60 protein-coding genes and 4 pseudogenes (1 of these 64 running past the window's edge) are annotated in these 53,693 nt (G+C 70.4%); 33 read left to right on the forward strand and 31 right to left on the reverse strand.

Annotated features, from left to right (window positions below; all coding sequences use genetic code 11):
• Positions 1 to 227, forward strand: the end of a protein-coding gene (locus MCHLDSM_RS16605) for an amidase (protein WP_048471061.1). It extends 1,240 nt beyond the left edge of the window; 227 of the gene's 1,467 nt are visible here — the last part of the coding sequence; the start codon falls outside the window, past its left edge; the stop codon is at positions 225 to 227.
• Between the two features lie 35 nt (positions 228 to 262).
• Positions 263 to 1,180 (forward strand): alpha/beta fold hydrolase, encoded by a 918-nt coding sequence (locus tag MCHLDSM_RS16610; protein ID WP_048471179.1) that lies wholly within the window; start codon positions 263 to 265, stop codon positions 1,178 to 1,180.
• A gap of 11 nt (positions 1,181 to 1,191) precedes the next feature.
• Here MCHLDSM_RS16610 and MCHLDSM_RS16615 read toward each other — a convergent pair whose 3' ends face one another.
• The 4 genes from MCHLDSM_RS16615 to MCHLDSM_RS16630 form a co-directional block, all read right to left on the reverse strand.
• A complete protein-coding gene (locus MCHLDSM_RS16615; protein ID WP_048471180.1) occupies positions 1,192 to 1,416 on the reverse strand; it encodes a hypothetical protein in 225 nt (74 codons plus the stop codon).
• 10 nt (positions 1,417 to 1,426) lie between these two features.
• Entirely contained in the window at positions 1,427 to 2,695 is a 1,269-nt protein-coding gene (locus MCHLDSM_RS16620) for a competence/damage-inducible protein A (RefSeq protein WP_048471181.1), read from the reverse strand.
• A gap of 30 nt (positions 2,696 to 2,725) precedes the next feature.
• A complete protein-coding gene (locus tag MCHLDSM_RS16625) occupies positions 2,726 to 5,473 on the reverse strand; it encodes a glycoside hydrolase family 2 protein (RefSeq protein ID WP_234714021.1) in 2,748 nt (915 codons plus the stop codon).
• A gap of 71 nt (positions 5,474 to 5,544) precedes the next feature.
• The gene (locus MCHLDSM_RS16630; RefSeq protein ID WP_048417369.1) at positions 5,545 to 6,291 is read right to left on the reverse strand and encodes a glucose 1-dehydrogenase; all 747 of its coding nucleotides are present in this window, start codon (positions 6,289 to 6,291) and stop codon (positions 5,545 to 5,547) included.
• A 79-nt stretch (positions 6,292 to 6,370) separates the two neighbouring features.
• Between MCHLDSM_RS16630 and MCHLDSM_RS16635 the strand changes: the two genes are divergently transcribed.
• Positions 6,371 to 7,456, forward strand: a complete 1,086-nt coding sequence (locus tag MCHLDSM_RS16635; RefSeq protein ID WP_048471062.1) for an NAD(P)H-dependent amine dehydrogenase family protein — start codon at positions 6,371 to 6,373, stop codon at positions 7,454 to 7,456.
• On the opposite strand, the gene MCHLDSM_RS16640 is transcribed toward MCHLDSM_RS16635, so the two are convergent.
• Together MCHLDSM_RS16640 and MCHLDSM_RS16645 are read right to left on the reverse strand one after the other, a co-directional pair.
• Entirely contained in the window at positions 7,443 to 7,889 is a 447-nt protein-coding gene (locus MCHLDSM_RS16640) for an ATP-binding protein (protein WP_048471063.1), read from the reverse strand. The genes MCHLDSM_RS16635 and MCHLDSM_RS16640 overlap by 14 nt on opposite strands.
• Positions 7,890 to 7,934: 45 nt before the next feature.
• Positions 7,935 to 8,321, reverse strand: coding sequence for an STAS domain-containing protein (locus MCHLDSM_RS16645; RefSeq protein WP_082162074.1), 387 nt, complete (start codon positions 8,319 to 8,321; stop codon positions 7,935 to 7,937).
• Between the two features lie 212 nt (positions 8,322 to 8,533).
• Here MCHLDSM_RS16645 and MCHLDSM_RS16650 point away from each other — a divergent pair, with 212 nt between their 5' ends.
• The gene (locus MCHLDSM_RS16650) at positions 8,534 to 9,298 is read left to right on the forward strand and encodes an HAD family hydrolase (protein ID WP_048471064.1); all 765 of its coding nucleotides are present in this window, start codon (positions 8,534 to 8,536) and stop codon (positions 9,296 to 9,298) included.
• Positions 9,299 to 9,351: 53 nt separating this feature from the next.
• Complete coding sequence (locus MCHLDSM_RS16655; protein WP_048471065.1) at positions 9,352 to 10,485, forward strand: nitronate monooxygenase; 1,134 nt, start codon at positions 9,352 to 9,354, stop codon at positions 10,483 to 10,485.
• A gap of 48 nt (positions 10,486 to 10,533) precedes the next feature.
• Here the strand turns inward: MCHLDSM_RS16655 and MCHLDSM_RS16660 are convergent, their stop codons facing one another.
• Genes MCHLDSM_RS16660 through MCHLDSM_RS16670 form a run of 3 tightly spaced genes read right to left on the reverse strand, consistent with a single transcriptional unit; the run spans position 10,534 to position 11,785 of the window.
• A complete protein-coding gene (locus MCHLDSM_RS16660; protein WP_048471066.1) occupies positions 10,534 to 10,902 on the reverse strand; it encodes a DUF1801 domain-containing protein in 369 nt (122 codons plus the stop codon).
• Between the two features lie 11 nt (positions 10,903 to 10,913).
• Entirely contained in the window at positions 10,914 to 11,330 is a 417-nt protein-coding gene (locus tag MCHLDSM_RS16665) for a VOC family protein (RefSeq protein ID WP_048471183.1), read from the reverse strand.
• Positions 11,331 to 11,335: 5 nt separating this feature from the next.
• A complete protein-coding gene (locus MCHLDSM_RS16670) occupies positions 11,336 to 11,785 on the reverse strand; it encodes a helix-turn-helix transcriptional regulator (RefSeq protein WP_048471067.1) in 450 nt (149 codons plus the stop codon).
• A gap of 272 nt (positions 11,786 to 12,057) precedes the next feature.
• Between MCHLDSM_RS16670 and MCHLDSM_RS40435 the strand changes: the two are divergent.
• Positions 12,058 to 12,399: pseudogene (locus MCHLDSM_RS40435) on the forward strand (LmrA/YxaF family transcription factor); the annotation flags it as partial.
• Positions 12,400 to 12,462: 63 nt separating this feature from the next.
• Positions 12,463 to 14,718 (forward strand): molybdopterin-dependent oxidoreductase, encoded by a 2,256-nt coding sequence (locus MCHLDSM_RS16675; RefSeq protein ID WP_048471184.1) that lies wholly within the window; start codon positions 12,463 to 12,465, stop codon positions 14,716 to 14,718.
• Here the strand turns inward: MCHLDSM_RS16675 and MCHLDSM_RS16680 are convergent.
• Complete coding sequence (locus tag MCHLDSM_RS16680; RefSeq protein ID WP_053083009.1) at positions 14,715 to 15,185, reverse strand: hypothetical protein; 471 nt, start codon at positions 15,183 to 15,185, stop codon at positions 14,715 to 14,717. The genes MCHLDSM_RS16675 and MCHLDSM_RS16680 overlap by 4 nt on opposite strands.
• Positions 15,186 to 15,352: 167 nt before the next feature.
• On the opposite strand from MCHLDSM_RS16680, the gene MCHLDSM_RS16685 reads away from it, so the two are divergent.
• A complete protein-coding gene (locus MCHLDSM_RS16685) occupies positions 15,353 to 16,609 on the forward strand; it encodes a cytochrome P450 (protein WP_048471068.1) in 1,257 nt (418 codons plus the stop codon).
• On the opposite strand, the gene MCHLDSM_RS16690 is transcribed toward MCHLDSM_RS16685, so the two are convergent.
• Complete coding sequence (locus MCHLDSM_RS16690) at positions 16,576 to 17,901, reverse strand: NAD(P)/FAD-dependent oxidoreductase (RefSeq protein WP_048471069.1); 1,326 nt, start codon at positions 17,899 to 17,901, stop codon at positions 16,576 to 16,578. The genes MCHLDSM_RS16685 and MCHLDSM_RS16690 overlap by 34 nt on opposite strands.
• A gap of 54 nt (positions 17,902 to 17,955) precedes the next feature.
• Here MCHLDSM_RS16690 and MCHLDSM_RS16695 point away from each other — a divergent pair, with 54 nt between their 5' ends.
• A complete protein-coding gene (locus MCHLDSM_RS16695; RefSeq protein WP_048471070.1) occupies positions 17,956 to 18,612 on the forward strand; it encodes a TetR/AcrR family transcriptional regulator in 657 nt (218 codons plus the stop codon).
• On the opposite strand, the gene MCHLDSM_RS16700 is transcribed toward MCHLDSM_RS16695, so the two are convergent.
• The gene (locus tag MCHLDSM_RS16700) at positions 18,590 to 18,955 is read right to left on the reverse strand and encodes a hypothetical protein (RefSeq protein WP_407661920.1); all 366 of its coding nucleotides are present in this window, start codon (positions 18,953 to 18,955) and stop codon (positions 18,590 to 18,592) included. The genes MCHLDSM_RS16695 and MCHLDSM_RS16700 overlap by 23 nt on opposite strands.
• Here MCHLDSM_RS16700 and MCHLDSM_RS16705 point away from each other — a divergent pair.
• Positions 18,954 to 19,727 carry a helix-turn-helix transcriptional regulator gene (locus tag MCHLDSM_RS16705; protein WP_048471072.1) on the forward strand — a complete coding sequence of 258 codons (774 nt, stop codon included), beginning with the start codon at positions 18,954 to 18,956 and terminating at the stop codon, positions 19,725 to 19,727. The genes MCHLDSM_RS16700 and MCHLDSM_RS16705 overlap by 2 nt on opposite strands.
• Before the next feature lie 72 nt (positions 19,728 to 19,799).
• Positions 19,800 to 20,225, forward strand: coding sequence for a lipoprotein LpqH (locus MCHLDSM_RS16710; protein ID WP_048471073.1), 426 nt, complete (start codon positions 19,800 to 19,802; stop codon positions 20,223 to 20,225).
• Here MCHLDSM_RS16710 and MCHLDSM_RS38480 read toward each other — a convergent pair.
• From MCHLDSM_RS38480 to MCHLDSM_RS16730, 5 genes are all read right to left on the reverse strand, one after another.
• Positions 20,222 to 20,374 (reverse strand): hypothetical protein, encoded by a 153-nt coding sequence (locus MCHLDSM_RS38480; RefSeq protein ID WP_165762036.1) that lies wholly within the window; start codon positions 20,372 to 20,374, stop codon positions 20,222 to 20,224. The genes MCHLDSM_RS16710 and MCHLDSM_RS38480 overlap by 4 nt on opposite strands.
• Before the next feature lie 77 nt (positions 20,375 to 20,451).
• Positions 20,452 to 21,258, reverse strand: coding sequence for a L,D-transpeptidase (locus MCHLDSM_RS16715; RefSeq protein WP_048471074.1), 807 nt, complete (start codon positions 21,256 to 21,258; stop codon positions 20,452 to 20,454).
• 52 nt (positions 21,259 to 21,310) lie between these two features.
• Positions 21,311 to 21,904 carry a Pr6Pr family membrane protein gene (locus MCHLDSM_RS16720; protein WP_048471075.1) on the reverse strand — a complete coding sequence of 198 codons (594 nt, stop codon included), beginning with the start codon at positions 21,902 to 21,904 and terminating at the stop codon, positions 21,311 to 21,313.
• Between the two features lie 4 nt (positions 21,905 to 21,908).
• Positions 21,909 to 23,105: a DUF7159 family protein gene (locus MCHLDSM_RS16725; protein WP_048471076.1), complete on the reverse strand. Its 1,197-nt coding sequence runs from the start codon at positions 23,103 to 23,105 to the stop codon at positions 21,909 to 21,911.
• Positions 23,106 to 23,207: 102 nt separating this feature from the next.
• Complete coding sequence (locus tag MCHLDSM_RS16730) at positions 23,208 to 24,149, reverse strand: threonine ammonia-lyase (protein ID WP_048471077.1); 942 nt, start codon at positions 24,147 to 24,149, stop codon at positions 23,208 to 23,210.
• A 33-nt stretch (positions 24,150 to 24,182) separates the two neighbouring features.
• Here MCHLDSM_RS16730 and MCHLDSM_RS16735 point away from each other — a divergent pair, with 33 nt between their 5' ends.
• Together MCHLDSM_RS16735 and speB are read left to right on the forward strand one after the other, a co-directional pair.
• Positions 24,183 to 24,608 carry an acyl-CoA thioesterase gene (locus MCHLDSM_RS16735; RefSeq protein WP_048471078.1) on the forward strand — a complete coding sequence of 142 codons (426 nt, stop codon included), beginning with the start codon at positions 24,183 to 24,185 and terminating at the stop codon, positions 24,606 to 24,608.
• A gap of 18 nt (positions 24,609 to 24,626) precedes the next feature.
• Entirely contained in the window at positions 24,627 to 25,685 is a 1,059-nt protein-coding gene (speB, locus tag MCHLDSM_RS16740; protein ID WP_048471079.1) for an agmatinase, read from the forward strand.
• 1 nt (position 25,686) lies between these two features.
• Here the strand turns inward: speB and MCHLDSM_RS16745 are convergent, their stop codons facing one another.
• Positions 25,687 to 26,571: a cyclopropane mycolic acid synthase family methyltransferase gene (locus tag MCHLDSM_RS16745; RefSeq protein ID WP_048471080.1), complete on the reverse strand. Its 885-nt coding sequence runs from the start codon at positions 26,569 to 26,571 to the stop codon at positions 25,687 to 25,689.
• Positions 26,572 to 26,770: 199 nt separating this feature from the next.
• Here MCHLDSM_RS16745 and MCHLDSM_RS16750 point away from each other — a divergent pair, with 199 nt between their 5' ends.
• Genes MCHLDSM_RS16750 through MCHLDSM_RS16765 form a run of 4 tightly spaced genes read left to right on the forward strand, consistent with a single transcriptional unit; the run spans position 26,771 to position 29,178 of the window.
• Entirely contained in the window at positions 26,771 to 26,980 is a 210-nt protein-coding gene (locus MCHLDSM_RS16750; RefSeq protein WP_048471081.1) for an Rv3202a family protein, read from the forward strand.
• Between the two features lie 15 nt (positions 26,981 to 26,995).
• Positions 26,996 to 27,448, forward strand: a complete 453-nt coding sequence (locus MCHLDSM_RS16755; protein ID WP_048471186.1) for an SRPBCC family protein — start codon at positions 26,996 to 26,998, stop codon at positions 27,446 to 27,448.
• Positions 27,449 to 27,466: 18 nt separating this feature from the next.
• The gene (locus MCHLDSM_RS16760) at positions 27,467 to 27,862 is read left to right on the forward strand and encodes a hypothetical protein (protein WP_048471082.1); all 396 of its coding nucleotides are present in this window, start codon (positions 27,467 to 27,469) and stop codon (positions 27,860 to 27,862) included.
• A gap of 17 nt (positions 27,863 to 27,879) precedes the next feature.
• Positions 27,880 to 29,178 carry a cytochrome P450 gene (locus tag MCHLDSM_RS16765; protein ID WP_048471083.1) on the forward strand — a complete coding sequence of 433 codons (1,299 nt, stop codon included), beginning with the start codon at positions 27,880 to 27,882 and terminating at the stop codon, positions 29,176 to 29,178.
• Here MCHLDSM_RS16765 and MCHLDSM_RS16770 read toward each other — a convergent pair.
• From MCHLDSM_RS16770 to MCHLDSM_RS16785, 4 genes and pseudogenes are all read right to left on the reverse strand, one after another.
• Positions 29,175 to 29,666 (reverse strand): hypothetical protein, encoded by a 492-nt coding sequence (locus MCHLDSM_RS16770; RefSeq protein ID WP_048471084.1) that lies wholly within the window; start codon positions 29,664 to 29,666, stop codon positions 29,175 to 29,177. The two genes, MCHLDSM_RS16765 and MCHLDSM_RS16770, sit on opposite strands and share 4 nt — an antisense overlap.
• A 90-nt stretch (positions 29,667 to 29,756) precedes the next feature.
• On the reverse strand, positions 29,757 to 30,152 hold the full coding sequence (locus tag MCHLDSM_RS16775; RefSeq protein WP_048421237.1) for a hypothetical protein: 396 nt from the start codon (positions 30,150 to 30,152) through the stop codon (positions 29,757 to 29,759).
• Positions 30,153 to 30,189: 37 nt separating this feature from the next.
• A pseudogene (locus MCHLDSM_RS16780) lies at positions 30,190 to 31,297 on the reverse strand (glycosyltransferase).
• A 101-nt stretch (positions 31,298 to 31,398) separates the two neighbouring features.
• A complete protein-coding gene (locus MCHLDSM_RS16785) occupies positions 31,399 to 32,322 on the reverse strand; it encodes a dienelactone hydrolase family protein (protein ID WP_048471085.1) in 924 nt (307 codons plus the stop codon).
• A 105-nt stretch (positions 32,323 to 32,427) separates the two neighbouring features.
• Between MCHLDSM_RS16785 and MCHLDSM_RS16790 the strand changes: the two genes are divergently transcribed.
• The 3 genes from MCHLDSM_RS16790 to MCHLDSM_RS16800 are packed head-to-tail and all read left to right on the forward strand — an operon-like array spanning position 32,428 to position 36,426.
• A complete protein-coding gene (locus tag MCHLDSM_RS16790) occupies positions 32,428 to 34,218 on the forward strand; it encodes an N-acyl-D-amino-acid deacylase family protein (RefSeq protein ID WP_082168914.1) in 1,791 nt (596 codons plus the stop codon).
• Positions 34,208 to 34,651 carry a nuclear transport factor 2 family protein gene (locus tag MCHLDSM_RS16795; protein WP_048471087.1) on the forward strand — a complete coding sequence of 148 codons (444 nt, stop codon included), beginning with the start codon at positions 34,208 to 34,210 and terminating at the stop codon, positions 34,649 to 34,651. The genes MCHLDSM_RS16790 and MCHLDSM_RS16795 overlap by 11 nt, the downstream gene beginning before the upstream one ends.
• A gap of 11 nt (positions 34,652 to 34,662) precedes the next feature.
• Positions 34,663 to 36,426, forward strand: coding sequence for an N-acyl-D-amino-acid deacylase family protein (locus MCHLDSM_RS16800; protein ID WP_048471088.1), 1,764 nt, complete (start codon positions 34,663 to 34,665; stop codon positions 36,424 to 36,426).
• On the opposite strand, the gene MCHLDSM_RS16805 is transcribed toward MCHLDSM_RS16800, so the two are convergent.
• From MCHLDSM_RS16805 to bfr, 5 genes are read right to left on the reverse strand one after another with little or no spacing between them, the layout of a single operon-like run.
• The gene (locus MCHLDSM_RS16805; RefSeq protein ID WP_048471187.1) at positions 36,423 to 36,908 is read right to left on the reverse strand and encodes an SRPBCC family protein; all 486 of its coding nucleotides are present in this window, start codon (positions 36,906 to 36,908) and stop codon (positions 36,423 to 36,425) included. The genes MCHLDSM_RS16800 and MCHLDSM_RS16805 overlap by 4 nt on opposite strands.
• Positions 36,909 to 36,910: 2 nt before the next feature.
• On the reverse strand, positions 36,911 to 37,255 hold the full coding sequence (locus tag MCHLDSM_RS16810) for an ArsR/SmtB family transcription factor (protein WP_082168926.1): 345 nt from the start codon (positions 37,253 to 37,255) through the stop codon (positions 36,911 to 36,913).
• 44 nt (positions 37,256 to 37,299) lie between these two features.
• Positions 37,300 to 38,661, reverse strand: a complete 1,362-nt coding sequence (locus MCHLDSM_RS16815; RefSeq protein WP_048471090.1) for a type I glutamate--ammonia ligase — start codon at positions 38,659 to 38,661, stop codon at positions 37,300 to 37,302.
• Positions 38,662 to 38,682: 21 nt separating this feature from the next.
• A complete protein-coding gene (locus tag MCHLDSM_RS16820) occupies positions 38,683 to 39,165 on the reverse strand; it encodes a carboxymuconolactone decarboxylase family protein (RefSeq protein ID WP_048471091.1) in 483 nt (160 codons plus the stop codon).
• Positions 39,166 to 39,208: 43 nt separating this feature from the next.
• Positions 39,209 to 39,688 (reverse strand): bacterioferritin, encoded by a 480-nt coding sequence (bfr, locus tag MCHLDSM_RS16825; RefSeq protein WP_048421208.1) that lies wholly within the window; start codon positions 39,686 to 39,688, stop codon positions 39,209 to 39,211.
• Positions 39,689 to 39,873: 185 nt separating this feature from the next.
• Between bfr and MCHLDSM_RS16830 the strand changes: the two genes are divergently transcribed.
• Together MCHLDSM_RS16830 and MCHLDSM_RS16835 are read left to right on the forward strand one after the other, a co-directional pair.
• On the forward strand, positions 39,874 to 40,506 hold the full coding sequence (locus MCHLDSM_RS16830; protein ID WP_048471092.1) for a hypothetical protein: 633 nt from the start codon (positions 39,874 to 39,876) through the stop codon (positions 40,504 to 40,506).
• A 6-nt stretch (positions 40,507 to 40,512) separates the two neighbouring features.
• On the forward strand, positions 40,513 to 40,701 hold the full coding sequence (locus MCHLDSM_RS16835; protein ID WP_048421209.1) for a (2Fe-2S)-binding protein: 189 nt from the start codon (positions 40,513 to 40,515) through the stop codon (positions 40,699 to 40,701).
• Here MCHLDSM_RS16835 and MCHLDSM_RS16840 read toward each other — a convergent pair.
• Both MCHLDSM_RS16840 and MCHLDSM_RS16845 read right to left on the reverse strand, forming a co-directional pair.
• Positions 40,691 to 41,452 (reverse strand): enoyl-CoA hydratase/isomerase family protein, encoded by a 762-nt coding sequence (locus MCHLDSM_RS16840; protein WP_048471093.1) that lies wholly within the window; start codon positions 41,450 to 41,452, stop codon positions 40,691 to 40,693. The genes MCHLDSM_RS16835 and MCHLDSM_RS16840 overlap by 11 nt on opposite strands.
• Positions 41,449 to 42,159, reverse strand: coding sequence for an EthD domain-containing protein (locus MCHLDSM_RS16845; protein ID WP_234714023.1), 711 nt, complete (start codon positions 42,157 to 42,159; stop codon positions 41,449 to 41,451). The genes MCHLDSM_RS16840 and MCHLDSM_RS16845 overlap by 4 nt, the downstream gene beginning before the upstream one ends.
• Before the next feature lie 39 nt (positions 42,160 to 42,198).
• On the opposite strand from MCHLDSM_RS16845, the gene MCHLDSM_RS16850 reads away from it, so the two are divergent.
• On the forward strand, positions 42,199 to 44,196 hold the full coding sequence (locus MCHLDSM_RS16850; RefSeq protein ID WP_048471094.1) for an FUSC family protein: 1,998 nt from the start codon (positions 42,199 to 42,201) through the stop codon (positions 44,194 to 44,196).
• Between the two features lie 3 nt (positions 44,197 to 44,199).
• Here the strand turns inward: MCHLDSM_RS16850 and MCHLDSM_RS16855 are convergent, their stop codons facing one another.
• Positions 44,200 to 44,760, reverse strand: coding sequence for a TetR/AcrR family transcriptional regulator (locus MCHLDSM_RS16855; RefSeq protein WP_048471095.1), 561 nt, complete (start codon positions 44,758 to 44,760; stop codon positions 44,200 to 44,202).
• 94 nt (positions 44,761 to 44,854) lie between these two features.
• Here MCHLDSM_RS16855 and MCHLDSM_RS16860 point away from each other — a divergent pair, with 94 nt between their 5' ends.
• From MCHLDSM_RS16860 to MCHLDSM_RS16895, 10 genes and pseudogenes are all read left to right on the forward strand, one after another.
• Entirely contained in the window at positions 44,855 to 46,333 is a 1,479-nt protein-coding gene (locus MCHLDSM_RS16860; protein ID WP_048471096.1) for an FAD-dependent monooxygenase, read from the forward strand.
• Between the two features lie 102 nt (positions 46,334 to 46,435).
• Positions 46,436 to 47,062: an NADPH-dependent F420 reductase gene (locus MCHLDSM_RS16865; RefSeq protein ID WP_048471097.1), complete on the forward strand. Its 627-nt coding sequence runs from the start codon at positions 46,436 to 46,438 to the stop codon at positions 47,060 to 47,062.
• Positions 47,063 to 47,109: 47 nt separating this feature from the next.
• On the forward strand, positions 47,110 to 47,682 hold a 573-nt coding region (locus MCHLDSM_RS39375; protein WP_048471189.1), incomplete at its 3' end, for a DUF222 domain-containing protein.
• A gap of 31 nt (positions 47,683 to 47,713) precedes the next feature.
• The coding region (locus MCHLDSM_RS39380) for a DUF222 domain-containing protein (RefSeq protein WP_268781628.1) at positions 47,714 to 47,932 on the forward strand (219 nt) is incomplete at its 3' end.
• 1 nt (position 47,933) lies between these two features.
• A pseudogene (locus MCHLDSM_RS40440) lies at positions 47,934 to 48,222 on the forward strand (DUF222 domain-containing protein); the annotation flags it as partial.
• Between the two features lies 1 nt (position 48,223).
• Positions 48,224 to 48,814, forward strand: a pseudogene (locus MCHLDSM_RS38770) (HNH endonuclease signature motif containing protein); the annotation flags it as partial.
• A gap of 80 nt (positions 48,815 to 48,894) precedes the next feature.
• Positions 48,895 to 49,566: a GntR family transcriptional regulator gene (locus MCHLDSM_RS16880; RefSeq protein WP_048471098.1), complete on the forward strand. Its 672-nt coding sequence runs from the start codon at positions 48,895 to 48,897 to the stop codon at positions 49,564 to 49,566.
• A 57-nt stretch (positions 49,567 to 49,623) separates the two neighbouring features.
• Positions 49,624 to 51,027 carry an allophanate hydrolase gene (locus MCHLDSM_RS16885; protein WP_048471099.1) on the forward strand — a complete coding sequence of 468 codons (1,404 nt, stop codon included), beginning with the start codon at positions 49,624 to 49,626 and terminating at the stop codon, positions 51,025 to 51,027.
• A complete protein-coding gene (locus MCHLDSM_RS16890; protein ID WP_048471100.1) occupies positions 51,024 to 51,713 on the forward strand; it encodes a cysteine hydrolase family protein in 690 nt (229 codons plus the stop codon). The genes MCHLDSM_RS16885 and MCHLDSM_RS16890 overlap by 4 nt, the downstream gene beginning before the upstream one ends.
• Before the next feature lie 9 nt (positions 51,714 to 51,722).
• Positions 51,723 to 53,306 carry a SulP family inorganic anion transporter gene (locus MCHLDSM_RS16895; protein WP_048471101.1) on the forward strand — a complete coding sequence of 528 codons (1,584 nt, stop codon included), beginning with the start codon at positions 51,723 to 51,725 and terminating at the stop codon, positions 53,304 to 53,306.
• 2 nt (positions 53,307 to 53,308) lie between these two features.
• Here MCHLDSM_RS16895 and MCHLDSM_RS16900 read toward each other — a convergent pair whose 3' ends face one another.
• Positions 53,309 to 53,680: a cupin domain-containing protein gene (locus MCHLDSM_RS16900; protein ID WP_048471102.1), complete on the reverse strand. Its 372-nt coding sequence runs from the start codon at positions 53,678 to 53,680 to the stop codon at positions 53,309 to 53,311.
• Positions 53,681 to 53,693: the final 13 nt, after the last annotated feature.

The following is a 53,693-nucleotide window of genomic DNA, read 5'->3' on the forward strand; positions in this document are numbered from 1 at the left end:
GGGCGTTCTTCGACGTCGAGTTCGCCACCACAGGGTGGACGGCGCTCGCCAACGTGACCGGATGGGCGGCGGTGTCCCTGCCCCTCGGGGTCATCGACGACGGACTACCGATCGGCGTGCAGCTGATGGCGCCCGACGAGGCGGTCCTGCTCAGACTTGCCGCGCAATTGGAAACCGCCCTGCCGTGGGCCGGTCGTCGGCCGCCGGGGTGGGTCGGGCGGAACTGACGGCGCCCAGACACCCGCGTGCGACACTGTCGCGCATGGCTCTCGACATCGCCCGTCCCAAGCTCGAAGGCAACGTCGCCGTGGGCACGCACCGCCGCATCGGGTTCGCCGAGTTCGGCGACCCGCAGGGACGGCCGATCTTCTGGCTGCACGGCACCCCCGGCGCGCGGCGCCAGATCCCGGTCGAGGCCCGGCTGTACGCGGAGAACAACGGGATCCGGCTGATCGGCGTGGACCGGCCCGGCATCGGTTCGTCCACCCCGCACGCCTACGCCCGCGTGATCGACTTCGCCGACGATCTGCGGTCCATCGCCGACATCCTGGGCATCGGCAAGATGGTGATCATCGGACTGTCTGGCGGCGGCCCGTACACGCTGGGCGCCGCGGCCGCCATGCCGGAACGGGTCGTCGCGGTCGGCGTGCTCGGCGGTGTCGCTCCGACCCAGGGCGCCGACGCGATCGGCGGCGGCATCATGGGCAAAGTCGGGGTGCCGGTGGCCCCGGTGCTCGAGCACGTCGGGAGCTCACTGAGCATGGTCGCCGCCGGGCTGATCCGGCTGATCAAGCCGGTCGCCGAACCGGCGCTGTACCTGTATGCCGGGATCTCCCCCGCCGGTGACCGCCGGCTGCTGGTGCGTCCCGAGTTCAAGGCGATGTTCCTCGACGACCTGCTCAACGGCAGCCGCAAACAGCTCGCCGCCCCGTTCGCCGACGTCGTGGTGTTCGCCAGGGACTGGGGTTTCCGGCTGGACGAGGTGAAGGTGCCCGTGCGCTGGTGGCACGGCGACAAGGACCACATCGTGCCGTTCGCGCACGGCAGGCACGTGGTGTCGATGCTGCCCGACGCCGAGCTGTACACGCTGTCCGGCGAGAGTCATCTCGGCGGGCTGGGTCAGGCCGAGGCGATCATGGAGGCGATGACCGAGCTGTGGGATGCCAGCGCCGAACGCTGATCAGGCGGTGATCATCGGCGCAGCCAGGCCTGCACCGTCGGCAGTTCCCGGCTGTAGGACTGCAGCAGGTCGTCGTGGAACAGGGTGCCGCCGCTGATCGCGCTGTCGCCCTGCCACACCACGTGCACTCGGACGGTGCCCTTCGCGAAGTAGTCGTTGCGCTCGGCGGCGCGGTGCGTCCAGCCGGTCTGCTCGGCGAGCGCCGAGAACGCCTGCCGCTCGTCGGTGTCAACCATGCCCCACACCCTAGCCGTGCCCGGTCAGCGCCCGGCGCAGCAGATGCATCGCGACCGTCGTGGAGCGCTCGCGCACATCGGAGCGGTTGCCGGGCAGCGTCGTCGTCCGGGTGACGGGTTCACCGTCGGCCAGCGCGACGGAGAAGCACACGGTGCCGACCGGTTTGCCCTCTGTGCCGCCGCCGGGTCCGGCGACGCCGGTGATCGCGATCGCGGTGTCCGCGCCGAAGCGGCTCAGGGCGCCGCGGGCCATCGCCTCGGCGACCGGCTCGGACACCGCGCCGTGCGCGTCGATCAGCGTGGCGTCGACACCGAGCAGGTCGGTCTTGGCGGCGTTCGCGTAGGCCACCACCCCGCCGGCCACGTAGGCCGAGGAGCCGGGCCGCTCGGTGAGCCGCGCCGCGAGCAGGCCCGCCGTGCACGATTCCGCGGTGGCGATCCGGCGGCCCCGCAGCAGCTCGGCGATCTGGTCGTCGATCAGGGCGCCGTCGGTGGAGAAGATCTCGCGGGCGTGCCGGTCGCGCAGCGCCTCGAGCAGCGCGGTGTACGCGGCCTCGTCCTGCGGTTCGAACCGGGTGACGATCTCGAGTTCGCCGCGGCGCAGGCAGGTGGTGATCTCGAGCCGGTCGAAGCCCGGCACGGTCCCCTCGGCGTCGCGCAGCGTCTCGGCCAGACCGGATTCGGGCAGCCCGAACATCCGCACGGTCTCCTGCCGGTACTGCGTGCGTCCCGCGATCGCGGCCTGCACGGCGTCGGTGGCCACGGCCGCCTGCCACATGGGTTGCAGTTCGCGTGGCGGTCCGGGTAGCACGACGACGGTCGGGTGTCCCTCGACGACGACGCCCGGCGCGGTGCCGACCGGGTCGAGGATGACCGCGCCGGCCGGGATCAGCGCCTGCTTGCGGTTGGCGGCGAGCACCGCCTCGGCGTCCACCCCGGGAAAGCGGGCCATCAACCGGGTGACGATGTCGCCGATGGTGGCTTCCAGCCCCGGGTCGAGCACCAGCTCCCGCCCGCAGAACCGGGCGACGACCTCGACGGTCATGTCGTCGGCGGTGGGGCCCAGGCCGCCGCTGGTGATGATGAGGTCGAGGTCCTGGTCGGCGAGGAACCGCAACTGGGCCTCGATGTCGGCGGGCCGGTCCCCGCACAGCGTGATGTGGGAGAGCTCCACGCCCAGTTCGAGAAGGCGGTCGGCGAGATACGGGCCGTTGCGATCGGCGACCCGCCCGGTGAGGACCTCGGTCCCCGTCACCACGATTCCTGCCCGTGCGCTCACGGTTCCCGACACTACGCACCGGTGCGGCGGCTACCGGACCGGGACGACGACGGGCGCGGTGTTGTACCCGCTGACCCGCACCCAATTCGCGGTCGCGCCGGCGGCCAGCGGCGCACCGCGGATCTCCACGGTGTCGCCGCCGAAGACGGTGACGTAGTTGTCGCTGTAGGTGACCGGCAGCAGTTCGTCGGCGTCAGGGTCCGCCAGCAGTTCGGCCCGGGCGAAGAACGCCACCCCGCGCCCCGGGTTGTGCAGCCGGATCACCACGCCGTCGGCGGTGCGGTCGGCGGTGACCTCGAGCCGGCCGCGCGGCATCGAGTTGAGCGCGGTCATGTCCGCCCAGGAGGCCGGCCGCAGCTCGAAGGCCTGGTCGTTGCCCGGGTCGCCGACGTCGTCGCGGCGCTGGGACTGCCAGTAGGTGTTCTCGGTGACCAGCGCGCCGGCGGCGTCGCGCAGATCCAGGCGGACGAAGAACACCGGCGAGTCCCGGGCCACGCGCGGAAGTGACAGCGCCGCGGTGTGGCCGCCCGCGGCGACATCGACCGGGGCGCTGGTGCGGTCCTCGCGGACGCGGCCCTGCAGGTCGTAGACCCGCACCCGCACCGTGAGGCCGCGCTGCTCGGCCGGGGTCTGGTTGACGACCGTGATCGCGGCACGGCTGTGGTCGCCGGCGGCGTAGGCGTCGAACACCGCCGACAGTGGCCGCAGCCCCTTCTTGGCGCCGAAGTAGGCGCCGCCGGGACGCAGGTAGTAGTCGAAGAGGTGGCCGAAGAACGACGGCCAGTGGTTGTTGAGCATCCAGTAGACGGTCATCTTGTGCGTGTCCCACCCGCCCGCGGCGAACGCTTCGAACTGCGCCCGAGTCGATTCATAGTGCGCCAGTTGGGCTTTGGTGGTGAACATCTCGGCGCTCGTGGACGGACCGTAGCGCCGGTCGATGGCGCGCCGGATCGTCGTCAGCGCGGCATTGCTGGTGTTGGCGCCGGCGTGGAAGTACCACGTGTCGTTGATGGGCCACAGTTTGTCGGGCGGGATGAACCGGCGCAGGCTGGCCATCGGCGGGATGTGTTCGTTGTCGCCCTGCTCGGCGTTCGCGCCGCGCGCGGCCCCGTACCGGCCGGCGAACCAGTAACTCGGCGGACGCCAGCTGTACGGGCCGGCCATGTGGATGCCGTCCCACAGCACCTGACCGTCGGCGTCTCTGGCGAAGCTGGACACCGTGTCGACCACCGCACCCGGCCAGTGCAGCGACTCGAGGATGCGCCGGTAGTCGGCGAGCAGGTCCGGCGGCGGGGTGCCGTCGCTGCCGTTGGCCCACACGAAAGCCGAAGCGTGCGAACGCAACAGGGTGATCACCGACGCCAGGCTGTCCTGGGCCACCCGCTGGTCCTCGGTGTCCCACTGCGACCACTTCTCCCACTGGTTGCAGCACATCCAGCCCAGCATCAGCGGGATGCCCAGTTCGTCGGCCATGTCCACCAGTCGTTCGCCGGGGAACTTGCCCTCCAGCCGGAGCATGTTCAGGCCGAGATCCTTGACATAGCGCAGCGTGGCGGCATCGCGCGCCGGATCGTCGGCATAGAGCAGGTCCGGTGCGTACGCCGCGCCGCGGATCGCGAGATCACGCCCGTTGACGGTGAGATAGAAGTTGCCGCCGGCACCCAGTTCGGGATGGCTGGTGTCGTCGTCGCGGTGCTGGGACACCTCCCGGATCCCGAAGCGCTGCAGGCGTTCATCGGAGTCCCGGCCGAACCGGCGGAACTCGGTGCGCAGGTCGTAGAGCGCGGGGTCGCCCATCGTGTAGGGCCACCACAGGTCCGGGTGGTCGACGGACAGCTGCGGGTGGTCGGCTGGATCGAACGCGACCTCGCGCTCTTCTCCCGGCGCCAGACTCACCCGCCGCTCCACGACGATGTCGGGTTTCCCCGCCCGGCTGATCGTCACGCGCAGCACGCCGCGCACGGCCGTCGCGGCGTAGTTGCGGACACTCGCGTAGACGGTCAGGCGGGCCGAATCCGTCTGCGGCAGCGGCAGATCCGAGTTCACCGAGGAGACGCCGAGTGCGACGTCCTGCGACATGCGCAGGTACACCGGTTTCCAGATGCCCGCATTGCGGTCGGCGACGAAGGAGTTGTTCACCGGTCGGGCGCCGGGCGGGGCCCGGTAGCCGAGGTAGCGCCAGTTGATCCAGTCGTACCAGCTGTCGGCGAGTTCGACGCCGTCGACGTCCTGCAGCGCCTGCTCGGGTGTCACCTTGACCGCGAGCACATTCGGCCCGCCGCGATGGATCCACGGTGTCGCGTCGATCTCGTGTCCGACATGCATCCCGACCACCCGGGACGCATCGGCGATGCGGTGCCCGTTGAGCCAGACCTCGGCGCGGTAGTTGATGCCGGGGAACTCGAGCAGGTAGGTGGAGTGACCACGCGGCGCGTCGAAAGTCGTGCGGTACCACCAGTCCTGCGTGTAGAGGTCCTGGGGCACCTCGTCGCGCAGATTGGTGCCGACGTAGAGATCGGGATAGCTGCCGTCGGCCTGCAGTGCCTGCAACACGGTGGCGGGCATTCGCTTGATGGGATGCCAGCCCGCATCGGAGGCGTCCGGCGCCGACACCGCCGCGCCGTCCTCGCCGGCGACGCGCGCGGAGATCAGCCGCCAGCCCTCGGCCAGTTCGACGCGCGTCGGTGCCGGCGTGGGGCGCGCGACGTCGGGGACGTCGGCGACGCCGAGCACCGCGATCAGTGCGGCGATCACGACGAGGGTCAGCGCGGCGCGCACACCGCCGCTGCCCCGGCTGTCAGCGGCGATGGCAGGTGCCCCGAGTCCCGTGGGCGGTGCGGCGGCAGCCCCTACTTGTGCGGGACGTCGTTGACCAGGCCGCCGTCCATGACGAATTCGGCGCCTGTCGCGTACCGGGATTCGTCACTGGCCAAGAACACCACGAAAGTCGCCACCTCGTCGGGTTGGCCGGGCCGGCCGAGGGGAATCCGCAGCATGTCGTCAGGGAAGAATTTGGTCATCGGGGTGCGGATGAAGCCCGGGTGCACCGAGTTGACGCGGATGTTGTGGGCGCCCAGTTCGAGGGCCGCCGACTTGGTCAGCCCGCGCACCGCCCACTTCGACGCCACGTACGGGTGCACCATCACCGCGCCGCGCAGGCCCTCGATGGACGAGATGTTGATGATCGACCCGCCTCCTGCGGCCTTCATCGCCTCGACGGAGGCCTGCATACCGAGGAACGTGCCGGTGAGATTGACGTCGATGACCTTCTGCCACTTGGCCATGTCGAATTCACCGATCTTGCCGAGCGCGACCGTGCCGGCGTTGTTCACCAGGACGTTCAGCGTGCCGAACGCGTCGAGGGCGGTGGCCACGGCGGCGTCCCACTCGTCGGCCTGGGTGACGTCCAGATGGACGTAGCGGATGGAGTCCGGTGTCTCGGCGTTGATCTCGTCGGCCAGCGCCTGGCCCTTCTCGTCGAGGATGTCGCCGATCACGACCTTGGCGCCCTCGGCGATCAGCGCCCGGGCGTCTTCGGCGCCCATCCCCTGCGCGCCGCCACTGATGAGTGCCACTTTTCCGTCCACGCGTCCCATGGGGCGACAGGCTACCGCACCCCCGCGGCGCAACTAGAACTTGTTCCAATTTGCCGGGGCAGCACGCATACTGGCCGCCATGGCTATTCGTGTGGCGCAGATCGGCACCGGCAACTGCGGCAGTCTGACGCTGCGTCAACTCATCGAGGATCCGCGCTTCGAGCTGACCGGGGTGTGGGTGTCCTCGGAGGACAAGGTGGGCAGCGACGCCGGGGAGCTCGCGCGCCTCGACGTCACGACCGGCGTGACCGCCGTCGGCGACCTGGACGAGATCATCGCCGCCGCGCCGGACTGCGTCGTCTACTGCGCGATGGGCGACATCCGGCCCAAGGAGGCGCTGGCCGACGTGCGGGCGTTCCTGGAAGCCGGCATCAACGTCGTCGGGTCGTCACCGGGCTTCCTCGAGTACCCGTGGGGCGTCGTCGGCGAGCGCACGATCGACCGCGTCGAGACCGCCGCCCGGCAGGGCGACGCCAGCGTGTTCATCACCGGCGTGGACCCCGGGTTCGTCACCGATCTGCTCCCCCTGGCGCTGGCGGGCACCTGCCAGAGCATCAGCCAGATCCGCACCATGGAGATCGCCGACTACGCGACCTACGACGGCGCCACCGTCATGTTCGACGTGATGGGGTTCGGTAACGAGATCGGCGATCTGCCGTTCCTGTACCAACCCGGTGTGCTCAGCGCGGCGTGGGGCGTCGCCGTCCGCCAGCTCGCCGCCGGGATGGGCGTGGAGCTCGACGAGATCAGGGACATGGTCGAACAGGAACCCGCCCCCGAAGATTTCGACGTGGCCGTCGGGACGATCAAGAAGGGCACGGTCGCGGCGGTGCGCTTCCAGATCGAGGGCGTGGTCGGCGGGGAGCCGGCCATCGTCGTGGAGCACATCACGCGGCTGCGCGGTGATCTGCGGCCCGACTGGGCGCAACCGGCGCAGGAGGGCGGCTCCTACCGGGTGGAGATCACCGGCGAACCGTCCTATGTGATGGACATCTGCCCGACGAGCCGCAACGGCGACCACAACTACGCGGCGATACTGGCGGCGGCGGGGCGCATCGTCAACGCCGTCCCCGACGTGGTCGCCGCGCAGGCGGGGATCCGGACGACGCTGGATCTGCCTCTGGTCACCGGCAGGGGCACCTACCGGGGCGTCAGCGCCGGGTGACGCCGTGCCACTCCAGGCGCACCCGGGTGCCGGCGGACGACGGCTCGATGATCGCCTGGTCCGACAGCGTCTCCATCAGCGGGATGCCGCGGCCACGGGTCCGCGGTGCCGGGTCGGTCTGCGGCGTCCGCCAGGTTCCGCGGTCGGTGATGTCCACGGTGAGCGTCTGGGCCCGCGGGTCGTGGACCGCGCAGATGTCGATGGTGCCGGGCTGCTCGGCCGAGACGTAGGCGAACTCCGCGGCGTTGGCCAGCCCCTCGTTGATCGCCAGCACCAGGTCGCTGCAGCGCACCTCGTCGAGATCGAAGAAACGCTTGAGCCAGTCGGCGAATTCACGGCGCGCCATCGCGACCGTTCCGGCGTCGGCGTCTAGTCCGAATCGCTCGAAACGTTCAGCGTTGGCTACCTCAGCCGGCGGCATGGAATCGATCATGGCAGTCGGTGGCTACCCGAAGACGCACGTTTCTACGCGACTTTCCTACGTGTCGCGTGCCGCAAGGGCTTCGTCCAGGCTGGGATAGAGGCTGACGATCTCGGTGATCCCGACCAACTTGAGCGGTCGGCTGGTGGCCGGACCGTCGGCGACCACACTGAACGCCACGTCAGAGCCCGCTTTGTCGTGGGCGGCCACCAGCACGCCCATCCCGGCGGAGGCGAGGAACTCGACGTCGGTGAAATCGATCACGATGCCGGAGGGCTTCTGCTCGAGTGCCGCGTCGATCGCGGTCTCCAGCTGGGGCGAGGTGAGCATGTCGACGACGCCGGACACCGCCACGATGGCCACGCCGTCGACCCAGGTTTCGGCGACGACACAGTTCGACGCCCCCGAGGAGGCGGTTATGCCTTCGGCTGCTTGCTCGTCCAAGGTTCACCTTCCATGTCAGGCCGCTCCACGCATTGTGCAAGAGCACAGACTCATGCCTCTCGCGCAGGCTGCATCCTGAACCCGGCAAGACCAAACTACCGTGGCCGTCTGCGGCGACCGGCACAGATTAAACCAGGAGTGCCGCCGACGCCCGTAGCATGGCGAGTCGAGAGCCCCCGTGAACACAGCCGCAGCCCGGACATGAGGAGACCGTGACCGCAGCGCCCCCACACCTGGTGGACCTGCTCACCGCGATCGAGGCGAGCCCGCCCGGACCCGGCATCGGCGCGTTCTTCGATCTGGACGGCACGCTGGTCGACGGCTTCACCGCGACCGCCCACGCCGGGGACCGCATCCGGCGCCGGCAGGCCCGCATCGGCGAGGTGACCGGCGTCATCGAGGCGGCGATGCGGTACCGCTTCGGCCGGGTCAACTTCGCCAAGCTCCTCGAGCGCGCCGCCGGGTATCTGCGGGGCGAATCCCTGGCCGACCTCGACGACGTCGGCGAGCGGCTGTTCCGGGAGCGGGTGCGGTCGCGGCTGTTTCCCGCCATGCACGAGGTGGTGCTGGCACACCAGCGCCGCGGCCACACCGTCGTGATGTGTTCGTCGGCGCTGACGATCCACGCCGAGCCGGTGGCGCGCTTCCTCGAGATCGGCCACGTGCTGTGCAACCACTTCGAGGTCGACGAGGCAGGACGGGTCACCGGCCGGATCGTCCGACCGGTCATCTGGGGGGCGCGCAAGGCCGACGCGGTCCAGGCGTTCTGCGGGGGCCGCGCCATCGACCTGGCCGACAGCTACTTCTATGCCGACGGCAACGAGGACATCGCGCTGATGACGCTGGTCGGGTATCCGCGGCCGGTCAACCCGCGCCGCGAGCTGGCCGCCATGGCCGCGGTGCAGAACTGGCCCGTGCTGCGGGTGACGACTCCCGGCAAGGGCAGCCACGACGGACTCCGTGGTGTACTAAAGTAGAACACGTTCCAATTTTCGACTTTTCCGGCCCATGAGCCCACCAGGAGCGAACTATGCATACTCCCCTGTGCGACCAACTCGGCATCGAATTCCCCATCTTCGCGTTCACCCACTGCCGTGACGTGGTGGTCGCGGTGAGCAAGGCCGGCGGGTTCGGTGTGCTGGGCGCGGTCGGCTTCACCCCCGAACAGCTCGAGATCGAACTGAACTGGATCGACGAGCACATCGGCGACCACCCCTACGGCGTCGACATCGTGATCCCCAACAAGTACGAGGGCATGGACGCGGCCGACATGGACCCCGAGGTGCTGAAGAAGACCCTCAACGACCTGGTGCCCCAGGAGCACATCGAGTTCGCCAAGAAGATCCTCTCCGAGCACGGCGTGCCCGTCGAGCACAGCGACGACGACGCCCTGCAGCTGCTCGGCTGGACCGAGGCCACCGCCACCCCGCAGGTCGAGGTGGCGCTGCAGCATCCCAAGGTGACGATGATCGCCAACGCGCTGGGCACGCCGCCGGCCGACATGATCGCCCACATCCACGAGCAGGGCCGGGTGGTCGCGGCGCTGTGCGGGTCGCCGTACCAGGCGCGCAAGCACGCCGACGCGGGCGTGGACATCATCATCGCCCAGGGCGGCGAGGCCGGCGGGCACTGCGGTGACATCGGCTCGATCGTGCTGTGGCCCCAGGTGGTCAAGGAGGTCGCGCCGATCCCCGTGCTGGCGGCCGGCGGCATCGGCAGCGGTCAGCAGATCGCGGCCGCGCTCGCGCTGGGCGCCCAGGGCGCGTGGACCGGCTCGCAGTGGGTGATGGTCGAGGAATCCGAGCACACTGCGGTACAGCACGCCGCCTACGCGAAGGCCACCAGCCGCGACACCGTGCGGAGCCGGTCGTTCACGGGCAAGCCGGCCCGGATGCTCAAGAACGACTGGACCGAGGCGTGGGAGAACCCGGAGAACCCGAAGCCGCTCGGAATGCCGTTGCAGTACATGGTGTCCGGCATGGCGGTGGCCGCGACGCACAAGTACCCCAACGAGTCCGTCGACGTCGCCTTCAACCCCGTCGGCCAGGTCGTCGGCCAGTTCACCAAGGTGGAGAAGACGGCCACGGTGATCGAGCGCTGGGTGCAGGAGTACCTCGAGGCGACGGGCCGCCTCGTCGAACTCAACGAGGCCGCCACGGTCTAGCGATTTCGGCGTGTTCGGTCGCGGTGAGCGCGACCGAACACGCCGAAATCACCGGGTGTTGAGCGCGATCGCGGCTTCGATCAGCGCGGTGAACGCCTTCTCGTCGACGGTGTCGCCCTCGCGGAAGTCGATGGCGCGCCGGGTGTTTCCGTCGAGGCTCGCGTTGAACAGCCCCGCCGGGTCGTCGAGGGAGGCGCCCTTGGCGAAGGTGACCTTGACGTAGTCCTTGTAGGACTCGCCGGTGCAGATCATCCCGTCGCGGTACCAGACGGGTACCCCGCGCCACTTCCACTCCTCGACGACGTCCGGGTCGGCGCGGTGGATCAGCTCGCGGATGCGGGCCAGGGTGTCCCCGCGCCAGTCCCCGAGTTCGTGGATGCGCGCGTCGATCATCTCGGCGGGCGTGCGGTCGGCCATGGGGTGTCTCCTCAGCGTCGTTCCTGGATGCGGATCATCGTGCCCGCTGGGTCGCGGACCGCGCAGTCACGCACCCCGTAGGGCTGCTCGGTCGGTTCGGCGACCACCTCGGCCCGGTTCTGCAGCCGGGCGAACGTGGCGTCGAGGTCGGGGGTCGCCAGCACGATGATCGCGTAGGTGCCCTTGGCCATCATCTCCGCGATCATCGCGCGCTCCTCGTCGGTCACCCCGGGATCGGCGGCGGGCGGATGCAGCACGATCGAGGTGCCGGGCTGTCCGGGCGGCCCGACGGTGATCCAGCGCATCGTGCCGCGTCCGACGTCGAGACGGACCTCGAAACCGAGCGCGTCGCGGTAGAACGCGAGCGATTCCTCGGGATCGACGTGCGGCAGGAAGGTCTGGGCGATGGTGAGTTCGGTTGTCGTCACGAGCCTCACGCTAGGTGCAGGCCGGTCCCCGGTGCTTCTCGATTCCTGATCGGTCTGGTCACCTTCTTCTCCACGCAGGACGGCAGGCCCGCCACCGCATGAGCCGCACGGTCGCGGTAGACACTCGGCGGCATGCCCACCAGTTCGGTGAACCGGGTGCTGAAAGTCCCCAGCGACGAACAGCCCACGGCGAAGCAGACTTCGGTCACCGACAGATCACCCCGCCGCAGCAGGGCCATCGCCCGCTCGATCCGCCGCGTCATCAGGTACGAGTACGGCGACTCGCCGTAGGCCAGCTTGAACTGCCGGGACAGATGCCCCGCTGACATGTGCACCCCGCGGGCGAGCGCTTCGACGTCCAACGGCTGGGCGTAGTCCCGGTCGATCCGGTCGCGGACGCGGCGCAGCAGCGTCAGGTCGCGAAGGCGGTTCGCCGAGACGGGATCCGGAGACATCCCGGCGATCCTACGACGCCGCTCTTCCGTCCTCCCTCCCGATTATGTAGGGTTGCATACATAGCGACGAAGGGAGTCGACCCTCGATGTCCGGACCTCGGGAACGCATGGTGGTCTCCGCGGCGCTGTTGATCCGGGAACGCGGCGCCCACTCCACCGCGATCGCCGACGTGCTCGCCCACAGCGGCGCCCCGCGCGGGTCGGCCTACCACTACTTCCCCGGCGGCCGCACGCAGTTGCTCTGCGAAGCCGTCGACTACGCCGCCGAGTACATGACCACCAAGCTCGACGCGTCGCCCTCCTGCCTGGACGCGCTCGACGAACTGTTCCGCGGCTATCGGCAACAGTTGCAGCACAGCGATTTTCGCGCTGGATGCCCTGTGGTGGCGGTCGCCGTCGAGGCCGGTGATCCCGACAAGCCCGAGCAGTCGGCGCCGGTGCTCGCCCGGGCCGCCGCAGCGTTCGCGCGGTGGCGCGAGGCGATCGCGGCGCGGATGCGCGCCGACGGCATCGACCCCCAACGCGCCGAGGACCTCGCGGTGTTCACCCTCTCGGCGTTCGAGGGTGCCCTCGTCCTCGCGCGTGCGGCGCGCGACCTCGACCCCCTCGACCGGGTACACGCCCAGCTCCGGTCGTTGATCGGCGACCAGATCCCCCCGAAGGAAACGGACCTCACGATGACCGACACCGCCACCGACTGGCAACCCACCGCCTGCATCCTGTGCGAGTGCAACTGCGGCATCGTCGTGCAGGTCGAGGACCGCCGACTGGCCCGTATCCGCGGCGACAAGAACCATCCCGCATCGCAGGGCTACACGTGCAACAAGGCGCTGCGGCTGGATCACTACCAGAACGACCGCAACCGGTTGACCTCCCCGCTGCGCCGCAGGCCCGACGGAACCTACGAGGAGATCGACTGGGACACCGCGATCTCCGAGATCGCGGCGGGCTTCCGGGCCATCGCCGATACCCACGGCGGTGACAAGATCCTCTACTACGGCGGCGGCGGGCAGGGCAACCACCTCGGCGGCGCGTACAGCGGCGCGTTCCTCAAGGCGCTGGGCTCGCACCACCGGTCGAACGCGCTCGCCCAGGAGAAGACCGGCGAGCACTGGGTCGACGCGCACTTCTACGGCAACCACACCCGCGGCGAATTCGAGCACGCCGAGGTGTCGGTGTTCGTCGGCAAGAACCCGTGGATGTCGCAGAGCTTCCCCCGCGCCCGCGTCGTGCTCAACGAGATCGCCAAGGACCCGGCCCGGTCGATGATCGTCATCGACCCGGTGATCACCGACACCGCGGCGATGGCCGACTTCCACCTGCGGGTGCGGCCAGGCACGGATGCGTGGTGCCTGGCGGCGCTGGCCGCCGTCCTGGTGCAGGAAAACCTCTGCGACGAAGCCTTTCTCGCCGAGCACGTCACCGGCGCCGACGCGGTCCGCGAGGTGCTGGCCGAGGTGCCCGTCGTCGACTACGCGCAACGCTGCGGGGTCGCCGAGGGCCTGCTGCGCGCCGCGGCACGCCGCATCGGTGGCGCCGCCAGCGTCGCGGTGTTCGAAGACCTCGGCGTGCAGCAGTCCGTCAACAGCACGCTGTGCTCGTATCTGAACAAGATGCTGTGGATCCTGACCGGCAACTTCGCCAAACCCGGCAGCCAGCACCTGCATTCGTCGTTCGCGCCGCTGTTCCGGCCCGGGGGCGTGGGCCGCAGCCCGGTCACGGGCGCGCCGATCATCGGGGGCCTGATGCCGAGCAACGTGGTGCCCGAGGAGATCCTCACCGACCATCCGGACCGGTTCCGCGGGCTGATCGTGGAGAGCAGCAACCCGGCGCACTCGGTCGCCGACTCCGGAGCGGTGCGTGCGGCTTTCGAGAGCCTCGAGCTGCTGGTGGTGATCGACGTGGCGATGACCGAGACGGCGCGGCTCGCGCACTATGTGCTGCCCGCGGCCAGCCAGTTCGAGAAGGCCGAGGCGACGTTCTTCAACCTGGAGTTCCCGCACAACACTTTTCACCTGCGGCACCCGGTCATGGAGCCCCTTGCCGGCACGCTGCCCGAACCCGAGATCTGGGCCCGGCTGATGCGGGAACTCGACGTGGTCGACGAGGCCGAACTGGCTCCGCTGCGTCGCGCCGCCGAAGCCGGTCGCGACGAGTTCACCGCCGCGTTCCTCGCTGCCGTCGGCGCGAATCCCGGGCTGGGGAAGGTGCTTCCGTTCGTGCTGTACGAGACGCTGGGTCCGACGCTGCCCGACGGCCTGTCCGGGGCCGCCGCACTGTGGGGGCTCGCGCAGAAGACCGCGATGACCTACCCGGAGGCGGTGCGCCGCGCCGGTCACGCCGACGGCAACGCGCTGTTCGACGCGATCCTGGCCGGGCGCTCGGGCGTCACGTTCACCGTGCACGAGTACGAGGACGACTTCGCGCTGATCACGCATCCGGATCGCAGGATCGCGATCGAGATGCCGGAGATGCTGGCCGACATCCGCGCGCTGGCCGAGGCGCCCGCTGGGCTGACGACCCCGGAGTACCCCATCGTGCTGTCGGCCGGCGAGCGGCGCGCCTACACCGCCAACGACATCATCCGCGACCCGTCCTGGCGCAAGCGCGACGCCGACGGCGCGCTACGGGTCAGCGTGGAAGACGCCGAAGCGCTGGGCCTCACCGACGGCGGCCGCGCCCGCATCAGCACGGCCGCGGGCACTGCCGAGGCGACCGTGGAGATCAGCGACGCGATGCTGCCCGGGCACGCGTCGTTGCCGAACGGTTTCGGGGTCGACTTCGTCGGTGACGACGGGCGCGCCCGGGTGCCCGGGGTGGCGCCGAATGCGTTGACGTCCACCGGTTGGCGCGACGCGTACGCGGGCACGCCGCTGCACAAGCACGTGCCGGCCCGCATCGAGGCAGTGGAAGCGGTCGCGCTCGCGACCTAGGGGGTCACCGGGGCCGGATCGGCCGGAGCGGGGGCCGGCGGGGGTGCGACCGGCGACATCGCCGGCGTGGGGCCGGCCGACATCGGGCGCTGGGTCAGCAGCAGCAGCGCGTCCGATCCCGTCACCTCCTGGGTCTGCATCGCATGCCACAGATCCCGCAGGTACCCCAGCTTCGTCTGCGTCGTCGGGGTCTCGGTGGTGCCCGGCGGCAGGTTCTCCGGGCTGGACAGGTGCGGCACCTCTGCGGGAGGCGCAGCGTCGACCGGGGCGGCGGGGCCGGCGGCCAGCGACTGCACCGGCGCCGCGTCTGCGGGCGCGGGCCCGGGAGCCGGCGCGGGCAGTGGCACAGGTGCGGGCACGGGCTCCGGCGGTGCCGCGGGTTGGGCGGCCGCCAGCGGCGCACAGGCGATCAGCGCCGCGAACGCGGCAGCCCCCGCGGCGACCGCAGTCTTGTCCCATCCGATCATCGCCGGTTCCCCCTTCGGGTCAGTGGCCGCAGTGATAAGCCATTGTCACCCTGTGCTTCTTCGGACGGGCCGCATTCGTTACAGCGCCGGTTCGCCGAAGTCGGCGCACGGAGCCCCGCCGGTGGTGTAGGTATGCGATATAGCCCCCGTGACGGCAAGGAGCAAGCATGCCGACTCCGGATCTCCCGCCCGGTTTCGACTTCACCGACCCCGACCTCAACTGCGCGCGACTGCCGGTGGAGGAATTGGCGGCGCTGCGGCGCACCGCCCCGATCTGGTGGAACGAGCAGACCGGCGGCGGCGCCGGGCCGTTCGGCGACGGCGGCTACTGGGTGGTCACCAAACACCGCGACGTCAAGGAGATCTCCAAGCGCAGCGACGTGTTCTCCAGCCTGGAGAAGACGGCGCTCCCCCGCTACCCCGAGGGATCCACGTTCGAGCAGATCGAGACCGGCAAGTTCGTGTTGCTCAACATGGACGCGCCGCACCACACGCACCTGCGCAAGATCGTCTCGCGTGGTTTCACGCCCCGCGCCGTCGAACGGTTGCGGGCCGATCTGGACGCCCGTGCGCAGAACATCGCCAAGAGCGCGGCCGCCGAAGGCGCCGGCGACTTCGTCGAGCAGGTGTCCTGCGAATTGCCGCTGCAGGCCATCGCCGGTCTGCTGGGCATCCCCGACGAGGACCGCAAGAAGCTGTTCGACTGGTCCAACCAGATGGTCAGCGACGACGACCCCGAGTTCGCGCACTACGACAACCGCAACGCGGCAACCGAACTCATCGTGTACGCGATGCAGCTCGCCGCCGAGCGGGCCGAGCAGCCCGGTGAGGACATCGTCACCAAGCTGATCGAGGCCGACGTCGAAGGGCACAAGCTCTCCGACGACGAATTCGGGTTCTTCATGGTGCTGCTCGCCGTCGCGGGCAACGAGACGACCCGCAACTCGATCACCCACGGCATGATCGCGTTCACCGAGCATCCCGACCAGTGGGAGCTGTTCAAGCGGGAGCGCCCGGCCACCGCGGTCGACGAGATCGTCCGGTGGGCGACGCCGGTGACGTCGTTCCAGCGCACCGCGCTGTGCGACTACGAACTCTCCGGCGTGCAGATCAAGAAGGGCCAGCGGGTCGTGATGTCCTACCGGTCGGCGAACTTCGACGAAGAGGTGTTCGAGGACCCGCACGCGTTCAACATCCTGCGGGACCCGAACCCGCACGTCGGGTTCGGCGGCACCGGCGCGCACTACTGCATCGGTGCGAACCTGGCGCGGATGACGATCGAGTTGATGTTCAACGCCATCGCCGACCACATGCCCGACCTGCGTTCGGTCAGCACCCCGGAACGGCTGCGGTCCGGCTGGCTCAACGGGATCAAGCACTGGCAGGTCGACTACAGCGGCACGGGCTGCCCCGTCGCGCACTGAGCGCACAGTTCGCCGAGTTCGGCGCGCGTGGGCCCCGCGGCGATCGGCGGACGCCATCCCGACGCGTACACCGCGCGGGCGCGTTCCTGCAGGCGGTCCAGGCTCGACGGGAGCGCCTGCATCCTCTCGTAGGCCGCCACCTCGGCCCGTAACGACGCATCGGCCGCGGCGGCGGCGACGACGAGGTCCGACGGCAACCGTCGGCGCACGTCGATGTCGCCGCCCGCCCACCGCCGGAGCCGGTCGCCGTCGCAGTGCACATGGTCGAGGAACCACGGGCGGATGTGGTCGCGGCACCACCCGTCGAACTGAACGGCCACCGCGACAGGATCCTCGGGCCGGCGGTCCAGCATGCCGACTAGGGCCTGCGCCTGCCGGAACGCCAGCGTGACGCCGCGCCCGGCCAACGGCGTCGTGGTGCATGCGGAATCGCCGACCGCAAGGAGTCCAGGCACCATCGGTCGCCCGTCGTCGTCGACCTGCGGGCGGTAGGAGTTGTGCAGCCTGCCCCCGGGCAGTACCGGGGTGATCGGTTGGGCCCGATCGATCCACTCCGCCAGCAGCGGGATGGCGCGCACGGCGGCCTCGTATACCGGCGCGTGCCGCAGCTGACGTAGCCGCGGGTCGGTGCCGTCGTGGGTGATCGTGACCGAGAAGGTCCCGTTGTCGTGCACGAATGCGACCGCGAAGTAGCCGCTCAGGCTCAGCGACAGCCCGATCGGCCCGTTGACGGGGCCGCCCGCGGCGACGTCGTCGAGCCGGTACTGCCGGGTGACGTAGGCCGCTCCGCACTGAGCGTCCTCCCCGGTACGACCCAGACCGCGTGACATCCGACCGGCTCGCCCGGAGGCGTCGATCACCAGATCGGCCGGCATCCGTGCGCCGTCGACCAGCACCCCGACGGCGCGGTGCGCGTCGAGGACCACGCGGTCGACGTGTCCTGTCACCATCGTCAACCCGCGCTGGCGCGAGGCCATCACCCGCAGCGCGCGTTCGAAGAGTTCGCGGCGGCACCGCAGGGCGATCGCGGTGCCGTCGTCCGCGGTCGCGACCGTGGCGCCGGCCTCCACGAGAACCTCGACGGCGCCCGGAATCTCGGCCTGCAGCGCGTCGACCACCGGTCCGCGGAAGGTGTGCGCATGCGCGAACTGCATCACCCCTCTGCGCCGCCACGGCCGACCCTCCACCGGACCGGGATCACGGTCGACGACGGTCACGTCGTGACCGCGGCGGGCCAGCGCGATGGCGGTGAACAGACCTGTCGGCCCGGCTCCGACGACGGCGGTGGTCATCTCGTCTCATTTCATGTAACTTATGGTGTAATGAACTCCAGAAGAGTTACCTGAATGTCGGATTCTGTCAAGCGCGGCTACCGATCGCCGTTGCGCACCGCCCAGGCGCAGGCCACCCGGCGGCGGATCGTCGCGGCCGCGGCGGATCTGTTCGTGTCGTCGGGCTTCGAGGGGACGTCGGTGGACGCGATCGCCGACGCAGCGGGGGTGAGCCGGAAGACCGTGTTCACCGCGGTCGGCGGCAAGACCGAACTTCTTGCGCTGGCGATGGACTGGGCCGTCGCCGGGGACGACGCGCCTGTTCCGCTGGCGGCCCGACCGGACGTGAGGGCGCTGCTGGACCTGCCGCACCCGGGCGCGGTGCTGGACGCCTGGGCCGCGGTGCTCACCGAGATCGACGCCCGTGTCGACGGGTTGTTCGCCGTGCTCGAAGGTGCCGCGGCGTCGGACGAAGCGGCGCACGCGCTGTTCGATCGGATGAGCACCCAACGACGAACGGGCGCGGCAGCGGTCGTCGATGCGGTCGGCGCGCTGGGCGGGTTGCGGGACGGGCTGTCCCGGTCCGAGGCGATCGACCTGGCCGCGCTGTTCACCGAGCCGCTGCTGCACCGTCGCCTCGTCGGTGCCCGCGGCTGGTCCCGCCGCCGCTTCGAGAGATGGCTGGCCGGCACGCTGCGCGGGCAGCTACTCAGCCGGCCGGATAGTCGATGATGGAGCGCCAGTAGTCCTCGCCGATCTCGCCGCCGGAGCGCAGCACCATCGTCAGCCCGGTCGCCATCGCGACGCCGAGCAGGCCGAGCCACAGCCCGGTCAGGCCGATCACCACCCACAGCGCGGCGGTCAGCGTCGGCCACGGCGACACGACGGCGAGTACCGGCGCGAAGAAGAAGCCGGTGCCGACGTACCACGACGAGCCGGCGCGGTCACAGATCAGCACGACGCGCAACCATCTCGGGATCCCAGCCATGCCTCCACGCTGCCCGGCCGAGGTAGCCGCGGCAATTACCTGCGAGGTAGTGGCTCTCCGATCGGCGGCGGGTGAGACTGGGGGCATGACCGTGCAGGAGGTGCCGACGACGACCGTCGGGTCCATGGTGCGGCGCTGGCGGACCCGGCGCCGGCTCAGCCAGCTGGACCTCGCGTTGGAGGCCGGCGTCTCGGCACGCCACCTCAGCTTCGTCGAGACCGGCCGGGCCGCGCCGAGCCGGGCGATGGTGCTGCGGCTGGCCGGTGTCCTCGACGTCCCGCGCCGCGACCAGAACCGCATGCTCGTCGCCGCCGGGTTCGCCCCGGCCTACGCCGAGCGGCCCCTCGAGGCGCCCGACATGGCGGCCGTGCAGGCCGGCGTCGCGCGCGTGCTCGCCGCCTACGACCCCTACCCCTGCGTCGTGGTGAACCGGGCCTGGGACCTGGTGAGCGCCAACGCCGGTGCGGGCGTCCTGCTCGCCGGCGTCGCGCCGCACCTGCTCGAGCGTCCCAACGCGCTGCGCATCGCGCTGCACCCCGACGGCTTGGCGCCCCGCATCCGCAACCTCGGTCAGTGGCGGTCCCATCTGGTCGAACGGCTGCGGCGGGAGGCTGCCGCCGACGACTCGGGCGAACTCGCCGGACTGCTCGACGAGCTGGCCGGCTATCCCGGCGGGTATGCGCCCACCGATCTGGGTGGCGTCGCGGTCCCGCTGGAGCTGGTCACGCCGGACGGCGTCGAACTGCGGTTCCTGTCGATGGTGACCACGTTCGGCACCGCGCTCGACCTCACCGCCGCCGAACTGAGCATCGAGGCATTCCTGCCCGCCGACGACGCGACGGCGGCCGCGCTGGGCTGACAGCAACGGCGCGGGCGGCGAATCGCGGGGAATTCGCCGCCATCGGCGCGCGAACGCATAGAGTCGGGCGCCATGGAACTCCGACACCTCATGGCGGCCGTGGCGGGCGGCGTCGTCGTCCTCGGCGCGGCCGGATGCTCGTCCCCCGAGCCCGCGTTGGGCGGCACCACCGCCACCGTCACGATCGACGGCAACGACGCCGGAGGTGCGCTCCCCGTGACGTGCCGGCAGACCGGATTCACCTGGTACATCCAGACTCCCGAGAAGGAGAAGGGGTTCACGGCCGTGCTCGCCACGGACGGGCCGGCCAAGGCGAAGTCCGTCGAGTTCCGCGACCTGGGTGGGTTCTCCGGCAACTTCTGGGCCGGCAACTTCGGGGAGGCCGAGGTGACCGGAGGCCAGGGGAAGTACACGATCACCGGCACGGCGGACGGGAACTTCACCGCCAAGCCGAGCGATGCGGTGACAGCGAAGTTCCGCATCCAGGCGAACTGCTAGTCGAGACCTTCTTCGTAGCGCGCGATCGCGACCAGCCGATCGTGGGCCTCGATACTGACCAGTTCGCCGCTCATCGCCCGCAGCAGGGGTGAATCCCCGATCTGCGAGACGTCGGCCAGGGTGGCTTTCGGGTGTCCGTCGTGGTGCATCGCCGTGCCTCCGTTCGATACGGAAGGGCTACCCGGCGGGTGGCGGGCAAATCTGACGAACGTGTGACCGCGCGGAGCTAGGCCTGGATGACGATCGGGTCGCCGACGCTCACGGTGTCGAAATACCAGGCGGCGTTGTCGGGGCTGAGGTTGATGCAGCCGTGGCTGACGTTGGCGTACCCCTGCGATCCCACCGACCACGGCGCGGAGTGCACGTAGACGCCACCCCAGGTCACGCGGACGGCGTTGGCGACGGTCAGTTGGTAGCCCTCGGGGTCCGACAGCGGGATGCCGATGGTCCGCGAGTCCATGACCACGGACTTCTGCTTCTCCAGTGCGGTGAACTCGCCGACCGGGGTGGGATGCTTCGGCTTGCCCATCGAGGCGGGCATCTCGCGGGCGACGACACCGTCGATGCTGACCGTGAACGTGTGCGCGTCGATGTCGGCCACCCCGACCACCGAGGACCCGGTCTCGAAGCTGGTGGCGAAGCCGCCGACCGAGACGTCGATGGGTGCGTGCGCCGGGAAGAACGTCGCCGGTGTCCACTGCACGGTCCGGTCGTCGAGCCAGGCGAAGCTGCCGTCGGCGGGAGCGCCGGTTCCGTTGGGGCGCACCGCGATCGATCCCTCGGCGGCGCGGCGGTTCGGCACCGGCGAGGTGAACGTCACCGTGACGGGATGGGCCACCCCGACGGTCTGGCCGGGGGCCGGCGAGATCTCGCTGATGGACGGTGGCAGCGCGGTGTCGACCGCGCCGAGGGCCGAGGGCCCGGCGGACAGGCCGGACATCCCGGCCAGTACGACGACCGATCCGAGTACGGCGGCCACCCGGCGGGTGACCGAACTGCGGGACCGGTTCTGTTCACGTGAGGCGCTCGCCACGGTGCCATCCTAGATAATCGTGGGGTTTCCCCCTGTAGAACCGCTATCGCGGTCACACCTCGGAACGTTTCACCCCACCGACGGCCAGCAACGCATAGCCGAGCGCCAGCACGCCTGCGGCCAGCGCCGCGACGTTCACCGCCACCGCGGCGGCGCCGACACGGTCGGGGTCGAGAAAGAAGTACGGCGCACGCCGGCCCGCGTTGTTGAGTACGAGCAGGGCCAGGGCCAGGTAGGCCGCCGGGAACACCAGCCAGGCGACGGGCTGCCACCACGACAACCGGGCTGCCACCGGGGCCTCGCCGCGGCCCACCAGCACCCAGTCGCACAGCGCCAGCACCGGAACCACGACGTGCAGCAGCAGGTTGGCGACGGTGTAGCCCATGCTGTGGCCGGTGAGGAACAGGTTCCACACCAGGCCCGCCATCACCACGTAGAGCACCACCGCCCCGCGCAGGCCTGCGCGGGCGTCGGCGCGGGGCCAGACCAGCGTGCACAGGTAGTAGCCGGCGGCCAGCAGGTTGGCCTGATAGGTGAAGGTGAGAAGCCGCCACCACAGGCCGCGTTCGGAGGTCACGCCGACGACGAGAAGTGCTGCGGCAACGGCCACGACGATGCCGAGGCGCAGGGCGACGCGGGGATTCACACCGTCAGGGTAGGACGGGCGGCACCGGAGGCGGCGCCACCGCAGGCGGCGGCTCGTTCTGCCCGACGCCCGCCAGGCGGTCGCGGATCCGCTGCAGAATGCCCGGCCGCTCCTCGGGCACGGGCGGGGGCACGACCTCCGGCGCGGGCAGCACCGGCGGTGCGGCGGCGTCGGGCGGAGGCGGCACGTCGGCGCCCTCCACCGGAGCGGGATCGGGGGCGGGAGCCTCCTGCACCGGCGCGGTGTCCGGCGCCGGCTCCTCGACCACGGGTGCCTCCTCGACCACCGGCGGCGGGGCCGGGACCTCGGCGACCGGCGGGGGTGGCGGCGGCGCCGGGGTCGACCTCGGCGCCGGCACCACGGTCTCGGCGGCGGGACGGACCGGCGGCGCCGGCCGGTCGGGCACGAACTGCAGGCCCAGCGCGGCCGACACCGAGGCGACGAACGCGACCGCGCCGGTGGCCAGCATGACCACCGGGGCGGCCTTGAGGAAGCGTTCGTTGCGGCGCCGGCTGCTCGGCGGCGCGGGTTCGCGCTCGTCGGCCCAGAAGGCCTCGCCGGCGGGCGCACACGCGAGCGCCGCTCCGCGGGCCAGCGCCAGCTGGGCTTCGGCGGGCGAGAACACCGGCACGGCGAGCGCGTCCTCCAGCACCGGCACCAGCCCGTCGAGGTCCTCGACCGATCCCACCAGCACCAGCGCCTCGGGCTCCCAGTCGGCGCGGGTGAACACCGCGCTCAGCCAGCCGATCAGGTCGTCCTCGGTGACGACGGTGCTGTTGACGGCGGTCTGGACGGCGCCGTCGTCGGGGGTGACCACGAGGGCGATGAGCTGGCCGGGCTCCACCACGCACACCGCGGTGGTGTGGTAACCCATCACCTCGGCGATACCGCGCGCCAGCGCGTCGGTGGCCTCGGACAGCCGGACAGGCACGATGTTGTCGAAGCCGGAGTCGCTGAGCGACTTGAGCAGCAGGGACGCTTCGGTGTGGGCGTCGTCGCTCCAGGTCACGCCGATCGACTGCACCCGCCGGCCGCGCTGGGCGGCGATCGCCTCGGTGCGCCGCACCGCGTCGGCGGCCTGCTGCGACGTCGCCACCTCGAAGCCCGCACCGTCCATCGCGGCGCTGTCGGCGTCCTGCCCCTCGACCAGGACCAGACCGACGGCCGATGACGTCACCGACAAGCCGAGCACTGCGTCCACGAACCACTCCTTCGCGCGTCCGCGGTCCGCCGGCGGACCCGTGACGCGATGTCGCCGTGACCTTACCCGCACCGCGCGTGGTATTGCACACCCGTCAAACGGTCACCCGGCGAGAATCTCCGTCAGTAACCGCGGCTCGATGTTGCCCCCCGACAGGATCACCGCGGTCGGGCCCGGCGGGGTCCCGCCCTGTCGGTAGGCGGCCAGGGCGACGGCGCCGCTGGGTTCGCTCACCAGATGCCCGCGCAGGGCGAATTCTCTTACTGCGGACCGGATTTCGTCTTCGGTCACGGTGAGCACGCCGTCCAGGACGCGTTGCAGGTGTGTGAAGGTCAGTTCTGAGGGTTGCGAGCGCAACCCGTCGGCGATGGTGCGGTTGCGCTGCGCCACTGGCCAGTCCGCGCGCCGGCCCGTGCGCAGGCTCTCGGCGGTGTCGGCGGCGAGTTCGGGCTCGACGCCGTACACCGCGGCCTGCGGGCACAGTGCCCGGATCGCCACCCCGACACCGGAGGCCAGGCCGCCGCCGCTGACCGGGATCAGGACGGTCCGGACCTCGGGCAGGTCCTCGGCGATCTCCAGGCCGATCGTGCCCTGACCCGCGATCACCTGAGGATGGTCGAACGGCGGGATCATCACCCCGCCCGTCTTGGCGACCACCTCCGCGGCGACCATCTCGCGCTGCCCGGCCCCGCACAGCACCACTCGTGCCCCGTGCGCCCGGGTGGCGGCGACCTTCACCTCCGGCGTCTCCTCCGGCATCACGATGTGCGCGCGCATCCCGAAGGTGGCCGCGGCATACGCGACGGCCTGGGCGTGGTTGCCGCTGGAGTACGCCACGACATCCTCGACCGGCCCCGCCAGCGCGGTGAGGGCACTGAACGCGCCGCGGACCTTGAACGCGCCGACAGCCTGCAGGTTCTCCGGTTTGATCCACAGCGGCCGGTCGTCGTCGCCCCAGGTCGCGGGCACCAGCGGGGTGCGCACCACCCGGGGGCGGATCCGGTGCGCCGCGGAGCGGATGTCATCGATCGTGACGAGCTGCATGGCCCGAGTCTGCCGCACCCTAGGGTCGTCCGAATGAGCGAGTTCTCGCTGCCGTTCGTGCCCCGCTACGCCGAGGTCGATCAGCAGGGCGTGGTGTTCAACGGCCACTACCTCACCTGGTTCGACGAAGCCTTCACCGGTCTGCTCGACCACTGCGGGGTCGCCTACCCCGACGTGATGGCGGGCGGTCTCGATTTCCAGGTCGTGCACAGCGAGATCGACTTCGCCGCCCCGGTGCGGTGGCGCGACAGCGTGCGGGTGACCGCCGCGTGCATCCGGGTCGGCACCACCAGCTTCACGCTGACGTTCGCGGTGTGGCGGCGCAATCCCGCCGGCGGCGCGGAGCAGGTCGCGGTGCGGGGGCAGAACACCTATGTCGTGGTGTCGACCGAGGACTGGGCCAAGCGGCCGGTCCCAGACGATCTGCGCTCGGCGTTGACCGGTCCCGGCGGGCGATGACCGGTACGGTTTCCTCGCATGGGCCATGATCACGATCACCACGGTGAACCCCGCCGCGAGCTCCCCCCGGGCATGCTCGAGCAGCTCGAGCTGGCCTACGCGGGAATGGCGTCGTTCGGACACCGCCCGTTCCTGACCGAGACCGAGCAGCTCGACTCGTGGAAGCCCGACGTCGCGATCGTCGGCGCGCCGTTCGACATCGCGACCACGAACCGGCCCGGAGCACGGTTCGGGCCGCGGGCGATCCGCGCCACCGCCTATGAGCCCGGCACCTACCACATGGATCTGGGTCTGGAGATCTTCGATTGGCTCGAGGTCGTCGACTTCGGTGACGCCTACTGCCCGCACGGGCAGACCGAGGTGTCGCACGCCAACATCAAGGAGCGCGTGCACGCGATCGCCAGCCGCGGCATCGTCCCGGTGATCCTCGGCGGTGACCACTCGATCACGTGGCCGGCCGCCACCGCGGTGGCCGACGTGCACGGCTACGGCAACGTCGGCATCGTGCACTTCGACGCGCACGCCGACACCGCCGACGAGATCGAGGGCAACCTGGCCAGCCACGGCACCCCGATGCGCCGGCTGATCGAGTCCGGCGCCGTTCCCGGCTCCCACTTCGTCCAGGTCGGGCTGCGGGGCTACTGGCCGCCGCAGGACACCTTCGAGTGGATGCAGGAACAGAAGATGACCTGGCACACCATGCAGGAGATCTGGGAGCGAGGGTTCAAGGCCGTCATGGCCGACGCGGTGGGCGAGGCGCTGGCCAAGGCCGACAAGCTGTACGTGTCCGTCGACATCGACGTGCTCGACCCGGCGCACGCCCCCGGCACCGGGACCCCGGAGCCCGGCGGCATCACCAGCGCCGACCTGCTGCGCATGGTCCGTCAGCTCTGCTACGAACACGACGTGGCGGGCGTCGACGTGGTCGAGGTGGCACCGGCCTACGACCACGCCGAGCTGACCGTCAACGCGGCGCACCGGGTGGTGTTCGAGGCCCTCGCGGGCATGGCGGCGCGGCGGCGCGACGCCGCCGGCGGGGAACCGGGCCAGCCGGCCCGGTCCTACCTGAAGCCTTGAGTCAGCTCTTGGTCAGAGTGAACTGGCAGATGTCGGTGTAGCCGTCGCGGAACAGGTCGGCACAGCCGGTCAGGTACTTCATGTACCGCTCGTAGACCTCTTCGGACTGGATCGCGATGGCCTGCTCCCGGTTGGCCTCCAGCGCGGCGGCCCACAGGTCCAGGGTGCGCGCGTAGTGAAGCCGCAGCGGCTGGACCAGCCCGACTCCGAAGCCGGCCTTGGTCGCATGCGTCTTCACCTTCACCGGCTGGGGCAGATCGCCGCCGGGGAAGATCTCGTCCATGATGAATTTGAAGAACCTGATCTTGGTCATCGTGACCGGCAGGTTCCGGGCTGCGAACTCCTCGTCGTCGGGCTTGACGATGGTGTGCAGCATCATCACGCCGTCGGCGGGCAGCACGTCGTAGGCCCTGCTGAAGAAGTCGTCGTAGCGGTCGCGGCCGAAGTGTTCGAACGCGCCGATCGACACGATGCGGTCGACGGGCTCGTGGAACTGCTCCCAGCCCTGCAGCAGCACACGCTTGGTGCGCGGGCTGTCCAGGCCGTCGAGCACCTTCTGCACATGCGCCTGCTGGTTGCGGCTCAGCGTGAGTCCGACGACGTTGACGTCGTACTTCTCGACGGCCCGCTTGATGGTGGCGCCCCAGCCGCAGCCCACGTCGAGCAGCGTCATGCCTGGCTCGAGACCGAGCTTGCCCAGCGACAGGTCGATCTTGGCGAGCTGGGCTTCCTCGAGGGTCATGTCGTCGCGCTCGAAGTAGGCGCAGCTGTAGGTCTGGGTCGGGTCGAGGAACAGCCGATAGAAGTCGTCCGAGAGGTCGTAATGCGACTGGACGTCCTCGAAATGCGGTGTGAGATCCCGGGTCCCGTTACTGGTGTCTGGCAAATCACTGACCTTTGAATCTGGGGGGCTGGTCGATGGGCGGCCCCGCGGGGTTTGAGGGCCTGTCTCGTCGGAGCACAGTTGTACGCACAGTACCCGAGTGCCCTCGGCGGGCGTGAATCGCCGGGCGTCGGCTGGGGTGTCGTGACCCGGCGAACTATCGTGGAGGGACCGCTCCCCCGACTCTCGGAGGCAACCCCTGATGACCACACCCGACCGCGACCCGCTGCCCGACGCCGCCGAGGCCGACGTCGTCGAACAGCTCACCCCGGTCGACGCCGCCGATGACGCCGCCGACGACACCTGGCGCGACGTGGCGCGGGTCGCCGGCGACCGCGACTGGCAGGCCAACGAGGCCGACCTGATCGAGCAGGCGATCGAGGTCCCTGACGACGACGACTTCGACCGCTGACCAGCGATGGCCGCGATGCAGGGTTCGGCGACGGTGTCGATGGCGGCGCCGGCCGAGGCGATCTGGGATCTGATCGCCGACATCCGCAACACCGGCCGGTTCTCCCCGGAGACGTTCGAGGCCGAGTGGCTCGACGGCGCCACCGGGCCCGCGCTCGGCGCCCGCTTCCGCGGCCACGTCCGCCGCAACGAGATCGGCCCGGTGTACTGGACGACGTGCCGGGTCACCGCGTGTGAGCCCGGTCGCGAGTTCGGCTTCGCCGTCCTGGCCGGCGACCGCGCCGTCAACAACTGGCACTACCGCCTCACGCCGACGGCGTCGGGCACCGACGTCACCGAATCCTTCCGTCTGGACCAGAATCCGTTGATGGCGCTGTACTCGGTGTTCGGCGGCCAGCTCCGCAAACGGCGCAACCTGCGGGACATGCGTAAGACACTGGAAAGAATCAAGGCGGTAGTCGAGGGGTGAGCCGGGTATCTTCCGGCCGTGACTGACGCAAGCGATGCCACGGTGGACGCCGTCGGCAAGGTGACCGAGGCGCTGGAATGGGTGGAACGCGCGCGGGGACATCTGTATTCGTTCCACCAACTGATGGGCCACGCCGATCTGACACTCGGCGAGGCGTGCGACGCGCTGCGCGACGCCGGCCACGACGAGATCGCCGAGCGGCTGGAGACTGACGTGGTGGGCCGCAACGTCCTGCAGGGGCGGTGGACCTTCCAGGTGGTCGAGGAGTTCGACGACGACTACTGGAGCGTGATCCGCGAGCACGAGCGGCGGGTGCGCGACGAGCTGGTCGGCGGCGAACGCCATCTGCACGAGGCGCGGATGAAAGAGGACCGCCGCACACACGGCAGAAAGGGCCATGAAGAGCGGCCCTGAGGCTACGCTCGGATCGCATGAGCAGCCTGGAACTCGGTGACCTGACCCGGGTGAACGGAACTCCCCCACCCGACGTCGCGCTCGGCGACGTCGACCTGGGTTCGTGGGATTTCTGGGGACTCGACGACGACGTCCGCGACGGCGCGTTCGCCACCCTGCGCCGCGAAGCTCCGATCAGCTTCCACGAGGCGATCGTCCCGGACGGCGAGGCCGAGGTGGCCGGGCACTGGGCGCTGACCCGCTACGACGACGTGTTCTACGCCAGCAGGCATCCGGAGCTGTTCAGCTCCGCGCTGGGCATCGTGGTCGGCGATCAATCCCCGGAGCTCGCAGAGTATTTCGGCTCGATGATCGCGATGGACGACCCGCGTCATACCCGGCTGCGCAACATCGTGCGCAGCGCGTTCACCCCGAGAGTGCTTGCGCTGATCGAGGATTCGGTGCGTGACCGGGCCCGGCGGCTGGTCGACGACATGGTGGACCGGCACCCCGACGGCCGGGCCGACATCGTGGCCGAGTTGGCCGGGCCTCTGCCGCTGCAGATCATCTGCGACATGATGGGCATCCCGGAGGACGACCATCAGCGCATCTTTCACTGGACGAACGTGATCCTCGGGTTCGGCGATCCCGACATCGCCACGGACTTCGACGAGTTCGTCTCCGTCGCGATGGCGATCGGCGCGTATGCGACCGCGCTGGCCGACGACCGGCGCGACCATCCCGCCGAGGATCTCACCACCGCGCTGGTGGCCGCCGAACTCGACGGCGAGCGGCTCACCTCGGCCGAGGTCGCGTCGTTCTTCATCCTGCTCGTGGTCGCCGGCAACGAGACGACCCGCAATGCGATCAGTCACGGTGTGCTCGCGCTGAGCCGCTACCCCGAGCAGCGCGACCTGTGGTGGGCGGACTACGCCGCGATCGCCCCGACCGCGGTCGAGGAGATCGTGCGCTGGGCGTCGCCGGTGGCCTACATGCGGCGCACGGCCACCCGGGACCTGGAGTTGAGCGGCGTCCGCATCTCGGCCGGCGACAAGCTGACGATGTGGTACGGGTCGGCCAACCGCGACGAGTCGAAGTTCGTCGACCCGTGGATGTTCGACGTGCGCCGCCACCCGAACCCGCACGTCGGGTTCGGCGGCGGCGGTGCGCACTTCTGCCTGGGGGCCAACCTCGCGCGCCGCGAGATCACCGTGGCGTTCGAGGAACTGCACCGCCGGGTCCCCGACCTGCGCGCGGTCGAGGAGCCCGACCGGTTGCACTCGGCGTTCATCCACGGCATCAAGCGACTGCCCGTCGCCTGGACGCCGGCCGGTTAGCGCTGCGTGACGTCGGGGCGCATCGTCTGGGCGTCACCCGGCGCGGCGCGGTGCCCCTCGTGGCGGCCGCCCTCTGCCCGGACGTCGTCGACGCGGCCGTCGGCCCGGGGGTCGACGGCGCGGGCGTCATCGGCGCGGTGATCGACCCGCGGGTCGAGCTTGTCGGCGTGCTCGCGCCGGGCGTCGATGTGCTGCTGTGAGCTGGTCAGCGCGTCGCGACGGCCGGCAGCGGTGTCGGCGAGCCGGGCCGCCTCGGCGGCCTTGGCGTCCGCCTCGGCCTTGGCGGCGCGGGCCTTGGCCTCGGTCTCTTCGACGAGCGCGGCCTGCCGCTGCACCCGCTGGCTGTCGTGGTGCACCTCCTCACGGATGCGGTCGGCTTCCTGCGCGCGCCGTTTGTCGCGGGACTTCTTCGCTGCGACCACGATCAGGGCGATGACGATGATCGCGACGACGGCGACCACGATCCAGACGATGACGTTGCTGTCCATGCCGGCTCCTCGATTCGAGGGGGCCGGTCATGATTGACGACCCCGTGAATCGTCGGATGCCCGAGTGCCTGCGGAGCTAAACCGCGCCGCTCACAGCGTGGCGGTGAGCGGGCCGCTCTCCTGGCAGGACGTCTGCGGAGGGTTCCCCGCCGATGCGCAGCCGCGTCCGGTCGAGGTGTAGACCGTGCCGGGACGGTAGGGCTGGAAGAAGACCTGCGCGGGCAGGATCCCGGCGCCCCGGGCGCAGATCCCGGCATCGGTGCCGCCGGCCATCTGGATGCAGGCGACGGTCTGGAAGGTGACCGCGCCGTCGCATGCTCTCGGGGTGACCGTCGCCGTCACCACATTGGTGCCGGACACGGCGACCACGCTCGGGGGCGAGAGGTCGTACTCGCAGGTCGCGGGCGCCGGTTGCGCGTCGGCGACCACCGCCGTCGCGCCGAGGAGCAGCGCGGCGGCCGACACCACGGCGAACGTGCGGATCATGCAGGGATCGTAGGGCACGGCGGTGCCGGCGCACCGGCTAATGGACGCGCAGTGCGCTGAGCATCCCGGCGGCCGAGCGCGGCCAGGTGAACTGCTCGGCCCGGCGGCGGGCACTGTGCCGCCGGTGGTGCTCCGGTCGGCTCATCACCGCGGTGACGGCATGCGCGATGGCCCGCGGGTCGTTGTCGGCGGTCGCGCCGCTGTCGTGGGTGAGGATCTCGGCGAGCGCCGAGGTGCGGGACACCACCGCCGGGGTTCCGCATGCCAGGGCCTCGAGTGCGGCGAGCCCGAACGTCTCGTGCGGGCCCGGGGCCAGCGCGATGTCGGCGCTGGCGAGAATCGTGGCCACGGTGTCGCGGCACCCGATGTAGCCGGTGAAGTCGACGGGCAGTCCGTCGGCCTGCCGCTGCAGCCTGGCGCGCAGCGGCCCCTCGCCGACCACCACCAGCCGCGCGTCGACCCCCGAATCCCGCAGCGCCGCAACGGTGTCGATGCTGCGATGCGGATGCTTCTCGACCGAGAGCCGCCCGCAGTGCACCAGCAGGGTCTGGCCGGGGCGGGCCCACCGCTCACGCATCGCCGCCGACCGGCGCCGCGGGTGGAACTGGTCGAGATCGACACCCAGCGGCACCGTCAGCAGATTCGACGCCCCGATCCGGTCGAACTCCGCCCGGGCGAAACGCGGTGGTGCAGACCACGACGTCGTAGTTGGCGGCGGTGCGCCGGTTGGCGGCGTCCGCGACGGTCCTGGCCCACGGTCGCGGCAGGACCTGTCCGACGAGCCGGTCGAGCCGCTCATGGGAGATCATCACCGTCGACACGCCGTGTGCGCGGCCCCACGGTCCCAGCGAGCGCAGCGTGAGCCGGTCGGAGACCTCCAGTGCGTCGGGGGCCAACTGCTCGAGCAGCGCGGTGACCGGCCGCGGCGACACCGCGCGGTATCCCCCGGTGAACGGAATCAGTCTGGCGGGCAGACTGATTCGCACGACGCCGCTGGGCAGCGTGTCGGACTCGTGGCGTCGGCCGGGCACGATCAGGAACACGCGGTGGCCGGCCGCGCAGTACTCGGCGCCGAGCCGGTCCACCGCGGTGCGCAGGCCGCCGGACCGGGGCCCGTAGAAGTTCGCCACCTGCACGACCCGCATGGCTGCATGAGAACCCGCGGGGATGTGCGACGAGCAACGGCGGGTCGGCGCGTCGCCGAACAGCAGGTTGCGTCTTCGCCCGCGGTGTCGTGTCGGGGGCGTCAGCCCACGTGCACGGTCAGCCAGTCCAGCGTCCGGCGCCACGCGTCGTCGGCGGCGGCCTGGTTGAAGCGGTCGCCGGTATCGTTGAAGAACGCGTGGTTGGCGTCGGGTTCGGTGACGAGTTCGTGCACCAGACCGGCCTTCTCCAGCGCGGCGCGGGCCGCCGGTTCGGTGGCGTTCACGCGCTGATCGAGGGCGCCGTAGAAGCCGAGCACGGCCACGCCTTTCGACCCCGAGAAATCGGGATCGTCCGGGGTGGGTCCGTAGAACGGGAACGCCGCGGCCAGCTGCGGCACCCCGCTGTCGAGCAGCCGCCACACCAGACCACCGCCCATGCAGAACCCGATCGCGGCGACCTTGCGCCCCGGGGTGCGGCGCTGCAGCTCGGCGATGCCGGAGGTGAGGTCGGCGACCATGGCCTCGGGCGGGCGGTTCCCCAGCGCCGCCGTCGCCGCGGCGGGGTCGGTGAATGTCGCGGTGCCGCCGTTACCGGAGAGCAGGTCGACGGCCAGACTCGAGTAGCCGGCGCCGGCCAGCCGGCCCGCGACCGAGCGCACCCAGTCGGTCAGCCCTTTGTTCTCGTGGATCACCAGCAGGCCGCCCCGCGCGTCGGGCGCCTCGGCCCACGCGCCCTGCAGCTGCCCCGCCGGACCCGCCCACGTCACCGGTGCGGTGGGCAGCGCATCGGCCATCCCCGGCGGCACCGGTTTGGCCGCCGACGGAGACGACGGCGGCGGGGTCGGGCTCTCGGACGTCGACCCGTCGCTCTGCTTGGTGTCGGCACAGGCGGCGATCAGCGCTGAGGCGCTGGCCGCACCCATTCCCAGGAGGGCCAGTCGGCGCAGCGCCTCGCGGCGGGACAGCAGGCCGTCGACGTGGTCGGTGGCGATCTCTTCGGCGATGTAGCGCTGTAGCGGCGTCACCTGCTCGATTATGCGCCGACCGCGGGTAGACACTCGCCGAGATCTGTTCACGATTTCGTTGACACCTGTCGTGTCGCCCTGTTCGATGGGGGCGTGAGCAGTGCTGTGAGCTACGACACGATCATCCGCAACGGCCGCTGGTTCGACGGCACCGGCGCCCCGTCTGCGATCCGCACGATCGGCATCAGGGACGGTCACATCGCGGTCATCACCGAGGACGACCTCGCCGACGCCGACGCCGCGGAGGTGATCGACGCGTCCGGGAAATGGGTGCTGCCCGGCATGCTGGACATCCACACCCACTACGACATCGAGGTGCTCGGCGGGCCCGCGCTGGCCGAGTCGCTGCGCCACGGCGTCACCACGGTGCTGCTCGGCTCGTGCTCGCTGTCCACCCTCTACGTCGACGGTCCCGATGCCGGGGACATCTTCGGCCGGGTCGAGGCGATCCCCCGCGAGCACGTCATCGACGCGATCGAACGGCACAAGACCTGGACCAACGGCGAGGAGTACATCGCCGCGCTGGAGGACCGCCCGTTGGGCCCCAACGTCGCCGCCTTCATCGGGCATTCGGACATGCGAGCCGCGACCATGGGTCTGGACCGCGCGACCCGCCGCGACGAGCGCCCGACCAGTGCCGAGCAGGCGCAGATGGAGCGCATGCTCACCGAGGCGCTCCGCGCCGGCTTCGTCGGAATGTCCTCTCAGCAACTGCTTTTCGACAAGCTCGACGGGGAGGTGTGCCGCTCGCGCACCCTGCCGTCCACCTACGCCAAGCCCCGGGAGCTGCGGCGGCTGAAGTCGCTGCTGCGCCGCTCGGGCCGGGTGTTGCAGTCCGGACCCGACATCCAGAACCCGCTCGACATCGGCTCCCAGGCGTTTCAGTCGCTGGGCGTGCTGCGCAACCCGCTCAAGACCAGCCTGCTCTCGGCGGCCGACGTCAAGTCCAACCCGCTGGCGATCAAGATCCTGGGTCCGCTGGCCAAGCTGGTCAACCGCCTCGGCGGCGACTTCCGCTGGCAGCATCTGCCGGTGCCGTTCGAGGTGTACGCCGACGGCATCGATCTGGTGATCTTCGAGGAGTTCGGGGCCGGCGCGGCGGCGCTGCATCTGCGCGACGAGGTGGAACGCAACGCGCTGCTGCGCGACGAGACCTACCGGCGCCGGTTCCGCCAGGACTACGACGCGAAGTTCGGCATGCGGGTGTGGCACCGCGACTTCTTCGACGCCGAGATCGTCGACTGCCCGGACGCCTCGGTGATCGGCAAGTCGTTCGGGCAGGTCGGCCGCGAGCGCGGCGGCCTGCACCCGGTGGATGCGTTCCTCGACCTGGTGCTCGAGCACGGCACAGCGCTGCGCTGGCACACCACGATCTCCAACCACCGGCCCGAGGTGCTCAAGATGCTCGCCCGCGACCCGGGCGTGCAGATGGGTTTCTCCGATGCCGGCGCGCACCTGCGCAACATGGCGTTCTACAACATGGGGCTTCGCCTGCTGAGGCACGTGCGCGACGCCGACCGCGCCGGCACGCCGTTCATGACCATCGAGCAGGCCGTGCACCGGCTGACCGGCGAACTGGCCGACTGGTACCGCATCGACGCCGGACACCTGCGCGTCGGTGACCGCGCCGACGTCGTCGTCCTCGACCCGGAACGTCTCGACGCGTCGCTTGACGACTACGCCGAGGCACCGGTGGACCAGTACGGCGGGCTCTCCCGGATGGTCAACCGCAACGACGCCACCGTGACCGCGGTGTTCGTCGGCGGCCGCGCCGTGTTCCGCGAGGGTGAAGCCAGCCCGCTCGTCGGCACCCGCCGCACCGGCCGGTTCCTGCGCGCGGCCCACAAGGCGCCGGCGCTTCCGGCGCAGGAAAGTGCACTGACCCATGCCGGTTGAGAAGGTCGTCGAGGGCATGTGGGCGGCGCTCTCGGCGCGCGACTGGGAGCAGCTGAAAACCTTTCTCTCGTGGGACTGCATCTACCTCGACATGCCCGTCGGCCCGGCCGCAGCGGCCCGCGGCCCCGACGACATCGTCAAGCGGCTCAAGATCGGCCTGGAGCCGTTGGCGTCCTACGAGAACTTCCCGGGCCTGATGGTGAGCAACGGCACCGACGTGATGTACGAGCACCACGAGGAATGGCACTGGGCCACAGGCGAATCCGCAGTCCTGCAGTTCGTCTCGGTGCACCGGGTCGCCGACGGGAAGATCACGCTGTGGAAGGACTACTGGGACATGGGCGCGCTGGCCAACCACGCGCCGCCCACCTGGATGGAAGACTTCGCCACCGCCGATATGTCGTGGGTGTTCGACGCGACCGGCCTCGTCTAGAGGAGAACCCGATGCTGGACCTGAAGATCACCGGCGGCACGGTCGTCGACGGCACCGGCGCCGAGCGCTTCCGCGCCGACATCGGGGTCAAGGACGGCCGGATCGTCGAGGTGCGCCGGCGCAGCGGCGACGACGACGGGCTGAGCACCGACGCCGCCGAACACATCGACGCCACCGGCCGGTTCGTCACGCCGGGATTCGTGGACGTGCACACCCACTACGACGGCCAGGTCAGCTGGGACGACACGCTGGAACCGTCCAGCCTGCACGGGGTGACGACGGTGGTCAGCGGGAACTGCGGGGTCGGCTTCGCCCCGGTGCGGCCGGGCCGCGAACAGTGGCTCATCGAGCTGATGGAGGGCGTCGAGGACATTCCGGGCAGCGCGCTGGCCGAGGGCATCACCTGGCAGTGGGAGAGCTTCCCCGAATACCTCGACGCGATCGAGAAGCGTTCTCTGGCCGTCGATTACGGAACCCAGGTGGCGCACGGCGCGGTCCGCGGCTACGCGATGGGCGAACGCGGCGCCCGCAACGAGGAGGCCACCGACGACGACATCGCCGCGATGGCCCGCATCGTCACCGAGGCGATCGAGGCCGGCGCGCTGGGCTTCTCCACGTCGCGCACCGAGGCGCACCGCGCCATCGACGGCGAACCCGTGCCCGGGACCTATGCCGCCGAGGCCGAACTGTTCGGGCTGGGCCGCGCGATGGCCGCCGGCGGTCAGGCCGTGTTCGAGGTGTCCCCGCAGGGCACCGCCGGCGAGAGCCCGGCCGAAGCGACGATGCGCGAACTCGACTGGATGACGAAGCTGTCCGCCGAGATCGAGCGGCCCGTGTCGTTCACGATGATCCAGACCGGCGGCGCGCCCGATCTGTGGCGGCGTCAGCTCGAACGGGCCGGCGCCGCACTGGATCAGGGCATCGGGCTCTACGCGCAGTTCGCCGCCCGGCCGTTCGGGATGCTGTTCGGCTTCACCGGCTATCACGCGTTCACCCACCGCCCCACCTACCGGAAACTCAAGGCCGAGCTCGGGCACGCCGATCTGATGGCGCGGCTGGCCGATCCGGCGGTGCGGGCGGCCATCCTGTCCGAGACGGATCTGCCGCCGCAGCCGGTGCCGATGTTCGACGGGCTGTACGCGCTGATCCAGTACAGCGTCGACAAGATCTTCCCGATCGGCGACCCGCCGGACTACGAACCGACACCGGACATGACGGTGGCCGCGATCGCCGCCCGTCGCGGCGAGGATCCGCTCGCGACGATGTACGACCTGATGCTCGACTCCGGCGGCACCGCGATGCTGATGCTGCCGTTCTTCAACTACGCCGAGGGCAATCACGACGCCATCTACGAGATGATGACCCATCCGGCGGCGGTGTCGGGGCTCTCCGACGGCGGTGCGCACTGCGGCCTGATCTGCGACGCCTCCTACCCCACCTTCCTGCTGACCCACTGGGCGAGGGACCGTCACCGCGGCCCGAAGTTCTCCCTCGAGTACGTGGTGCGCAAGCAGACCCTGGACACCGCAACGCTTTTCGGGTTGTCCGACCGCGGGGTGATCGCCCAGGGCCGCAAGGCCGACCTGAACGTGATCGACATGGACGCGCTGCGGCTGGACGTGCCGCGCATGGCCTACGATCTGCCCGCCGGGGGCCGCCGCCTGATCCAGGGCGCCTCGGGCTACGACGCGACGGTGGTCAGCGGGATCGTGACGCGTCGGCACGGCGCCGACACCGGGGCGCGGCCGGGCCGGCTGATCCGCGGCGTGCGCTAGCCGGCCAGCAGGTCGTCGATCTGGTTGGTCGCCGCCGTCGCACCCTCGATCATGCCCATGTCCAGCACCTGTTGCAGTGCCTCCGCCGAGGCATAGGTGCACGCGAAGGTGGACCGGGTGCCGCCCTCGTGGGCGCGGAAGGTGAACACGGCCTTGGCCACCGGCAGGTTCGGATCCGGCGTGAACTCGAGATCGGCGAATGCGTCGTCGAACGAGAAGCTGTGCGGTTCGTCGACCGCGGTGACCTGCCAGAGGCCGGCGTACTTCTCGCCGTCGGGGCCGGTCATGTAATACGTCACCCGGCCCCCGGGCCGCAGGTCGTGGTCGACCACCGTCGCGGGGTATTCCGGCGGCCCCCAGATCTTTTCGAGTTGGCGCGGATCGGCGTAGATCTGCCAGATGCGCTCGACGGGGGCGGCGAAGTCGGCGACGATGGTCAGGGTCCTGGTGTCGAGGTCGTGGTGGACGTCGGTCACGGGCATGGTCATTCCTCCTGTGCGTTCTCGGATGCGATCAGGTCGTCGATGCGCGCGACGCGGCCGCGCCAGAGGAGTTCCAGCTCGGACAGCAGCGAGGCCACCGACCGCACCGCAGTCACGTCGCCACTGGCCAGTTGCTCACGGCCGCGCCGCCGCTTGGTGATCAGTCCCGCCCGGTCGAGAACCGCAACGTGCTTCTGCACGGCGGCGAAACTCATGTCGTAGTCGGCTGCGAGCGCGGAGACCGAAAGCTCCCCCGCCAGCACCCGGCGCAGGATGTCGCGCCGGGTTCGGTCGGCCAACGCGTGGAACAGGGCGTCGGTGCGGTCTTCGTCGAGGACGATCACCAGACCAACATACAACCGATCGGTTGTATGTTGTCAAGGTGTCGCTCTCACACGCTCCAGGCGAGCCGGAATTTTTCGGCCAGCTCGTCGGCGCTGAGCCCGCCGTACGTCTCCTGCTCGTAGCGGCGCACCCCGACCACGGCGTCGACCACCGGGTCGCCGAGGATGCCGCGCAGCAGCGCCGAACCGTCGAGCGCGTCGAGCGTCGCGGTCTGATCGGTGCCCAGCACGGTGATGCCCGCCTCGGCGCGCTGCGCCTCCGACAGCGACGACGGGTCGACCGTCACCTCGGCGGGTAGTGACAGGCCCCGCTCGATGCCGCCGATGGCCAGGCCCAGGATCGCCGCGGAGGCGAGATACGGGTTGGCCGACGGGTCGATGATCTTGACCTCGACGTTGGCGCCGTGGGGGTTCGCCGGCCCGGCGGTCAGGAACCGCACCGCGGCCTCCCGGTTCTCGGTGCCCCAGCACGCATACGCGCCGGCCCAACTGCCCGGCTGCATCCGCAGCCCCGAGAGGATCGATCCGCTCAGCACGCCCTGCGCGTCGGCCAGCCCGGCGAGCACCCCGGCCACCGCCGCGGCTCCCTCCTCGGTCATGCCGGCCGGGCCGTCACCGCCGGAGAACACCGGGACCTCGTCGCGGGTCAGCGAGAAGTGTTGGTGCGCACCGGAACCGACACTTCCCGCGAACGGCACCGGCGACAGGCTCACCCGCACGCCGTATTTGCGGGCCACCCGGCCGATGATGATGCGCATCAGCGTCACGTGGTCGGCGGCCGCGACGGGCTTCTGCGGGGCCAGCGAGATCTCGAACTGGTTGGCGCCGTACTCGGGATGGAACTGCTCGATGGCCACCCCGGAGGCGGTCGCGGCCGCCGTCACGTCACGGACGAACCCCTCGAACTCGAGCACACCGGCCAGCCCGTACTGCGCCCACAGGTGGCTGGGCAGCGCGCTGCCGTCAGGCCCGACCAACACGAACTCGATCTCGTGGCCCACGACGGCGTCGAGTCCTGCGCCGGCGAGCCGGTCCTCGACGCGACGCAGCGCTCCGCGGGTGCAGAACGGATCGGGGGCGCCGTCCTGGCTGAAGAAATCGCCCGGCGCCCAGGCCAATCCGTCACCGAGGATGCGCAGCGCGCCGAGGTCGATGCGGATGCGCTGATCGCCGACGACGCCGGTGGCGGCGCTGAACACGATGCCGGCCTGGTCGATGGCGAAGACGTGCCAGACCGGGCTGGCGCCGAGGCCGGGATCGGCGAAGGAGCCCATCCGGCGCAGCGGGATCGTCTTGGCGTGGATCAGACCCGCCGGGTTGACCACGGTGCCGATCAGGGTGGCGACTCCGTCGGATTCGAGCTGGGCGATCGCCGCGGCGGCGAGCGGTTTGGCGGCCATGCCGGCCATTCTGCCGTCGAGCGATCCGCTTTACAGCGTGATCTTGCAGGCCTGTCCGATGTCGAGGGTGCTCAGCATCCGGCCCATCCCCACCCACATCGCGCAGGAGATGGCGAGGTCGGTGAGCAGCGCGTCGTCGAAGTGCTCCTTGGCGCGGGCCCAGAAGTCCTCGTCGTCGCGCAGCCCCGTGTGGTCGGTGGCGAACCGGTGCGCGAACTCCATCGCGATGCGCTCGTCGTCGCTGTACCCCGGCCAGGTCCGCCACTGGGCGGCGTAGTCGTAGAACTCCTCGGTGATGCCGTTGGCTTCGCCGTCGGTGTCCCGGGTGTTCTGACACGTCACGCACTCGTTGGCGAGCGCGATGACGATCCGTGCGGCCTCCCGGGTGCGCATCGGCAGCCGGTTCTTCTCGTAGACCGCGTGGCTGAACTTCGCCATCGCGGTGCCCAGCTCCGGTGAGGTCACCGCGAAACCGGTCACGTCGTCGTCGGCGAAGTCCCCGATTCGGCTCATGGCCGGATTGTAACGTGTTCCAGTTCCCGGCCGGGCCGGTTGACTACTGCGGCGGCCGCGACACGCACTGGGCGAGGTAGAGCTCCTCGCCGAGCTTGTTCATCAGCTCGAGCTGGGTCTCGAGGTAGTCGATGTGCAGCTCTTCGTCGGCCAGGATCTCCTCGAAGAGGTTCGCCGACGTGGCGTCGCCCTTCTCGCGGCACATGATGACGCCGGGCCGCAGCCGGGCGACCACCTCGTGCTCGATCGCGAGATCGGCCTCGAACTGTTCGCGCACGGTCTGGCCGACGCGCAGGGAGAACAGCCGCTGGTAGTTGGGCAGCCCGTCCAGGAGCAGGATGCGGTCGGTGATCTTCTCCGCATGCACCATCTCTTCGAACGATTCCTTGCGGGTGTGCGCCGCGAGTTCGGTGAAGCCCCAATTGTCCTGCATCTTGGAGTGCAGGAAGTACTGGTTGATCGCCGTGAGTTCGCTCGTCAGCTGCTCGTTGAGCAACTTCAGAACCTCGGGATCGCCTTGCATGGTCGGCTCCTCGAACGCTGGTGAATCGTCTGAAACGGGCTGTGGGCTGAGCACGTTCAATCTAGTGCACCGCGCAGACGGCACGCGCACCATTGGCGCTGTGTCCGCCGACCTGGACTGCCGACGCCAGGTAAGGATAGACTGCGCTAACTGTTCGGGGCCGCACAGACAGGCAGAGGATGACGATGGGTGAGCACGATCTGCACTCATTCATCCTGGCGTGCGACTACCGCGTCGACGACGTCGAGCACATGTGGACCTGGCTGGGCGGCCACCGCGACTCCCTGTCCTCGATCGGGGCCCACCACGTGGTGCTCTACGAGTCCATCTGGGAACCCCGCCGGGTGCTGGTGACGATCGGGATCCGGCAGGCGACCTCGCTGCGCGACGTGCTGCGCTCGCCGGCGATCTTCGAGTGGTTCGACATCTCGGGCGCCGAGGACATCCCCCCGATCTTCTGCGGCGAGGTCGTCGAGAAGATCGACCTGCAGGGCGGCAGCTCCGAGCGGCACGTCGGACGGGTCGTGGTCGGGGTGATGTCGTCGGTCGACGACGTGCCGACCCTGATGGAGAAGGTGCACGACGGGCTCGACCGGTTCGCCGGCGGCGGGGTCCGCAAGATCTGGGTGTACCGCGCACTCGACGACGGACACGAGGTGCTGATCCTGCAGGAGATCGCCGACGAGATGAGCGCCCGGCAGTGGATCGACCATCCCGACGCGGCGGCGGAGTGGATGAGCCACGCCGGTCTGGGCGCCTACCCCACCCAGTTCGTGGGCAGGTTCGCCCATCTGATGAGCGTGGACGAGCGGGGATAGCGGCCGATGTTCGTCTGTCTGTGCACCGGGACCACCAGCCACGTGGTCGACGAGGTCGTGGCCAAGGGCGCCCGGACGTCCAAGGACATCGCCGCGGCGTGCGGGGCGGGCGGAGACTGCGGCCGGTGCCGGCGCACGCTGAGGGCGATCATCGAGGCGCACTACGCCCAGTGCGACGCCCGCGTCACCCGTTAGCGCTGCCCTGACCGGTGAACGCGGCCAGCGCGGCCGCGTTCGCGGCGCCCCCCAGCAGGTCGGTGAACGCGGCGTTCTCGCGTTCGGTCGCCGCGGTGATGCCGGCCCGGTACGGCTCGGCGAGAGCACGCTTGACCGCGACCAGGCTCGGAATCGACTGTGCGGCAAGGATGTCGGCGTGGCGGCGAGCCTCGGGCAGCAGGTCGTCGGGTTCGCAGACCTTCCACGCGATCCCCATCCGGTGCGCTTCGGCGGCGTCCACCCATTCCGAGGACAACAGCATCCACGCCGCGTTCTGCCGGCCGATCAGCTGCGGCAGCAGAAACGACGAGGCCGCCTCGGGGGCCACGCCCAGGCTGGTGAAGGGGCACTTCAGCCGCGCCGTCGACGACATGAACACCAGGTCGGCGTAGCCGAGGATGGTGGCGCCGATGCCCAACCCCACGCCGTTGACCGCGCAGATCAACGGTTTCGGGAGATCGGTGAGCGCGGTGATCATCGTCGAGAAGTGGCTGCCCGAGGAATACGACCCCTCGGCGATGCGGGCCTGCATCTCCTTGAGGTCGTTGCCCGCGCTGAAGGCGCGCCCGGCGCCGGTGAGCAGGACGACCGCGACGTCGGGATCCTCGCCGGCCTCGCGCAGCGCGACGGCGGTCGCGAGGTAGAGCTCCTCGTTGAACGCGTTGAGGGCCTCGGGCCGGTCGAGCACCAGGGTGCGGACGCGGTTGTCGTCGCTGATCTGCAGGGTCACGGCTGCACTGTAACGAACGGCTCCCGCAGCACGTATCGGCTCGTCGGGACGGTGTCTACGTTCTCGTTGGCGCCGAACGCCGAGGTGCTCGCGACCATGCGGGTCATGCGATCGGCGAGGTCGTCGTCGTCGGCCGCGCCGAAGAAGGCGTGCAGATCCGTCGTCGCCTCGATCGGGAAGAGCTCCTCGACGATGGCCGAGATGGGAGCGGCGCCGTCGGTGAGCGCGCGGACCACGGTGTTCTGCGTGTAGCCGAACGTCGCCTGGGTGTCGATCGCCACCTGGGTGTGGTCACGGTGCCACCGGCTCAGCCAGGTGGCCTCGTCCAGCTCGGCCGGCCGGCGCAGCAGCGCGACGTTGGCCAACCCGGGCGTCCGGTCACCCGCGGCGGTCGGCGGCGGGGTCAGCGGGACCGACTCGGTGACCAGATACGCCGCGAGCTCGTCGCAGACGCCCGCGAGAACCTCTGTCGCCGTGTGGATCTGCGCGCCGTAGTACTGATCGGTCCACAGGCTCACCACCGCGATCACCGGTGGATCCAGGGTGGTCAGAGTCATCAACGACGCACCCACCGGGGCGTCGCGGACGTTGACGGCCAGACCCGCGACGCCCGTGGCCAGCAGCGTCTGCGCGATGTCGGTGCGCAGGCGGGTGCACCACGCCTCGTCCCCCGGGACGCCACGCAAGGTCATGATCACTTTCTCCACTCGGGGAACATAACCCCGGGCCAGAATGGACGGGTGAGTATGGTCCCCGCGGTGCGGTCGGTGCTGCCGGAGGCGGCGCCGGTGCTGCGCAGCCTGGCGGCCGTCGTCGTCGCCGTCCTGGTGGCCGTGTCCTGGGGACCGCCGGGATCGGCGACCGCCGTCGCAGGAGCGGGGGCCGTCGCGGGTGCCGCCGCGCTGCAGGACCGTCCGCGCGGACGCATCCTGCGGGTGCTGTTCGTCTCGGCGCTGATGGGCGCGAGCGCGTTGCTGGGTGCCTCGACCTCGGTGCACTCCCCCGTGTTCATCGCCGCAGCCGGCGTGTGGTGCTTCACCGCGGGGCTGGCGTGGGCGCTGGGCGGCCATGCCGGGCTCATCGCCAGCGCGGCGGCGGCGCTGATGGTCGCCGCCGCCCCGGTGTCGCCGACGTGGGCGTCGACGCTCGGGGTGGCCGGCCTCGCCGTCGGCGCGGGCGCGCTGCAGGCCGTGGTCATCGCGGTCTGGCCGCCGCGGCGGTGGCGCATCCAGCACGACGCGCTCACCGCGGCCTACCGGGCGCTCGCCGCCGATGCCACCCGGCTCGCGGACCGGTCCGGCGAAGACGTTCTCGCCCATGCTGATTCGATGATCGCGTTGCGGGCGGTGTTCACCACCGCCACGGGCCCGACGACGCGCCATCCCGCCGACTACCGCCGGTGGTATCTCCTGCCCGAGCGCATCGGGACCGCCCTCACCGATGTCGCAGAGACCGGCGGCGGAGCCGACGTCCTCACCGCCGCGGGCGAGACGTTGACCGCGGTGGCCGACCCCCGCCGCGCCGCCCGCGAGGCGGCCGACGCCGCGCTGCGCCGACTCGACGACGCCGTGGCCGAACTGCCCGCCGCCGACGCGGCTGCCGGGCAACGGCTCTCGGCGCACCTGCACGAAGCGGCGGCGATGCGGCTCGGTGACTTCGTGCCGTCCTCGCCGGATGCGCTGCGCGTCCGGCGCCCCGATCTGCGGACGTCCGGCCGGGCCGCGGTCAGCCACCTGCGCGCCGAGATCGAGCCGCACTCCCCGGTGTTCCGGCACGCGGTGCGCCTGGGCGCTGCGGTGGCGACGGCGTGCGCGGCGGAGCGCTACACCGCGGTGGGCCACGGGGCGTGGATCGCCCTGACCGTGCTGATCGTGCTGCGCCCGGAGACCGCGCACACCTACACCCGGTGCGTGGGACGGACCGCCGGGGTGGCGCTGGGTGCGGCACTGGCCTCCACACTGCTGCTGATCGCCCGCCCGGCTCCGATGGTCACCGGCGTGCTGGCCGCTGCCGCCGTCGGCGGGGTGTACGCCGCGGCCCGCTACGGCTACCTCGCTCTGGCGGCGGCGTCGGCGGCCGCGATCACGCTGATCGTCGCGATCGACCGGCCGATCGCTTCGGCGACCCCCGCGGACCTGGTGATCGGCACGATGATCGGCGGTGCGCTCGCGGTGCTCGCCCACGTCGTGTTCCCCGACGACGCGCTGACCCGGCTCGCGCAGCGGGCGGGGGAACTGCTGAAGACCGAGATCGACTACGCCGCCACGGTCGTCAAGGTCTACCTGCACGAGCTCGACACCGCCACCGACGTCCGCGCCGCGGCCTGGGAGCGGACGTTCCGGGCGCGGGCGGCGTTCGAGGCGGCGGCCGGCGCGGCCCGGCTGGAGTCGCGCGAACAGCGGCACTGGCTGCGCTGCTACCGAGGCGTGCTGAACGCGATCACGAGTTCCTGCGCCACGCTCGAGACCAATCTGCCCGTCGACCCGTTCCCCGACTCCCACCGCGCGTTCCTGCACGCCGTCGACGAGTTCGTCGAGGCGCTGTGCGGGGAACCGCCCACGCCGACCGACCCCTGGACCGTCGACGCCGTCGAGTTGGCGGCGGCCGCGCAGCGGGTGCGGCGCACCGTCCCGGTGCAGGAGTCCGACGAGGGGTCCGCGCGGGTGCTGGTCGGTGAGATCGGTGCGATCACCCGGCACCTGTCCCTGATCGCCGCCACCCCCTGGCCGACCGCGCAGCGCTGAGGCTCACCCCGGCGGGGCGGGGCCGACGAGCAGCGTGCGGATCATCGGTCCGGCCCAGCCGATCACCTCGTCGTGCGACATCGCCTGCGCCGCAGGAGCTTCGAGCACGTAGCGAACCGTGGCCATCCCGATCACCAGCGATCCGATCATCGCCGCGCGCGACGCCGCGTGGTCCGGGGCGACCGCGGCGACCGTCGGCGCCACCTGGGTGGCGAACACCGTGCGCATCGTGGCCGCGGCCTCGGGGCTCGTCATCGCGGCGCGCAGCAGCGCGACGAACGTGGTGTCGGCCTCCCAGACCGCGAAGAACCGTTCGAGCAACGCGGTGGCCATCCTGTCGGGCGGCAACGTGCTCAGGTCCGGTAGGTGCAGCGTGAAATCGGCTGCAGCGGCGAACAATTGCTGTTTGCTGCCGAAGTAGCGGATCACCAGGGCCGCATCGACCCCGACATCGCCGGCGATCGCCCGCAGCGTGGTCCGCTCGTAGCCCTCCGCGCCGAAGCGTGCGCGGGCGGCGGCGAGGATGTCGGCGCGGGTGGCGTCGGCGTTGCGGGCTCGGCTCATGGCGACAGCATAAGTCACCGACTGTTGACATCGCCCGGAATCGGTCTATCGTCGAAGTCATCAGTTGTTGACTTAGCGCTTCGAGGAGACCCTCATGACCATCCCCGTCCTCATCGTCGGAGCCGGACCGTCGGGCCTGACCGCGGCCGTCGAACTGTCGCGCCTGGGTGTCGATGTCCGCATCGTGGACCGCGCGGTGCGGCCCTCCACGGAGTCGCGTGCGCTGGCCGTGCAGGCCCGCACGATGGAACTGCTGCGGGTCCGCGGCATCGGCGACGAGATGCTCGCGCTGGGCAATCAGGCCCGCGCCGCGGGACTGTACACCGGCGACCGCAAGCTGGCGCCCATCGAACTGCACCGCATGCCAAGCAGATTCAACTTCATCCTGATGCTCGCGCAGTCAGAGACCGAGCGGCTGCTGGCAGAACAGCTCGCGCGTCAGGGCGTCAAGGTCGAGCGCGGCGTCGAGGTGACGTCGGTGCGGCCGGGCGGCGACACCGTCGCGGTGACGCTGCGCGGGGCCGAGGGCGCCGAGGAGCGCGTCGAGGCGTCGTTCGTGATCGCCACCGACGGCCCGCGCAGCACTCTGCGCAAGACGCTCGGCGTGCCCTTCCCCGGCCGCACACTGCCGCAGGACTATGTGCTCGCCGATCTGCACATCGACGGCGACCTACCCGAGGACGAGGTGTCGATCTTCCTGGCCCGCGGTGGCTTCGTCGCGGTGTTCCCGATGGGGCGCGGCCGATTCCGGATGATGGCCACCGACCCCGACGGGCTCCTCGACGGCGACGCCGACCCGACAGCGGAGCAGATGCAACGGCTCTACGACCGCACCGTCGGCGTGCCCGCACGCCTGCACGACGTCAACTGGAGTTCGCGGTTCCGGATCAACAGCAGGCACGTGCCCACCATGCGGGCGGGCCGGGTGTTCCTGGGTGGCGACGCCGCGCACGTGCACAGCCCGGCCGGCGGGCAGGGGATGAACGTGGGCATCCAGGACATGGTGAACCTGTCCTGGAAGCTCGCGATGGTGCTCGACGGGCGGGCCCGGGCGGATCTGCTCGACACCTACTCCTCCGAGCGCCTGCCGGTGATCCGGACGGTGGTGCGGTTCACCGAGATCGGCACCCGCGTGTTCAACTCGACGAACCCCGTCCTGCACGCGCTGCGGATTCGTCTCGCGCCGAAAGCACTGGCCCGCAACGCTGTTCAGAATGCCGCTGCGGCGATGTTCGGGCAGGTGTCGGCCGGCTACCGCGGCGACGCGCTCGCCGAGGGCGGCGGCGGCGTGGGCGCGCTGCGGGCCGGCGACCGCGTGCCGGACGTCGGCGGCCTGTACGACGCGCTGGACCTGGGTGCGTTGACGTTGTTCACCGCCGGGCAGGCGATCGTGGACGTCGGGCGGTCCTGGGACGGTGTGGTGAGCGTGCGTGACGCGGCTGCACTGACTCCGGACGGGTGGCTGCTGGTTCGTCCCGACGGCTATCTCGCCGCGGCCGGCGGACCGGGCGACGCCGCGATGCTCGATCGCTGGCTCGAGCGGTGGTTCGTCCGGCCGGCGGTGACCATCTGACGCTTCTGTGAACGGATGGTTCTTCGCCGGATGGCAGGTCCGTGACAGTGCTATCAGGAGATGCGAATCCACGACCACCGGGTCGCCGGGCGAGGAGAACCCATGAGAATCGGCATCGTCGGCGCTGGGAATCTGGGCGTCGCCATCGGGAGTCGGCTCGCCGAGCGCGGACATCACATCACGATCAGCTTCGCGCGTACGCCGGACAAGGTTCAGGCGGCGGCCAACAGCATCGGGCACGACGCGTCGGGCGGGACGCCCAGGGAGGCGGTCCAGGATGCCGAGGTCGTGGTCCTGGCCACCCCGTGGACAGTGACGATCGAGACCGTGACTGAGCTCGCCGACGCGCTGGCGGGAAAAGTGTTGTGGGACACGACCAATCCGTTTGCCCCGACCATGGACGAGTTGCTCATCGGCACCAGCACGTCGGCCGGAGAGGAAGTCGCGGCGGCGGTACCGGGCGCGACGGTCGTCAAGGCCATCGCTCCGTTCGCCGAGGCTCTGACAGGCGCGTCGGTCGACGGCCCCCGGCCCACGGTGTTCGTCTGCGGCGACGAAGACGAGGCGCGCCGGACGGTGGCGTCCCTCGTCGGCGACCTCGATGCCGACCCGGTGGACGCAGGTCCGTTGAAACTCGCTCGGTTCACCGAACCCGCGGGAATGCTGGTCACCAACCTCGCCTACGTCAGAGGACTCGGCGCGGGCATCGCGCTCGTTCTTCACCGCTGACCGGACGGCACCGAGATTTGTCGGCGGTTCGAACTAGTGTTCGATGTATGGGTGAAGTCGCGAGCGCAGTGGAGGCGATCCGGTCGCAGATCGCGATGCTGCACGACACCTGCGACACCCTGACCCACCGCGAGCTCGTGGAGCTTTTGGCGGAGGTGACGACCGTGCTGCGCAGCGTCCCGGCGCTGGAGCATCGGGTGCTGGCGCGGCTGACCGCCGAGACCGAACCGCGCCGGTTGGGTGAGTCGTCGTGGAAGACGGTGCTCACGACCGCGCTGCGGGTCTCTGATCGTGAGGCCAAACGGCGGCTGGAGCACGCCGCTTCTTTGGGCCCGCGCCAAGCGATCAGCGGGGAGCCGTTGGCGCCGGTGTGGGAGGCCACCGCCGCCGCGCAGGCCAGTGGCGCCCTGGATGCTGAGCATGTGGCGGTGATCGCGACCTTTCATGACAAGCTGCCCTCGTGGGTGGATGTGGGCACCCGCGCCGCCGCGGACCGCCAGTTGGCCTCGGTGGGTGCGGGCCTGAAGCCCGAGGACTTGAAGAAGGCAGCCGAGCGGTTGGCGGCGAAGATCGATCAGGACGGTCCCGAACCCACCGACGCCGAACGCGCCCGCCGCCGCNCCCGAGGACTTGAAGAAGGCAGCCGAGCGGTTGGCGGCGAAGATCGATCAGGACGGTCCCGAACCCACCGACGCCGAACGCGCCCGCCGCCGCGCCGTCACCCTGGGAGAGCAGCAGGCCGACGGGATGAGCAAGCTGTCGGGCTGGGTCACCCCGGAATGGCGGGCGGTCTATGAAGCCCTCGAGGCCAAACTCGCCGCCCCCGGCGCCTGCAACCCCGACGACGACACCCCCTGCATCGACGGCCAANCCGGAATGGCGGGCGGTCTATGAAGCCCTCGAGGCCAAACTCGCCGCCCCCGGCGCCTGCAACCCCGACGACGACACCCCCTGCATCGACGGCCAACCCGACGAGCAGCAGCGCCGCGCTGACACCCGCAGTCCCGCGCAGCGTCGCCACGACGCCTGGCTCGCGGTCGGCCGGATGGCGCTGTGCTCCGGGGAGCTGGGCCAGCACAACGGATTACCCGTCACCGTCATCGTCTCCACGACCTTGCAGGAGTTGGAGAAGGGGGCGGGGGTGGCGGTCACCGGCGGCGNGCGCAGCGTCGCCACGACGCCTGGCTCGCGGTCGGCCGGATGGCGCTGTGCTCCGGGGAGCTGGGCCAGCACAACGGATTACCCGTCACCGTCATCGTCTCCACGACTCTGCAGGAGTTGGAGAAGGGTGCGGGAGTGGCCGTCACCGGCGGCGGCTCCCTGTTGCCGATGGGTGATCTGATCCGGATGGCCTCGCACGCGTTCCACTATCTGGCGGTGTTCGATCACCACACCAACCAAGCCCTCTACCTCGGCCGCACCAAACGCATCGCCTCGCCGGCGCAACGGATCGTGCTGCACGCCCGTGACCGCGGCTGCACCCGCCCGGGTTGCACCGTGCCCGGCTACTGGTGCCAGGTCCATCACCTCACCGACTGGAAAAACGGCGGACGCACCGACGTCGACACCACGACCCTGGCCTGCGGCCCGGAAAACCGAATGATCGAGACCACCAAGTGGACCACCCACCGAAACCCCAAAGGCCAAACCGAATGGATCCCCCCACCCGACCTCGACACCGGCCAACACCGCGTCAACGGCTACCACCACCCCGAACGCCACCTCCTACCCGAAGACGACAATGGTCCATAGCCGTTGTGGCGCAGAATGTTTCGTACCACCTCCGGGGCTCTCCCTGCACGTACCGGAATATGTTCCTACCATTGTGTGCCATGGCAGCGCCGAGGGAGGGACCGTCGCGGATGGCGCTGCCCGCGACTCTGGTCGAAGTGGCCGGGCACCGGCTGCGCGACGCGATCCTGTCCGGTCAGCTCGTGCCCGGCCAGAAGATCGTCGAGGAGCAACTGTGTGCCGACCTCGGCATCAGCCGCGCACCCCTGCGCGAAGCGCTGCGCCTGCTGGCGCAGCAGGGGCTGGTCGAGCATCTCCCCCGCCGCGGATCGCGGGTGGCCGACTGGTCCCCGACGGACATCCTGCAGCTGTTCGAACTGCGCCACGTCCTGGAACGGCACGCCATCGAAACCGCGCTGCCACTGCCCGATCCACAGAACGATCTCGAGCCGGTCCGGACGGCGTTGGACCGGATGGACCACGCGCAGGACGCGCTGGACCGCGACGACGCCCACCGGGCGTTCCACGCCGCCGTCGTGACGCTCGCCGACAACCGCCAACTGGACTTCGCGCTGGCGCCCATCCTGCTCAAACTGCAGCTGCCGATGGCGAAGAACCTGCGGGAAGAAGCCCGCCAGCGTGACCCCGAGGACGGAATCGGGCGGCACCGCGCGATTCTCGCGGCGCTCGAGACCAACGACGCGGCCGTGGTCGTCGCGGCGCTGCGCGACCACGGCCAACTCGACTACCTCGGCCTGCCCGACGAGCGCTAACACAAACGACACACAGCCGACCCGCGATCGCCACGATTCTGTCGACAATCGACAGACATGCGCACCGAAACCCACGGACCGTCGGTCGGACCATCCGTCGCCGAGATCCTGGCCTCGCATGCCGGCGGCACCGGCTCGCCCGCCAAGACGGCGGCCCGGGTCGCCGACGCGATCGCCGCCCGCGGCGATGACGGCACCTGGCTGTCGACCGTCCCGCGCGCGCAGTTGATCGCCGCAGCCGAAGCCATCGAACGCCGCCCCGGCGCCCGCACGCTGCCGCTCTACGGCGTCCCGTTCGGCGTGAAGGACAGCATCGACGTGGCCGGCGTCCCGACCACGCTTTCCTGCCCGGACTACGCCTACACCGCCACAGCGACCGCGCCCGCGGTGCAGCGCCTGCTCGACGCCGGAGCGCTCTACGTCGGCAAGACCAACCTCGACCAGTTCGCCACCGGCCTCAACGGCACCCGCACCCCGCACACCATCCCGCGCAGCGTGTACGGCGGCGAGATGATCTCGGGCGGCTCGAGTTCCGGTTCCGCGCTCGCCGTGGCACTGGGCCAGGTGCCGTTCGCCGTCGCCACCGACACCGCCGGCTCCGGCCGGGTACCCGCCGCACTCAACGGCATCATCGGCATCAAACCCTCGCGCGGCCTGATCAGCACCGTCGGACTGGTACCGGCGTGCAAATCCCTGGACTGCCTGACCGTGATGGCCGGCTGCATCGACGACGCCGACCGGGTGCTCGACGTGATGATCGCCCGCGACGACGGCGACCCCTGGTCGCGCGACCGCGGCCCCCGCTACGCCGGTGAACCGCTGCGCATCGGCCTCCCCGCCGCCACCGAACTCGAGTTCTTCGGCGACGACGCCATGCGGGGCGCACACCTGGCCTTCCGCGAGCACCTCGCCCGCACCCACAGCGTCGTCGACGTGTCCCTCGACCCGTTCCTGGCCGCCGGGGCGCTGCTCTACCAGGGCCCCTGGGTCGCCGAACGCCTGGTCGAGTTCGCCGGTTTCCTTGCTGCCCAGCCGGAGTCGATCCACCCCGTGGTGCGGGAGATCTTCGCGGGCGGACACCGCTACACCGCCGTCGACGCGTTCGCCGCCCTGCAGCGGCTCCAGGAGCTCAAGGCCGAGGTGAGCAGGCTGTGGAGACAGATGGACCTGCTGATCCTCCCCACCATCGGCACCACCTTCACCGTCGAGCAGGTGCTCGCCGCACCCATCGACACCAACACCATGCTCGGCCACTACACCCACTTCGGCAATCTGCTCGACCTGTGCGCCGCGGCGATCCCCGTCGGCGCCACCGCCGACGGAAGGCCCTGCAGCGCCATGCTTCTCGGACCGGCGCTGGCCGACGACACCGTCCTGCACCTCGCCGCGCAGCTCCTCGACGAACCGCGCCTCGCCCCGTCTCACTCCCCCGTCCCCGTCCCCACCGAGGAGCTGCTGTGAACCCGATCCCCGTCGCCGCGGAACCGGCGCCGTTCCCGCTCGTCGCGGGCAAGACCGCCCTGATCGTCATCGACATGCAGCGCGACTTCCTGCTCCCCGGCGGATTCGGCGAGAGCCTCGGCAACGACGTCGAGCGTCTGCGCACGGTGGTGCCGCCGCTGTCGGCACTGCTCGGCGCCGCACGGGCGGCCGGCATCACGGTGATCCACACCCGCGAAGGGCACCGCCCCGACCTGTCCGACTGCCCGCCGGCCAAATTGCAGCGCGGCGCGCCGTCGAAGCGCATCGGCGACCCCGGCACCTACGGCCGCATCCTGATCCGCGGCGAGTACGGCCACGACATCATCGACGAACTCGCCCCGCTCGAGGGTGAGGTCGTCATCGACAAGCCCGGCAAGGGCGCGTTCTACGGCACCGATCTGTCCGACGTGCTGACCGGTGCGGGCATCACGCAACTGCTGATCACCGGTGTCACCACCGAGGTCTGCGTGCACACCACCACACGCGAGGCCAACGACCGCGGCTACGAATGCCTGGTCGTCTCCGATTGCGTCGGTTCGTATTTCCCCGAGTTCCACCGTGTCGGCCTGCAGATGGTCACCGCGCAGGGCGGCATCTTCGGCTGGGTCGCCGACAGCGCCGCCGTCATCCCCGCACTGCACCAACTCACCACCACGGCCGCCTGAGGAGACCCGATGAGTACCGACGTCACCACCCCCGCACCCGCCGAGAAGACCGCCGCCGTCGCGTGGTGGACCCGCGGGGACCTCAACGCGTTCTTCGGCCTCGGCTTCAACATCCTGGTCAACGTCCTGACGCTGACCGGCCTGATGATCGCCGTGATCAAGGTGCCTGCCGGCGACGTGCTCGGCACCGTGCTGCCCGCACTCGGCGTCGCATTGATCCTCGGCAACCTGTACTACACGTTCCTGGCGCGCCGACTGGCCAAGCGGGAGAACCGCTCCGACGTCACCGCGCTGCCCTACGGGCCCAGCGTGCCGCACATGTTCATCGTGGTCTTCGTCGTGATGCTTCCGGTCTATCTCAACACCGACGACGCGATGCGCGCCTGGGAGGCGGGGCTGGCCTGGGCGTTCATGATCGGCGTGATCGTGATGATCGGTGCGTTCGTCGGCCCGCACATCCGCCGCCTCACCCCGCGTGCGGCAATGCTCGGCACCCTGGCAGGGATCTCGATCACGTTCATCTCCATGCGGCCCGCCGCGCAGATGTGGGAGGCCGCGTGGATCGGCCTGCCCGTGCTCGCGATCATCCTGATCGGCTTCTTCACCGATGTGAAGCTGCCGTTCGGTATCCCGGTGGGTCTGGCCGCGCTGCTCGTCGGCACCGCGATCGGCTGGATCGGCGGGTTCATGTCGGCACCGGATGTGGGACAGGCCGTGTCCGATATCGCGATCGGCGTGCCGGATCTGCGCGTCGACATGCTGTTCGCGGGGCTGTCGAACCTGGCGCCGCTGCTGGGCACCGCGATTCCCCTGGGGGTCTACAACTTCACCGAGGCGATGAGCAACGTCGAGAGCGCCGCGGCCGCCGGGGACAACTACAACCTGCGCAGCGTGCTACTCGCCGACGGCGCCGGTGCGGTGGTCGGTTCCGCGTTCGGCTCCCCGTTCCCGCCCGCCGTCTACATCGGGCACCCGGGCTGGAAGGACGCCGGCGGCCGGGCCGGCTACTCGCTGGCCAGCGGTGTGGTCATCGGAATCCTCTGCTTCCTCGGCCTTTTCGGGGTGCTCGACGCGCTGCTACCGGTACCGGCGATCGTGCCGATCCTGCTGTACATCGGGCTGCTGATCGGTGCGCAGGCCTTCCAGGCGGTACCGCGGCTGCACGCCATCGCCGTGGTGGCCGCGATCCTGCCCAACCTGGCCCAATGGGCCAGCGGCCTGATCGACAACGCGCTCAACGCCGCCGGCACGTCCGCCGCACAGGTCGGGATGGACGCGCTCGGCAATGCCGGCGTGGTCTACGAGGGACTGCAGACCCTCGGCGAGGGAGCGGTCCTCGTCGGCCTGATCCTCGGCACGATGGTGACCTTCATCCTGGAGAAGAAGTTCCGGTACGCCGCCATCGCGTCGGCGGTGGGCGCGGTGCTGTCGTTCATCGGCCTGATCCATGCGCCCGAGGTGTCCTGGGCCGCGAATCCGCAAGTGGCGCTGGGGTATGCGCTCTTCGGTGTGGTCTGCCAGCTGTACTCGCTGCTGCCCGGCGCGAAAGAGCCGGTGCTGGTCGACGAAGCCGACATCGTGGCGGGTCACTGACCTCAATCCGCGACGAACGGCACCACCGCGTTCTTGCCGAGCCTGACGTACATCCGCCGCCACGGGTCGGCCCCCTCGAGACGCCACTGGTGGCCCGAGCCGGTGGTGTCCTCGGCGAGCAGGACGTCGCCGGGCGCCAGCAGGAACTGCTCGCCGTCGCGGGTGATGAACTGCAGCGTCCCGGCCAGCGTCACGACGAGTTGGCGCACCGGCGCCGTGTGCCAGGCCAGGGTGCCGCCCGCTGCGGTCTCCTCCACGGTCACCTCGGTCGCCGCGAACGTCGTCGACACCAGGTCGTCGTTGCGCCCGGGTGTCATGTCGAGCCGTCCGATCTGCACGTGGGACGCGTCGTCGTCCCCGGTCCACAACCGCACGCAACGGGATCAT

It is taken from the genome of Mycolicibacterium chlorophenolicum (assembly GCF_001044235.1).
Taxonomy (GTDB): Bacteria; Actinomycetota; Actinomycetes; order Mycobacteriales; family Mycobacteriaceae; genus Mycobacterium; species Mycobacterium chlorophenolicum.

Excerpts from the sequence above, each read along its gene's own strand:
- MCHLDSM_RS16610 (WP_048471179.1), top strand. The coding sequence starts at position 263 with ATGGCTCTCGACATCGCCCGTCCCAAGCTCGAAGGCAACGTCGCCGTG.
- MCHLDSM_RS16615 (WP_048471180.1), bottom strand. The coding sequence starts at position 1,416 with ATGGTTGACACCGACGAGCGGCAGGCGTTCTCGGCGCTCGCCGAGCAG.
- MCHLDSM_RS16630 (WP_048417369.1), bottom strand. The coding sequence starts at position 6,291 with ATGGGACGCGTGGACGGAAAAGTGGCACTCATCAGTGGCGGCGCGCAG.
- MCHLDSM_RS16635 (WP_048471062.1), top strand. The coding sequence starts at position 6,371 with ATGGCTATTCGTGTGGCGCAGATCGGCACCGGCAACTGCGGCAGTCTG.
- MCHLDSM_RS16640 (WP_048471063.1), bottom strand. The coding sequence starts at position 7,889 with ATGATCGATTCCATGCCGCCGGCTGAGGTAGCCAACGCTGAACGTTTC.
- MCHLDSM_RS16655 (WP_048471065.1), top strand. The coding sequence starts at position 9,352 with ATGCATACTCCCCTGTGCGACCAACTCGGCATCGAATTCCCCATCTTC.
- MCHLDSM_RS16660 (WP_048471066.1), bottom strand. The coding sequence starts at position 10,902 with ATGGCCGACCGCACGCCCGCCGAGATGATCGACGCGCGCATCCACGAA.
- MCHLDSM_RS16670 (WP_048471067.1), bottom strand. The coding sequence starts at position 11,785 with ATGTCTCCGGATCCCGTCTCGGCGAACCGCCTTCGCGACCTGACGCTG.
- MCHLDSM_RS16675 (WP_048471184.1), top strand. The coding sequence starts at position 12,463 with ATGACCGACACCGCCACCGACTGGCAACCCACCGCCTGCATCCTGTGC.
- MCHLDSM_RS16680 (WP_053083009.1), bottom strand. The coding sequence starts at position 15,185 with ATGATCGGATGGGACAAGACTGCGGTCGCCGCGGGGGCTGCCGCGTTC.
- MCHLDSM_RS16685 (WP_048471068.1), top strand. The coding sequence starts at position 15,353 with ATGCCGACTCCGGATCTCCCGCCCGGTTTCGACTTCACCGACCCCGAC.
- MCHLDSM_RS16690 (WP_048471069.1), bottom strand. The coding sequence starts at position 17,901 with ATGACCACCGCCGTCGTCGGAGCCGGGCCGACAGGTCTGTTCACCGCC.
- MCHLDSM_RS16695 (WP_048471070.1), top strand. The coding sequence starts at position 17,956 with ATGTCGGATTCTGTCAAGCGCGGCTACCGATCGCCGTTGCGCACCGCC.
- MCHLDSM_RS16705 (WP_048471072.1), top strand. The coding sequence starts at position 18,954 with ATGACCGTGCAGGAGGTGCCGACGACGACCGTCGGGTCCATGGTGCGG.
- MCHLDSM_RS16700 (WP_407661920.1), bottom strand. The coding sequence starts at position 18,955 with ATGCCCCCAGTCTCACCCGCCGCCGATCGGAGAGCCACTACCTCGCAG.
- MCHLDSM_RS16710 (WP_048471073.1), top strand. The coding sequence starts at position 19,800 with ATGGAACTCCGACACCTCATGGCGGCCGTGGCGGGCGGCGTCGTCGTC.
- MCHLDSM_RS38480 (WP_165762036.1), bottom strand. The coding sequence starts at position 20,374 with ATGCACCACGACGGACACCCGAAAGCCACCCTGGCCGACGTCTCGCAG.
- MCHLDSM_RS16730 (WP_048471077.1), bottom strand. The coding sequence starts at position 24,149 with ATGCAGCTCGTCACGATCGATGACATCCGCTCCGCGGCGCACCGGATC.
- MCHLDSM_RS16735 (WP_048471078.1), top strand. The coding sequence starts at position 24,183 with ATGAGCGAGTTCTCGCTGCCGTTCGTGCCCCGCTACGCCGAGGTCGAT.
- speB (WP_048471079.1), top strand. The coding sequence starts at position 24,627 with ATGGGCCATGATCACGATCACCACGGTGAACCCCGCCGCGAGCTCCCC.
- MCHLDSM_RS16750 (WP_048471081.1), top strand. The coding sequence starts at position 26,771 with ATGACCACACCCGACCGCGACCCGCTGCCCGACGCCGCCGAGGCCGAC.
- MCHLDSM_RS16755 (WP_048471186.1), top strand. The coding sequence starts at position 26,996 with ATGCAGGGTTCGGCGACGGTGTCGATGGCGGCGCCGGCCGAGGCGATC.
- MCHLDSM_RS16765 (WP_048471083.1), top strand. The coding sequence starts at position 27,880 with ATGAGCAGCCTGGAACTCGGTGACCTGACCCGGGTGAACGGAACTCCC.
- MCHLDSM_RS16770 (WP_048471084.1), bottom strand. The coding sequence starts at position 29,666 with ATGGACAGCAACGTCATCGTCTGGATCGTGGTCGCCGTCGTCGCGATC.
- MCHLDSM_RS16775 (WP_048421237.1), bottom strand. The coding sequence starts at position 30,152 with ATGATCCGCACGTTCGCCGTGGTGTCGGCCGCCGCGCTGCTCCTCGGC.
- MCHLDSM_RS16795 (WP_048471087.1), top strand. The coding sequence starts at position 34,208 with ATGCCGGTTGAGAAGGTCGTCGAGGGCATGTGGGCGGCGCTCTCGGCG.
- MCHLDSM_RS16800 (WP_048471088.1), top strand. The coding sequence starts at position 34,663 with ATGCTGGACCTGAAGATCACCGGCGGCACGGTCGTCGACGGCACCGGC.
- MCHLDSM_RS16805 (WP_048471187.1), bottom strand. The coding sequence starts at position 36,908 with ATGCCCGTGACCGACGTCCACCACGACCTCGACACCAGGACCCTGACC.
- MCHLDSM_RS16815 (WP_048471090.1), bottom strand. The coding sequence starts at position 38,661 with ATGGCCGGCATGGCCGCCAAACCGCTCGCCGCCGCGGCGATCGCCCAG.
- MCHLDSM_RS16820 (WP_048471091.1), bottom strand. The coding sequence starts at position 39,165 with ATGAGCCGAATCGGGGACTTCGCCGACGACGACGTGACCGGTTTCGCG.
- bfr (WP_048421208.1), bottom strand. The coding sequence starts at position 39,688 with ATGCAAGGCGATCCCGAGGTTCTGAAGTTGCTCAACGAGCAGCTGACG.
- MCHLDSM_RS16830 (WP_048471092.1), top strand. The coding sequence starts at position 39,874 with ATGGGTGAGCACGATCTGCACTCATTCATCCTGGCGTGCGACTACCGC.
- MCHLDSM_RS16835 (WP_048421209.1), top strand. The coding sequence starts at position 40,513 with ATGTTCGTCTGTCTGTGCACCGGGACCACCAGCCACGTGGTCGACGAG.
- MCHLDSM_RS16850 (WP_048471094.1), top strand. The coding sequence starts at position 42,199 with ATGGTCCCCGCGGTGCGGTCGGTGCTGCCGGAGGCGGCGCCGGTGCTG.
- MCHLDSM_RS16855 (WP_048471095.1), bottom strand. The coding sequence starts at position 44,760 with ATGAGCCGAGCCCGCAACGCCGACGCCACCCGCGCCGACATCCTCGCC.
- MCHLDSM_RS16860 (WP_048471096.1), top strand. The coding sequence starts at position 44,855 with ATGACCATCCCCGTCCTCATCGTCGGAGCCGGACCGTCGGGCCTGACC.
- MCHLDSM_RS16865 (WP_048471097.1), top strand. The coding sequence starts at position 46,436 with ATGAGAATCGGCATCGTCGGCGCTGGGAATCTGGGCGTCGCCATCGGG.
- MCHLDSM_RS16880 (WP_048471098.1), top strand. The coding sequence starts at position 48,895 with ATGGCAGCGCCGAGGGAGGGACCGTCGCGGATGGCGCTGCCCGCGACT.
- MCHLDSM_RS16885 (WP_048471099.1), top strand. The coding sequence starts at position 49,624 with ATGCGCACCGAAACCCACGGACCGTCGGTCGGACCATCCGTCGCCGAG.
- MCHLDSM_RS16895 (WP_048471101.1), top strand. The coding sequence starts at position 51,723 with ATGAGTACCGACGTCACCACCCCCGCACCCGCCGAGAAGACCGCCGCC.